The sequence below is a fragment of the Novosphingobium sp. ZW T3_23 genome, from assembly GCF_044987305.1.
Lineage (GTDB): Bacteria > Pseudomonadota > Alphaproteobacteria > Sphingomonadales > Sphingomonadaceae > Novosphingobium.
In genome coordinates this window covers 1-55438 of the sequence record NZ_JBJDRF010000004.1, presented here as the reverse complement: position 1 = coordinate 55438, position 55438 = coordinate 1, and the positions used below count along the sequence as shown (strand labels likewise).

Below are 55438 nucleotides of genomic sequence, written 5' to 3'. Positions count from 1 at the left end.
GAACCGATCGGGACGGTGGATGGCCGCCCCATCACGTTCTCGGCAGGCCTGTGCTGCTGGAACGGCGAGGATATCGAAGCCGCGCTGCATCTCGCCGACGAGGCGCTTTACGAGGCGAAGCGTTCCGGACGCGATTGCATCTGCCGCGCCCTCCCCGCAGACGCTCCGCAAACAGCCGAATAGTTATCCGCTTCGAGAGGCACGAAAAAGGGCGACCTTGCGGGCCGCCCTTTTCATTAACTGCGATATTCGCGCGATCAGTCGCCAGTCAGGATACGATCCACCAGTTCCTTCACCGTCGGCGTGAAGTTGTTGGAGTAGAACGGATCCTGCTTGAACTTGTATGCGGCATGGCCGGCAAACATCAGGTTCTCGTCGATGGGGCCGCCATGGGCGATGTCCTGAAGCGTCTTCTGGATGCAGAAGCTGCGCGGATCGGCAAGACGACCGGTCGTGTAGTCGTCATGGTCCTTCCACGAAGAGAATCCGCAGTGCGACAGGCAGCCCATGCAGTCTGCCTGGTCCTTGCGGATTTCATCGCGCTCAGGCGGATTTACAAAGATGATCGTGTCGTCGGGCGTGCGCAGGCCATCGGTGAAGCCCTGAGCAGACCAGGCACGCGCCCGGTCGAGGTCCTTCGGCGCGACCCAGAAGTTCTTGCCCTTCACGCCAACGTCGAGACGCACGGTGTGCTCTCCGGCCTCGACCTTCGAGTAGGGAATCTGGCGCTCCGAACGCGCTTCGAGATTGCGCAGGAACGGGTTGCGCACGGCCGAGGAATAGAAGCCCGTCGGCGAGAAACGGTGCAGCAGCACATCGCCCGGCTCCAGCGTGCGAAGGTGGTCCTTCCACGCCTGCGGGATCGGGCTTTCATGCGTCAGCAGCGGGCGCGTACCGTATTGGAAGGCGATCGAACCGAGTTCCGGATTGTCGATCCAGTTTTCCCAGTCGCGCAGGAACCACACTCCGCCGGCCATGACGATCGGCACGCTGTCGGCAATGCCCTCGGCGCGCATGGTGTCGCGCAGCGCCTTGACGCGGGGATAGGGGTCTTCCGGCTTGAGCGGATCTTCGGCGTTCGACAGGCCGTTATGGCCACCGGCGAGCCAGGGATCCTCGTAGACCACCGCGCCCAGCAGATCGGGCACCTTGTGATAGGCGCGCTTCCACAGCGCGCGGAAGGCGCGGCCGGAACTGACAATGGGCAGGTAGTTGACGTTGAAACGAGCGGCGATCTCGGACAGCTTGTAGGGCATGCCCGCGCCGCAGGTGACGCCCGTCACCATGCCGCGAGTCTGCTCCAGCACGCCCTCGAGGATGGTCTGGGCGCCGCCCATTTCCCAAAGGACGTTGATGTTGATCGCGCCCTGGCCGTTCGAGATTTCGTAGGCCCGGCGAACCTGCTCCACCGCGCCGTCGATGGCGTAGTCGATCAGTTCCTGGTGCCGTTCCTTGCGCGTCAGGGCATTGTAGACCTGCGGGACGATCTTGCCCTCGGCATCATAGCTGTCGGCATTCACGGCGCTGACCGTGCCGATGCCCCCGGCCGCAGCCCAGGCGCCCGAGCTCATGTGATTGGTCGCGGCAACGCCCTTGCCGCCCTCGACGAGCGGCCAGACTTCGCGTCCACCATAGACAATCGGCTTGAGACCCTTGAAACCCATCTTCTCTTTCGTCTTTCCCCCGGCGCATGGCGCGCTGGTTCAGCGGCCCTGTATACGCCCTGTGCTACTGACGCACTACTTTTGCGTCATGGTGTTGCCGGATATCCGGCAAGGTACGATGTTTTCCGGCTCCGGCCTCGGACCGGCGGCCTCGAACTGTGCGTAGTAGCCTTGGAGTTCCGGCTTACGGACAAATTCCGTCAAGCGAAAGCCCATGGACGCAAATTCGCAGAAAAGCAGTTGCGGCGGAATGCCGTGGCTGTCGCTGGCGCGATCGACGTCGACCACCACCACGCGTCCCTTGTCGCGCAGGGCGGGGCGCAAGTGCCAGAGGAACGCATATGGCTCGGTGACTTCGTGGTACATATGCACCAGGAAGACCCGGTCGAAGCTGTTTTCCGGCAGCTTGGGATCGTCCGGCGTGCCCAGTTTGATCGAAACGTTTTCGAGTTCCTCGCGCATGACGCGATTGCCCAGCCGCTCGTTCGCCTCGCGATCGATGTCTTCAGCCAGTACACGCCCCTTCGAGCCGACGCGCTGGGCCAGACGGACCGTGTAATACCCCTCGCCCGCACCGAGATCCGCCACGCTCATGCCGGGTTCGATCCTGGCAAGGTCCATGACGACCTGCGCTTCGTTCAGACTGTCGCGCTGAACCTCGCTGCCGACCGCACCGTCGGGCGTTCGCGAAACCGGCCGGTCCGCCACGGGAAAGGCACGGGCGCTTTCGGGACGCGATTCGTCCACCGGCTCGCGATGGCAGGCGCCAAGCGTCAAGCCGATCGCCAGCATCGACGCTAACGCGCCGGAACGACAGGAAAGGCGGAAGGACAAGCGCATGCGGCCCTTTAGCGGTTCGCTCCCCGCTTGGCAAAGTCCTGCCCGGCGGAGAGCCTTGCGCGACGTCAGTCGACGTCTTCCACTTCGACCTTCTCGCCCGTCACGCGCTGCGAAAGCGCCGCGGCCATGAAGGGATCCAGCGCCCCGTCCAGAACGTCACCCGGAGCAGTGGAGACCACGCCGGTGCGCAAGTCCTTCACCTGCTGATAGGGTTGAAGCACGTAGGAACGAATCTGGTGGCCCCAGCCGATGTCGCTCTTGCTGGCGTGTTCCGCGCTGGCGGCTTCCTCGCGTTTGCGCATCTCTTCCTCGAAGAGGCGCGCCTTGAGCATGCCCATCGCGATTTCGCGGTTCTTGTGCTGCGAACGGTCGATCTGGCTCGCCACGACGATGCCCGAAGGGCCGTGGGTGATACGCACCGCCGAGTCTGTGGTGTTGACGTGCTGACCGCCCGCGCCCGAAGCGCGATAAGTATCGATCTTCAGGTCCGCCGGATTGATGTCGATCTCGAAGCTGTCGTCGATCACCGGATAGACCCAAACCGACGAGAAGCTGGTGTGGCGGCGCGCCGAGCTGTCATAGGGGCTGATGCGGACCAGGCGGTGGACGCCGCTTTCGGTCTTGGCATAGCCGTAGGCGTTCTCGCCCTTGATCAGCAGGGTGCAGCTCTTGATGCCCGCGGCTTCACCGGCGTGATAGTCCACCAGTTCGACTTTGTAGCCATGACGCTCCGCCCAGCGCGTGTACATGCGCTGGAGCATCTCGGCCCAGTCCTGGCTTTCGGTGCCGCCGGCGCCGGCATGGACTTCGAGGTAGGTATCATTGGAGTCTGCCTCTCCGGAGAGCAGCGCGGTGACCTTGTCCTGGTCCGCACGGTCGGCCAGGGCGGCGAGCGCGGAGATACCTTCGTTGATGGTATCCTCGTCGCCTTCCATCTCGCCCAGTTCGACGAACTCGACGGCGTCCTGCATCTCGCGGCCGATGTCGTTCACGGCGTTGATCGCCGCTTCCAGACGGCGGCGTTCCTTCATGACCGCTTCGGCTTCCTTGGGTTTATCCCAGAGCGTTGGGTCTTCGACGCGCGCGTTCAATTCGTCGAACCGGCGCAGGGCGCGGTCCCAGTCGAGGAACTTGCGGACCAGCGCGAGGGCCTTTTCGATACGCGCAATGTGGGCCTGCCCTTCGGCACGCATGACTTGAAACTCCCAAGAAGCGACAGCGCGCGCATAGCGCAGCGACGGCATATGTAAAGCACGCGCGAAATCTCGCGCGGGGAAACGGCGCTTCTAACCGCCAAGGCGGCACTTGTTCAAGGCAGGAAGTGCATCCTGCCCCACGCTGTACCGACTGTCAGCCCTTGAGCTTCTTCACGGCCTCAAGCGTGAGCTTCACATGATCGCGATAGTCGAGTTCCGAGTGGACCATCACGATTCGCCCGTCCTGCGCGATGACGTAGCTGGTACGGTCGGTCATGCCGGCCGGAACGCCCTGCCGCTTGAGGGCGACGTCATAGGCCTTGGTGATGGCCGGCGTCGCGACGGCGACCGCGAACTTGTCCCGGCAGGCCTCGGTCGAGAATTTCTGAAGCGTCGGCAGATCGTCGGCGGACATGCCGACAACGCTTGCTCCCAGCTTGGCGAAATCGTCGGTCGCATCGGCGAAGGCATGCGCTTCCAGTGTGCAGCCCTGGGTGAAGGCCTTGGGGTAAAAGTAGAGGACGACCGGTCCCTTCTTCAGCGCCGCCTTGAGATCGAACGCCATGACCTTGCCGCCCTTGGCCCCCTGCGTGGAGAAGGCGGGCGCCTTCGCGCCTACCGGCAAGGCAGCCTGGGCGGTACCAGCGGAAACAGCGAGGGCGAGAGCCGCGAAGGCGGCGGGCAGGATCTTGCGCATGCGGCGCAATCTGGACTTCGGCAAGAGGCCTGTCCAGCCTCTTCCCCCGCCCGTCATTCGCTTATTCGATATAGCCAAGCACCGTGCCGACTTCATAGGTTTCGCCCACGGCCGCAACGATCCGCAGCGTGCCCGATGCCGGTGCCTCGACCTCGTTGGTGGACTTGTCCGCTTCAAGCGAGAACAGCGGCTCGCCTTCACTGACCGCCGCGCCGTCCGCGATCAGCCATTCGGCCACCTGGCCTTCTTGCATGGAGAAACCGATTTTCGGGAGCAGGATTTCAACGGCCATGGTAGTTTCAGTCCTTCAGCGTTCCGTGCGACCGAGGCCATCGCCCCGCCACCGCACCTTGCCATTCTGACTAAAGGAAGCTGCGGGGCAGGCAAGCAGCCCACCCCGCTATCCGCGAGGGCGATATGAACCGCCCGGCCCGGCCTGCTATCCTGATCGGCCATCCTCGTGCGCCATCCAGTGGACGAAGCGATGCAGCGGATACATCGCGTCATGCGGATTGCCGATCGTGGACGGCCCCGCCTCTCCCAGATGAACCACGCGCTGGGCTCCACCGGCGGCCAGTCGGTCCCGATATTCCGCCATGCGATCGAACGGATAGAAGCCTACCGTCTGCGTGGCGACGTTGATCCACTTCACGGCATCGTCCAGACTGTCCACGCGAACGACATTCGCGGTCTTGTTGATCGGGTGGAAATCGACCGGCTCTTCGGAGCGGATGACCAGGCCCTTGCCGTCCGTTCGCCCCCAGACGCCATAGTCGTCATCCATCAGCACCATGGTATCGACCGCTTCGCGCATGTCGCGATCGAGCGGGCGGACATCGCCGCTCTCAGCCGCACGGCGAGCGATGTGGTGGTGCAGGCGCTCGCAGAAACGATCCACTTCCGCTTGGCCGCCCTCCACGAACTGAAAACGGCTGGCGACGCAGGCCTCCTGGTTCAACGTCATGACATCCGTCGAACACAGGTCCGCCACCCGGTCCAGCGTTTCCTCGTCCGCAAGCGCTTCGCGGCCGATGAACGAGATCGAGGTTTTGGGGTCGAAAGAAACGAGCTGAAATCCTGGCCCTATATACTTGATAACATTGTTTATCGCGTCACCGCCGCCCCAGGCGACAATCTTGTCGAAATACTGCGGACGGTAAAGCACGCGCTCGATCGCGTCGTCGCCGCCGCGCCAATAGAACGCGGACATGGACCGCACGATCGGATGGTTCGCATCGATATCCGCCATCGTCCGCAGGATCGCGGCCATGGTGAACGGGTCGGCGCTGCTCATCTTGAACAGGTTCACGCCCTTGACCATCGCGCCTTGCGCCACCGACTTCACCGCCACGCCCGGCGAGTTGCCCGGCAGGACATGGATGAGGCGCGGCGCGAAAGCCCGCACGAAGCTCTTGCGGCCGGTGAAGTCCTGCTTCGGCACCCATTCATCCAGAGCGCGCGGGTCCGGGAAGTTCTGTTCGACCTCCGCCATGAGCACGCGCTTGTCGAGATAGGCGGCAGCATGGCGCGCGGTGTTCTCCACCACAACGCGCGGCAGGATATGGGTGCGACACATCCTCTCGATGCACTGCTGCATATGGTCGTTGTCAGAGGCTGTCAGCCGCTGGCCGGTCTCGACCAGGAAATCGATGATCTCCGCCAGCGGCACGTTCAGCAACGGCGGCACTTCGCTGCGGGGTGGCACCGCGCGATCGAACGGTATCCGGGGCGTAGCGAAAGTCACGCCCAGGTCGCGAGATGTCTGGATCACCTCCGTGCCATGCAGCACCTCGCCCCGAAGAAAGAACGGAGCGGAGACGAGTTCTTGATTTTCAGCGATTTGAGAGACGGAATTCATGCCACACCTCGCACATAAGCGTCGACCGTACCCGCGCAGCCGATCTTGTCGTCGCCTTCCAGATCCGCATAGCGCGCAATGCTGTCACGGATCGAAGGACCGTGGTTACCGCAGGCGCAAGTGCCGTAATCGAGCGAAATCCTGTCACCCGTGATCACCCCGCCCCAGCGCCCATCGAGCGACAGATCGAAGAACGCGGCGCGGCCTTCGCGCTCTCCCGTGCTATAATCGAGCGCGCCTTCCGCAAGATTGTCACCGGACTTGTCGAGCAAGACCGGCACGACCCATGGCGGTACGTGATAGCGTCCGCCCTCCCGGCATTTCGGCATCCCGGAATTGAGCTCTTGCATGGAGTAGTTCTGGAAGTGTCGATCCTCGGGAATGTTGAAGGTATCGAAGACATAGTCTTGATAATCATCAGGAAGTTGTGCACGCTTCAAGCCGCCGCCAACGTAGATCGAATTGTCCGGATGAAAATCCTCGCGGCCGTAACCCGCATCGCGCACAGCTTTGGCAACCTGCCAGAGCCCGCTCCACAGACCCGATAGCTGAAGCTTGCGATGACGGTTCTCGATGACGAATTGCGCGGTGGCCGGGATAGCATCGGCCACGGCCTTGGCGCGATTTGCCGAGGTTTCCTCGAAGGCGGCGATCTCATCGGGGCGTGCAGTGCCATCGGCGATCTTCTTGCGCATGACGACCATCGAGGTCAGCGAACCGACGGTGATCGGCGGCACCGGATAATGCCAGCGCGGCGCGGAAGGGTCCGCGAAGGCCTCGTACTGCGCCTGTGCGATCGTGGCGTTCTTCGGCACGGTCGCCACCGGGGCGCAGCCCACGATCACTCTGTCCTGAGTCGGCGTCACGCCCGAACCCCAGGCGAAGACATTGACCGTATCCACCTTCGACCAGTCCATGTCCTTCCGCGAGGCGATCAACATCGCGGACTTCCCGGTGGTGCCGCTGGAACACGAGATGAAGTGACCAAGTGCTGCCAGCCGCTCGATCCAGTCGTCGATCCCCTCGATGCCGGCAAGGTCGAGGCCATCGATGGGATATGGCGAAATCGTGCCGAGCCACTTGGTCAGCTTGTCCCAGCGCTCCTCCATGAGGAAGCTCTCCGGATAGGACTTGTATGCCGTATGCGGAAACAGCAACGGGACGATGTCTGCAATGGACTGCACATTGTCGATCGAGGCGTCACGGGCACGCAGGCTCAGCAGCTTGATCCGACCTTTCCGCGCCTGGAACCGCTCATCCAGCGCGGCGACCTGCGTCTCGCGCAATTCTTCCGCGCTGAACGTGAACCGCTGCGGATTATCCACCATGCTCAAAAGCTTATCGGAATTAATTCCCATCACATCTCTCCCACGAGCGTCATCCGTTTCGCCTTCGATGGACAAGTCCGAACGACTCGATTAATAGCATCTTGTGCGTTTCATTATTCACGATCCTCTTGGCAGCGCAAGCAGGATCCGCTCGAAGCAGGACATGACCGAACAAAGCCTTGAAACGACTGACGCCCTGGAAGCGGCCTCCAAAGCGGTCCGCGCCGGACGCCCGACGCGCGAGCAGGCACAGGCCCGCCACGCGCAATTGCTCGACTGCGCGTTCGACAGGTTTCTCGACAAAGGGTTCGAGCCGACCACGATCGAGGCCCTCGCAGCCGAAGTCAGCATGACCAAGCGCACGGTCTATGCCCGCTATCCCGACAAGGCATCGCTGTTCCGGGCAGCCATACGGCGGGGGACGGAGCGCCGTGCCGCCAAACCGGAGACGATAGAGGCAACGCGCGCCGATACGCTTGAAGAGACCCTGGTGAACATCGCCATGCTGCGGATTCAGCTTGCCGGCACTCCGGAAGGCGTGCGGTTGCAACGGCTGATCAACACCGAAGCCTATCGGTTTCCGGACATCTTCCAGACCTATTACGAGATCGCCGCCCTGCCCACCGTCCGCTTCCTGGCGGAAATTCTGGAAAACGAAACTCTTGCCGGTCGGCTCGCCATCGAGGACGCAACGCTTTCGGCCACCGTCTTCATGAGCATGGTGGTCAGCGCCCCCGTACGTTTCCTGATTTCAGGGAACGAGCTTCCAGCGCAGGATGTCGACCAGCGGGTCCGCTTCGCGGTGGGGCTGTTCCTGAAGGGTGCCCTACCTCGCTGAAATTGCCTGATCGAGATTCAAGGGAGAGAACAGAACAATGCCGCAAGCAGATGATCCATCGTATCCGCGCCAGCGATGCGTCGTCGTAACCGGGGCCAGCTCCGGAATCGGCAAGGCGACCGCCATGGCATTCGCCCGCATGGGCTGGCACGTCATCGGTACCGGAAGAGACGGGAAGCGCTGCGAGGAGGCCGAGGCGGATATCCGCGCGGCCGGCACTGCGACGGCACGGCTGGACATGATGCGCGGCGATCTTTCCGAAATGCACGAAGTGCGGCGCGTGGCACGAGAGATTGGTGCCCTGACCGACAAGGTGGACGTGTTGGTCAACAACGCGGGCGGTGTGCGCGATGCCTTTTACGGCACATCGGAAGGGCTGGAAGCGACATTCGCCGCCAATCACCTCGCTCCCTTTCTGCTGACCCGCGAGCTTCTGCCACTGCTGGAACGTGCTGCCGGAGACACGCCGCCCGGACTGGTCCGCGTGATCGCCGTATCGTCGAGCGGCCATCGCGCCTGCGCGGGAATGCGCTGGTACGATCTGATGATGAAAACCGCCTTCGAACCTGGTGCGGCCTATTGCCAGGCCAAGCTGGCGAACCTGCTGTTCACCCGTGAACTCCATCGCCGCCTGATCGACAAAGGCATCGTCGCCCTGGCCATGCATCCCGGCCGCGTGGGATCGAACTTCGCCAGCCACGGTGACGAAGGGATGCAGGCCTATATGGCCGCCAACGAATGTGCCGCTCCGGAGCAGCCCGCGCGCACGATCGTATGGTTGGCAACCGATCCCCAACTCGGTGGCAAGGGTGGCTGCTACTTCCATGACCTGGCGGAGGAACAGCCAGCACCGCAGGCGCTGGACGAGCTGGAGGCCGAAAAGCTCTGGATCGAGAGCGAGCGCATACTCGACAGAGTGCTGGAGCCCGCCACCTGATAACGGAAAATGCCGTCTCGCGCCGCGTCCTTGAGGAAACGGTCACGAGACGGCGTGCGACCCGTATAGGGCAATCGCAGCACGGCCCGGAAAGTTCCGGCTCGCACTACCCGATCGTCAAAGACGATCAACGATCGAGAACGACGGCGCGGCTGCTACACGAATTTTCAAACGATTGCACTACCCAACAGGCCTGTAGCGAACTTCGGATCGATTTTTTCGCGGCCGCTCATCGCCGTGATGGTCTCCCGCAGAGGCTGGCCCGTCAGCCTTGACCTGCCCTTCCCGCTCCGCGATGCCTCCCGCAAGCTGGAGGAAATCCCGATGATGACTGCCGTCGAACAAGACAACCGCCCCCGTCGCAGCGCGCTCTATCTGCCTGCCTCGAATGCCAAGGCCATCGCCAGGGCCCGCACGCTGCCTTGCGACATGGTCGTTCTTGACCTTGAGGACGCAGTCGCGCCGGAAAACAAGGAAGAGGCCCGCGCCGCCGCGGTGGCCGCGGTTGCCGAGGGCGGCTTCGGGGATCGCGAGGTCGCTATACGCGCCAATGGCATCGACACCGAATGGGGCGCCGCCGACCTTGCCGCCATCGCCGCTTCACAGGCTGACGCAGTGCTGGTGCCCAAGGTCAACGGGCCAGCCGACGTTGCCCGTTACCACGATGCACTCGCCGGCGCTGCGCCGGGGATGCGGCTCTGGACGATGATCGAGACGTGCGAGAGCGTCGGCAACCTCCCCGCCATCGCAGCCATGGCCAAGACGACGCGGCTTTCGCTCTGGATCATCGGCACAAACGATCTTGCCAAGGAAATGCGTGCGCAACTCACGCCGTGCCGCACGCCGTTCCTGCCCTTCCTGTCCATGGCAGTGGCAGCCGCCCGCGCCCATGGCCTGTCGATCCTCGACGGTGTCTGCAACGAGTTTCGCGACCTCGCCATGTTCGAGGCCGAGGCGCGTCAGGGCCTCATGTTCGGGTTCGACGGCAAGAGCCTGATCCATCCGGCGCAGATCGAGCCCTGCAATACCGTCTTCTCGCCGAGTGCGGCCGACCTGGACTGGGCGAAAGCCGTCATCGATGCTTTCGCCCTCCAGGAAAACCAGGGAAAGGGCGCCATCCGCGTGGAAGGCAAGATGACCGAACTGCTTCATCTGGAGCAGGCGCGGCGACTGCTGGAAGTTGCCCGGCTGATCGGGAAGAACGGGTAAGCAAACGGAGCCTTGGGGAATGACCCCAAGGCTTGTCCGTTCAGCCTTCCCCCTTGGAGCCCGGCACCCGAGCGATCTCTCCGGGCTCGTTGGCGATCACGTTCAGCACGGCCGTCCAGGCATCCACGTTCTGCTGGAGCGCCGCCGGATCGACTTTGTCGAGCGTGTCGTCCGGCGTATGGTGCAGATCGAAATAGTGCATGCCGTCCTGCCCGAGGTCGATCACCGCCAGTTCCTGCCTGGCGATGATACCCGAGACATCGGCGCCGCCCGTGGCCGGCTTGTCGTTGTAGACGATGCCCATCGGCCAGAGCGCGGCTTTCAGCTTCTCCGCCAGCGGCTCGTTGCCGTCGGCCAGGGTCAGGCGCAGCTGCCATACCTTGTCGGCGCCGAAATCGCTTTCCATCGCCACCGCGTGCGGCTCGGTTCCGTGCATTTCGGCATAGGCCTTGCTCCCGCCGCCGGTGACGCCCATTTCCTCGTTCCCGGCCCATAGCACGCGGATCGTGCGCAAGGTCTTGCCCCCCTTCTGCGCGGCCAGAGCAGCGGCGGTGACGATGCCGCAGCCCGAAGCGTCATCGATCGCTCCGGTCGCGAGATCCCAGGAGTCCAGATGACAGGCGAGCACGATCTTCGGCAACGAGGGATCGCGGCCCGGCAAGTCTGCGACCACGTTGCCGGAAGGCGCATTCGGGAACGGCTTGCCGAGCAAGGTCAGGTCGATCTTCATCGGCTTGCCGCGCTTGGCGATGCGCGCGATCAGATCGGCATCCGGGTTCGAAACGGCCCCCGCCGGAATTGCCTCCACGCCCTTGGCGAAAACGGTAACGCCCGTATGCGGGTTGCGATGGCTGTCAGTGCCGGCCGAGCGGATCACGATCGCCGCAGCGCCCTTTTGCGAGGCGATCGAAGGCCCGCGACGACGCACGTCGCCGTAAGGGCCATAGCCCGAACCGTCCTGGGCAGCGCGCATGGCATGGTCGACGAAGGCGATCCTGCCCTTTAGCGAGCCGTCCGGCGCGGCGCGCAGGGCATCGAGCGTGGGGAAATAGACGAGGTCGGCCTGGAGGCCCTTGGCAGGAGTCGGCGCAGAAAGGCCGAGCGCGGCAATGGCGAGCGCGTGCGGATAGGGCGCGGTGAGCTTTGCGTGCTCCTCTCCCCGCGTCCAGGCGAGTGTCCTGAACGGTTCGATCTTCACGTTCTCGAAGCCCAGCGCGTTCAGTTTCGCCTCGGCCCAGACGCGCGCCCGGCCTTCCTCCGGCGATCCCGCAAGGCGCGCCCCGATCTCGGTCGTCAGGCCCTCGACGATATCCCAGGCGACGCCCGATCCTTCTGTCGGCGTGGCCTGTGCCGGCAGCGGAGCGGCGGCAAGGAGCGGAGAGGCGGCGAGAAGCGCCGCGCGGGAGAATCTGCGTTGCATGACAGATGCCTAACCCGCTCCGTCGCTCCTGCCAACCGGTCCATCTCGGCAACGATCTCAGGGACCAAGATCTTTGGGCTCAAAATCCTAGCGGCCGATCAGGGCCGGCCCCGGAACCCATATCAGTTCCAGCTACGGCCGTCCGCCGATGCGCAGCCATATGGCGGCAGCTGACCGGAGAAGCGTTCCTTCATCTTGTTGCAGCCCCAGGTGCGCAGCGGTCCGGGCGCATAGCCGTTCAGCGCTATGCCGACTTCATCGTAGGGCGTGTCGCTCTGCGCGACGTACATGTACCAACGCCCGCCGAACATCACCAGTCCGGCAACGACGACAACGGTCACAACTTGCAGAATTTTCTGCATTTTCTTCTCCATCGACTTCAAGGGCGAGTGGCCCTGCCAGCGTGCGCCGAGGCAATCAAGTGTTTTTCCCCGTTAGATTTTCAGCCCATCCGGCCAGTGCTCGTCAGCCCCCCACCTGCCGATGCGGATCCGCCGCGCCACGCGCAGACGCCGCCCTGCCGCGTCACCCGGGGCGCTGCCCTTGGCAACGGGGCCGCGCGCCTGTAGAGCGAGCGGCAACTTTTCCGATCCAGATCCTATTTCCAGAGGAAACCGATGGCTGCCCAATACGCCTTCGTCATGAAGGGCATGACCAAGACCTTCACCGGCGCCCCGAAGCCGGTGCTGAACGACATCAACCTGCAGTTCTACCAGGGTGCCAAGATCGGCATCGTCGGCCCGAACGGCGTCGGCAAGTCCACGCTGATCAAGATCATGGCCGGCATCGACACCGATTTCACCGGCGAAGCCTGGGCGGGTGAGAACATCACCGTCGGCTATCTGGAGCAGGAACCGGAACTCGATCCGACCAAGACCGTGCTCGAAAACGTCAAGGACGGCGCGCGCGAGACGGCCGACATGGTCGAGCGCTTCAACGCGATCGGCATGGAGATGGGCGAGGAAGACGCCGACTTCGAAGCGCTCGGCGCCGAGATGAGCGAATTGCAGGACAAGATCGACGCGGTCGATGGCTGGACGCTCGACAACCAGCTCGAAATCGCGATGGAAGCACTGCGCTGCCCGCCGGGCGACTGGCCCGTGGAAAGCCTCTCGGGCGGTGAAAAGCGCCGCGTGGCGCTGACTCGGCTGCTGATCCAGAAGCCGTCGATCCTGCTGCTCGACGAACCGACCAACCACCTCGACGCCGAATCCGTCGAATGGCTGGAAAACCACCTCAAGGAATACGCGGGCGCGGTGCTGATGATCACCCACGATCGCTACTTCCTCGACCACGTGGTGGACTGGATCCTCGAACTCGATCGCGGAAAATACTTCCCCTACGAAGGCAACTACTCCACCTACCTGGAGAAGAAAGCCAAGCGCATGGAGCAGGAGGACCGCGAGGAATCCGGCCGCCAGAAGGCGCTCAAGGACGAGCTGGAATGGATGCGGCAGACCCCCGCCGCCCGCCAGACCAAGTCGAAGGCGCGTATCCGCAAGTTCGAGCAGCTTCAGGAAGCCCAGGCCGGCCGCAAGCCCGGCAAGGCCCAGATCGTCATCCAGGTGCCCGAACGTCTGGGCGGCAAGGTGATCGAGGTGAAGAACATCTCGAAGGCCTTCGGCGACAAGCTGCTGTTCGAAGACCTGTCCTTCATCCTGCCGCCGGGCGGCATCGTCGGCGTGATCGGCCCGAACGGCGCCGGCAAGTCCACCCTGTTCAAGATGCTCACCGGCAAGGAAACGCCGGACGAGGGTTCGATCGACATCGGTTCGACCGTGCACCTCGGCTTCGTGGACCAGAGCCGCGACCATCTGGACCCCAAGAAGAACGTCTGGGAGGAAATCTCCGACGGGCTCGACTACATGAAGGTCAACGGCCACGACATGTCGACCCGCGCCTATGTCGGCGCGTTCAACTTCAAGGGTGCCGACCAGCAGAAGAACGTCGGCAAGCTCTCGGGCGGTGAACGCAACCGCGTCCACATGGCCAAGATGCTGAAGGAGGGTGGCAACGTCCTCCTGCTCGACGAACCGACCAACGACCTTGACGTCGAAACGCTGGGCGCGCTGGAAGAAGCCATCGAGAACTTCGCGGGCTGCGCTGTGGTCATCAGCCACGACCGCTTCTTCCTTGACCGTCTGGCCACGCACATCCTGGCTTTCGAAGGCAACAGCCACGTCGAATGGTTCGAAGGCAACTTCGAGGCTTACGAGGAAGACAAGCGCCGCCGCCTTGGCGATGCCGCCGATCGTCCGACCCGCCTGGCTTACAAGAAACTGACGCGCTGATCCGCACGCGCGACGGAAAGCACGAGGCCGCCGCTCCCCTTGAGCGGCGGCCTTGTTCATTTTAAGGTCCGCCAAGATGAACGCCAGGCATCGGGGCGGTTCACCATTCCGACAGTGCCTCTCCCCTAAGGGTATTCCTTAGGATGAACCGCCATCGCCGGGCGGCAAATCCGGTTTGGAGACCGGACATGAAAAAGGAACATACACTGAAGGCGAAGACGCTTCTTTCGGCAGCTGCATTTGGCGCAATGGCCATTGCCGCTGCGGGGCTCGCCATTCCCACCGCAGCGTTCGCTCAGGAGCGCCCGCGCGGTGAAGACCGCAGCGGAGGAGAGCGACGTGGCGGCAACGGCGGCGCCAATCGCCCTGCACCCCAGTCGCAGCCGCGGCCTCAGGCCGTGCGCCCGCAACGTCCCGACGTCGCACGCCCCCAGCCGCAGCAGCGTCCCGATCGCGGGCCTGAGCGCGGCGTCGTGCGCGGCAACCCCAGCTGGACGTCCCAGGTGCGCTGGAACAACGGCTCCACGCCGGACAACCTGCGGGGCTCGCCCCAGAACAACGATCGGCGCAATGACGATCGTCGCGACAATGATCGTCGCTGGAACAACAACGACAATCGCCCCGATCGCAATGCCTGGGGCAAGGATCGCCGGGACAACGACGGTCGCTGGAACAACGACGCCAATCGGCCGGACCGCAACGCCTGGGGCAAGGACCGCCGCGATAACGATCGTCGCTGGAACAACCACGACAACCGCCCGGACCGCAACGGCTGGGGCCGGGATCGCCGCGACGACGATCGGCGCTGGAGCGGCAACGACAACCGCCGCTGGGACCGCAACGACTGGCGACGCGACAGCCGCTACGACTGGCAGCGCTATCGCGATCGCAACCGCTCGACCTATCGCATGGGCGGCTACTATGCGCCCTACCGGGATTACTCCTACCGCCGCCTGAGCATCGGGTTCTCGCTGGGTTCGATGTTCTACGGCAGCAACTACTGGATCAATGACCCGTGGCAGTATCGCCTGCCGCCCGTCTACGGCGCCTACCGCTGGGTGCGCTACTACGACGACGTATTGCTGGTGGACACCTACTCCGGCGAAGTGGTGGACGTGATCTACGACTTCTTCTGGTAAAGGCTTTGAACCCCCGGATTTCGCGATCCGGGGGTTCTCTTTCTTTTTCAGCCACAGCTTCCTGAGCAGCCGCGATTGATCCGTACCGATGACGCCCTAGTCTCGCGGACGATGCCGAAACCCGCCCACCCCGACTGCGATGCCCTGGCCAGGATCGGCACTAGTGTGCGCGAACGGCTGAGTACGGATCGCACGTTCGATCGACTCCACGTCGAAGGCGCGGAACTCTACCTGGCCGATGCCTTCCTCAGCGATGTCGATTGCCGCCACCTTATCGCTCTGATCGATCATGTCGCCTGCCCGTCCCGCCTGGTCGAGGAAGACGGCTGGGAGGACTATCGAACGAGCTTCTCGGGCGACATCGATCCCGACGACAGCGTCGTGAAATCGATCGATTCACGGCTGTGCGAGCTTACCGGGATCGATCCCCGCCACTGCGAATCGATGCAGGGCCAGCGCTACAACCAGGGCGAGTATTATCACGAGCACTGGGACTGGTTCGACACCAAAGCGCCGTACTGGCGCCGCGAAAGCCGTAACGGCGGGCAGCGAAGCTGGACGGCGATGATCTATCTGAACGCTGTCGACGAAGGTGGAACGACCGATTTCGTCCATCTCGATCTCAAGGTGGCACCCGCCAGGGGATCGCTGCTGATCTGGAACAACGCATTGCCGAACGGCAGCCCCAACCCCCTGACGATGCACGCGGCCCGTCCCGTGACCAGCGGCGTCAAGTACGTGGTGACGAAGTGGTTTCGCGCCCGCCCCTGGCGCTGACGCTCCGCCGGCAGGCTATCCGGCCTTGCCGCGTTCCGAATCGCGCGCTTCCAGATGGGCCAGCAGTTGATCGAAGCGGCGGTGCAGGCGGATGATTTCCAGCTGGGTGCGCAAGTTCACTTCGTAGTCGTGCCGCGCCGTGATGCGATCCTTGTCGGCCTGCCGGTTCTGGCTCATCATGATGACAGGCGCCTGGATCGCCGCCAGCATCGACAGCATCAGGTTCAGGAAGATGTAGGGATAGCCGTCGAAGGGCTTCAGCCCCAGCGCCGTCAAAACGGAACTGTTCAGCAGCATCCATGCGAACAGCACGACCGCGAAAGCTATGATGAAGCCCCAGCTTCCTCCCACCGCCGCCACGCCATCGGCCAGCCGATCGGCACGGGTGGCATGAAGCGCGGCGAGTTCGTCGGCATTGGGCCCACCCACGGCGCCGCTGGCGATGCGCCTGAGGACATCCTGGTCCTCCGCATCGAGATCGCCGAACCGACGCCCGAGCAGCTCTTCGGCGAGTTCCTCGGGCGTTCGGGGCGTTCGGTGCATGGCGTGGTCCGTCAGACTCTTTTCCGTCAGATTTAGGCCGAAAGGGCCTCCGCGATCAGCTTGCGCGTTTCCGGAACGCCGTAGAGCGCGATGAAGCTCCCCATTCGCGGCCCCTGCGAAGAGCCGAGCAGCGTTTCATACAGCGCCTTGAACCAGTCGCGCAGCGTTTCGAAACCGAACGTCTCGTTCTTGCCGATCTCGTAGACGATGTTCTGAAGGGTCTCGGCCGTAGCCTCGGACCCGGCCTTTTCCAGTTCCGCGTCCAGCACCTTTAGCGCTTCCGCCTCATTTGCATGGGGAGCACGGCGCTGGAGCGTCGGGGCAATGAAATCGCGGTTGGTGGCAAGGGCCGCGCGGACCATCTCGCCCAGCTCCGGATGCGCCTCGGGCGTCGCATCGGCGACATAGTTGCCGAGATACGACCAGACCTGCTCCGCCGTGGCATCGGAGCCGAGCACACCTACCAGATTGAGCAGCAGCGAGAACGTTACCGGCACGCTGTCCCCCGCCCCGCTATTGTCTTCGCCACTTTCGCCATTCGTGCGCAGCAGATGCCAGACCGGGTTGCCGAGCTGCTTGTCGAGCGCCTGGTCGGCCAGGTTTCCGCGGAACTGCCAGTATTCGTCCACGGCCTTGGGAATGACCCCGGCGTGAAGCTGCTTGGCGCTCTTCGGCTCGCGGAACAGATAGAACCCCAGGGACTCCTCCGTGCCATACGTCAGCCACTGCTCGATGGTCAGGCCGTTGCCCTTGGACTTGGAGATCTTCTCGCCGTTCTCGTCCAGGAACAGTTCGTAGATCAGGCCTTCCGGCTTGCGGCCGCCCAGCACCTGCACGATCTTGCCCGACTGGATCACCGAGTCGGTAAGATCCTTGCCGCACATCTCGTAATCAACGCCCAGCGCATACCAGCGCATGGCCCAGTCGACCTTCCACTGCAGCTTGGCCTTGCCGCCGAACACCGACTGCTCGACAACCGAGCCGTCCTCGTCGGTGAAGCGGATCATGCCGGTGGCGGCATCGATCACTTCGACGGGAACCTGCAACACCACGCCGCTGGTGGGCGAAACCGGCAGGACCGGCGAATAGGTCTTGCGGCGTTCTTCGCGCAGGGTCGGCAGCATGATGTCGAGAATGCCCTGGTTGCATTCCAGCACGCGGATCAGCGCGGCATCGAAAGCGCCCGAGTTGTAGCGATCGCTGGCCGAGACGAACTCGTAATCGAAGCCGAAACGGTCCAGGAAGTCGCGCAGCATCGCATTGTTGTGATGCGCGAAGCTTTCATGAGTCCCGAACGGATCGGGAATGCGGCTGAGCGGCTTGCCGAGATTGGCGCTGAGCACTTCGGCGTTGGGGATGTTGTCGGGCACCTTGCGCAGCCCGTCCATGTCGTCGGAAAAGGCCACGAGCCGGGTCGGCGCGCCGCCTGTCAGCGCTTCGTAGGCGCGGCGCACCAGCGTGGTGCGTAGCACTTCCTGGAACGTGCCGATATGCGGCAGACCCGAGGGGCCATAGCCGGTCTCGAACAAGACCGGCGCGCCGTTCGGTTTGCCCTGCGGATAGCGCTTGAGGAGCTTCTGGGCCTCCTGGAAGGGCCAGGCCTTGGACACACGTGCGGCTTCGATCAGGGCTTGTTCAGTCATGCAGCGCTCTTTGGCCAAAAGCGCGCAGAAGGCAAGACGTCACGCCAGCCAAGCGTCGGATGAGCCCGTCGTCCCGGACCTGATCCGGGACCGCTGGCCGTGAACGGCCCACCTCTCGGCGAGGTGCCCCGTCGCAAGCCATCGCCTCAAGGATTGCCAGCGGTCCCGGATCAAGTCCGGGACGACGAGTTTCCTACCCTTTTACCCCGTCACCCTTCCCGCCACTGCCAATCGTAGGCGAGCGGCGCCTCGCGGAATGCGAAGCGATCTATGTGGCGCGCAACCACATCGGTCAGCCGCTCCACATCTTCGCGATCCTGGCCCGAAATGGCAATGTCGATCCCCTGCCCATCAGCCGCCATGGTGGCGACAGCGTTCGGGAACGTCACCGTTCCGGTATCGCCCTCCACCTCGGTCTGGAGCTTGTGGCTCCAGTGCTTGCAGAGCTGGCGGACGTACTTGCCACCGTTCTCCGTGGCTACACGCGTCGCGATCACGTTCATCCTTCGATCCTTTCGATCTTGCGGGTCGCCTCGTCGAGGGCGTCGGCGATCTGCAGGATGATATCGCGATCGGTACCCTCTTTCGAAAGGCGATCGAACATCGCGGTCTTCAAGGCATGCATCGCCCGCCGAACGGGAGCGGGGTCCACTTTCTCGCGCGCTTCGGCCAGAGCGAAAAGACGCTCCTTCAGTGCGGCGGCCTTTTCCGTGTCGGCCTCAGCCTGGACGCGGCCCTGTTCGGTCGCCTGATAGGATTTGCGCGCGCCTTCCTCCTCGGCGGGAGCGATCAGGCCGGCTTCCTCCATATAAGTCAGCGCCGGGTAAACGACGCCTGGGCTCGGCGCGTATTCTCCGCCGGAGAGCGTTTCGATCTCGCGAATCAGATCGTAGCCATGGCGCGGCGCCTGGACGATCAGGGCCAGCAGCAGAACCTGAAGTTCCGACTGCTCGAACAACCGCTTGCGGCGACCGCCGGGCCTGCCGCCCCCGAAGCTACCACCGCCGAAGCCTTCTCCGCGCCCGCCGCGGCCTCGGCCCCGGCCTCCCGGAAAGCCATCTCCGAAATCCTCGAAGCCGCCGCCTGCGGAGGGACCACGCGCCATGCCAAAGCCGCCCCGCCCGCGCATCGCACGCTCTTCGTGACGATGTCCGCATTCGCCGTGACGACGCCGATGCGCGCCATGCTCATGGAAATTGAATGGGTTTCTCATATCTACTTTCTTCGTGTTCATGATGGCTACAAGATATATCTTAAAGCGATTTTTGCAAGAGACTAAAATGTATCTTGATGTATTTTCTTAAGGGCGGGGATGCGTTTTCGACCGCCGAGCCACTTCCAAGGTTTCCATTTTCCAACCGCCTTGCCTAAGACGAACGCCATGGCCGCCCTGCCCCTCCCCGCCCTACATGCCAGCCACGGCGGCGCCTGGCTCCGCGACCGGATGGGGACGACTCGTCCGGTGTCGAAAGGCGAAGCGGTAATGTCGGCGGCGGATACGCCGCTACTGCTGCTCAATGCGCCGCTTGTCGCGACCCGGCTGGGTTACCCCGATCTCTCCGGGCTCGACTTGCTGGAACTCTACGCCTTCATGCATCCCGCGCGGTTCGTGGTGCCGACGCCCAAGGGGCTCGCGGGCGCGCTTGGTCTGGAAGAACCCAAGGACGATGCGGACGTCGCGCGCCTGCTCCAGGAAGCCGCAGGATCGCTCCTTGACGTTTGCGAGAGCCCAGACTGGGAAGAACGCGAAGGCGCCTGGACCTCGCTTCAGTCGCTGACCCGCATGCGCTGGCCTTGGGCGACACTGCTGAACCCGCGCATCGCCAAGCCGGATCGTGCCGAAAGGTGGCTTTTCACCCGGTTGCCGGAGTGGGAGGAAGGCGCCGAATCGCCGCAACCGAGGCAAGTCTCGCTGGACCGCGACGACGTGTTGCAAAGGCTTGCACAGCTTACCGGCAGCGATGCGGAACAGCGCCCTACCCAGCAGGCTTACGCCGCCGAGGCCGCCGCAGCCTTTGCCCCACGTCAGTCGTCGGGACGGCCGCATGTGCTGCTGGCGCAGGCCGGCACCGGGATCGGCAAGACCCTGGGCTATCTGGCGCCCGCCTCGCTCTGGAGCAGCCAGTCCGGCGGCACCACCTGGGTTTCGACATATACGAAGGCGCTGCAACGCCAGTTGCGCAAGGAAAGCCGCCGCGCCTGGCCTGACCGCCGGGCGGACGGCACGCAGCCCGTGGTGGTGCGCAAGGGACGCGAAAACTACCTCTGCCTGCTCAATCTGGAAGATGCGCTGCAAGGCGGTTTCGCCGGGCGCGCAGCGATCCTGGCGCAGCTCGTGGCGCGCTGGGCGGCCTATAGCCAGGACGGCGACATGATCGGCGGAGATCTGCCCGGCTGGCTCGGCACCCTCTTCCGCCAGCGCGGCATCACCGCCCTGACCGATCGGCGCGGCGAATGCGTCTATGCCGGCTGCCCGCATTATCGGAAGTGCTTCATAGAGCGCGCCGCGCGCGCCAGCGCGGGCGCGGACCTCGTGATCGGCAACCACGCGCTGGTCATGATCAACGCAGCGCGCGGCCGCGATCACGCCGCCCGCCCCACGCGCATCGTGTTCGACGAAGGCCATCACGTCTTCGATGCGGCCGACTCCACGTTCGCCGCCGCCCTCACCGGCACCGAAGCCATCGAACTGCGCCGATGGGTGATCGGCCCGGAAAAGGCCTCGCGGGGCCGACGCCGCGGCCTTTCCGCGCGCCTGGCGGACGTCGCCAGCTACGACGAGGCCGGCGCCAAGGCGATCGAGGCCGCGCGGGCAGCCGCAGAAGCGCTGCCGGGCGACGGCTGGATGCAGCGGCTCGCAGACGGCGAGGCGTCGGGCCCGATCGAGGAGCTGCTGGCGGCCGTCCGCGCCACCGTCTATGCCCGCGACGAAAGCGGCGGTCAGGAAGCCGGCTATGGCCTGGAGACGGAGGCAGCGGGCCTTGAAGGATCTTTCGCGGAGATAGCCGAAGCGGCGCGCGAAGCGCTTGGCGAGCTTCGCCAGCCACTCGTTCGTCTGGGCCTGAGGCTCGAAGCGCTGCTGGAAGACGCGCCCGACTGGCTAGATGGCCAGGGACGTGCGCGGATCGAAGGTGCCCGCCAATCGCTGGGCTGGCGCGTGGATCTGTTGCTGGCCTGGGAGGCGATGTTGGGCCGCCTGAGCGGTCCTGCCGATCCGGAATTCGTCGACTGGCTGGCGCTCGATCGGTCCGAGGCGCGGGAATACGATGTCGGCATCCACCGCCACTGGCTCGATCCCATGAAGCCCTTCGCCAGCGTCGTGCTGGAACCGGCCCATGGCGTGGTCATGACTTCCGCCACGCTGCGGGACGGCGAAAACTGGAACAAGGCGATCGCACGCTCGGGCGTGGCCCATATCGATGTGACGCCGCGGCTTTCGGAACACCTCAGCCCCTTCGACTACGCGGCCCAGGCCGAAGTCCTGATCGTGAACGACATCCCGCGCGGCGATATTCCCGCGCTTGCCGGGGCTTACGCGCGGTTGATCGAATCGGCCGGAGGCGGCGTTCTGGGCCTGTTCACCGCGATCCGGCGCCTGCGCGCGGTCTACGGCCGCATCGCGGATCGCCTCGCCCGCGCCGGCCTGCCCCTTTACGCCCAGCATGTCGACCCGATCGACACCGGCACTCTCGTGGACATCTTCCGAGACGATCCGGCCGCATCGCTGCTCGGCACCGACGCCTTGCGGGACGGGGTGGACGTTCCGGGCGAGTCGCTGCGACTCGTGATCATGGAGCAGGTTCCCTGGCCGCGCCCCACGATCCTGCACCGCGCGCGGCGCCTTGCGGGGGGCGGCTCCTCTTACGACGACGGCCTGATCCGCGCCAAGCTCGCCCAGGCGTTCGGCCGCCTTATCCGCAGCCGCGGCGATCGCGGACACTTCGTGGTGCTTTCCTCGGCCTTCCCTTCGCGCCTGCTCAGCGCCTTCCCGCCGGGCACCCCGGTTCTGCGCGTTTCGCTGGAGGAAGCCTTGCATCGCGTCGCCTGGGATGGTTCAGAGGGAACCACAAGGTCCGACGAGGCCGCAAAGCCGCCCGGAAGCGTCACGGAGCACCCACCCCTTCGACCCGACTCCCAGTAGACCGAAAGCCTCGATGAAAACCCTTGGAATCTTCAGACACGCAAAGTCAGACTGGCACGATGCCCGGTTGCGGGACTTCGATCGCCCGCTCAACAAGCGCGGGCGCAAGGGCGCCGCGCTGATGGGGCTGCACATCCGCGACCATGCGGTGGGCTGGAAGCGCGTCCTCGCCTCCCCGGCGGTCCGGGTGACGCAGACAATCGAACTGGCGGGAGAAGCGGCCGGTGAAATTCCGCCGGTAACCTGGGATCGACGGATCTATCTTGCCAGTTCGGCAACGCTGCTCGATCTCCTGCGAGAACAGTCCGGAGATCCGCAGTCGATCATGCTGATAGGCCACAATCCAGGCCTGGAAGACCTGATCTTCGATCTCGTGCCCGATGACGGCACCAGCCCCATGCGCGATGTGGTGGAAGAGAAATTTCCAACCGCCGCTTACGCGGTCCTGGAACTGGACATCGAATCCTGGGACGAAATCAGCGAAGCGTCAGGCCGCCTCGTTCACTTGACCCGCCCTCGCGACCTCGATCCCGAACTCGGCCCCAACGCTCTCGACTAGTAGAGCGTTTTCTAATCAGGTGAAATCACCTGATGACTTGGAAAACGCGGTAAACCAATAACCTGGAGCCGTCGGCCACCGGACAGACGTCAGGCGGCCGCGAGCGCCTGCGCCAGCCTATCGCGGATGCGGACGAGTTCCTGCGTAATGATGTCCGGTTCGCCGTTGGAAAGCGGCGCAGCGTCCATCGGCTGGTTCGCTCCGGCCACGTCCTGCGGATCTGCCCCTTCAAGAGCCATGCGCGCACCGCGCAAGGTGTAACCCTCGCGATTGACCAGGCGATCGATCTGCCCGATCAGGGCTACGTCCTCAGGGCGATAGTAACGCCGATTGCCGCTCCGCTTGATAGGCTGAAGCGCGGGAAACTGCTCTTCCCAATAGCGCAGCACATGCTGGCGGATACCCAGCGCCTTCGTCACTTCGCCGATCGTGCGCAGCGCGTCAGGTGCTTTCCCATCGTTGAAGATGGCCGGCCCGGCAAGCGCCTGTTCCGAAGACAGCACTCGCACGGAAGCCTCTTCCTCAAGGAGAGGCTCTCCCGAACGGTTTGCTTCGCTGGCAGTCATTTCAGAACTCTCCGTATTACCGAGCCGATGCCGAATCCGGATCAGTCGGTAATGCGGTCCTTCAGCATCTGACTGGCCCGGAACGTCATGACACGGCGCGGTGTGATCGGCACTTCCACGCCGGTTTTCGGATTTCGCCCGATCCGCTCGCCCTTGTCGCGAAGCAGGAAAGTGCCGAATCCGGAAATCTTGACATTCTCGCCCTCAGAGAGGGCTTCAGACATATGCTGCAATATCGCCTCGACCATCGCAAGCGACTCAGACCTTGATAGCCCGAGCTTCCTGTGGATGGCTTCAGCGATTTCTGCCCTGGTCAATGTGTCCGTGGAGCGCATAAGTCCCGCATCCCCTCCCTGCGACAACCCCCCGGACAATATTATGAAAAAATGCGGGAAAAGCAATGCTTCCCCGCATCAATTCAACTCATGTCCCGAACGGGAGCAACAATCACATCCGAACGACGCTGGCGCCCCAGGTAAAACCGCCGCCCATGGCTTCCAGAACGACGAGATCGCCCTGCTTGATCCGACCGTCACGAACGGCCTGATCGAGGGCCAGAGGCACCGATGCCGCCGAGGTATTGGCGTGCTGACCGACGGTCATGATAACCTTTTCCACCGGCAAGTTGAGCTTGCGCGCAGTGGCATCGAGAATACGGGCGTTGGCCTGATGCGGCACGAGCCAATCGATATCCTCAGGAGAATTTCCAGTTTCCTCAAGGACTTCCCTGAGAACTTCCGCCAGGTTCACAACGGCATGCCGGAAGACTTCGCGACCCTTCATACGCAGCTTGCCCACGGTGCCGGTGGTGGACGGTCCGCCGTCGACATAGAGCAGTTCGTTATGGGCGCCGTCGGCATGAAGCCGCGTGGCCAGGATGCCCCGTGCGGCATCGCCGTCCTGTTCCTGCGCCTCGAGCACGACCGCTCCCGCGCCATCGCCGAAAAGAACGCAAGTGGTGCGATCTTCCCAGTCCAAAATACGGCTGAAGGTTTCCGAACCGATCACGAGCGCGCGCTTGGCCATGCCCGAGCGCAGCATCGAATCGGCTACCCCGACAGCATAGAGGAAGCCCGAGCAGACAGCGGCGACGTCGAATGCGATGCCGCCCCGGCAGCCGAGATTGTTCTGAACGATCGTGGCGGTGGCCGGGAAAGTCTGGTCAGGCGTGGCCGTGGCCAACACGATCAGGTCGATCGACGAAGGCTCGAATCCCGCCGCTTCCAACGCCTTGCGCGCAGCATCTGTGGCGAGACTGGACGTCGTCTCGTCAGGTGCCGCGATGTGACGGTTGGAGATGCCGGTACGTTCGACGATCCACTCGTCGCTGGTATCGACGCGCTCGGCAAGCTCTGCGTTGCTGACCGCGCGGCGCGGCAGGGCAGAGCCGGTGCCGACGAGAACCGAACGAAGCATCAGGCGCTCTCTTCCTGGACTCGGGGCTTGCCCAACGACGCCCCGCCCAGCCGGGCAAGGTCGGCGGAAATCCGCTCGGTCACGTTTTCCTCCAGAAGGCGTGCGGTCACCGCCACGGCATTGGCGACACCGGCGGCATTCGCACCGCCATGGCTCTTCACCACGATACCGTTCAGGCCCAGGAAAACCGCGCCGTTATGGTTGTTGGGGTCGAGATGATGCTTGAGCAGCTCGGTCGCGGGCTTCGAGATCAGGAAACCGATCTTGGACCGCAGCGAGCTGGTGAAACCGCGTCGCAGCAGGTCGGCCACGAAACGCGCCGTGCCTTCTACCGCCTTGAGCGCGACGTTCCCGGAAAAACCGTCCGTAACGACGACATCCATGTCTCCACGCCCGAGCTTGTCGGCTTCCGTGAATCCGTCGAAGGATATCGAAAGATCGGCAGCCGAAGCCTTGAGCATGGCCGCCGCTTCGCGCAGATCGCCGGTGCCCTTGGTTTCCTCGGTGCCGATGTTGAGCAGACGCACGCGCGGTTGCTCGCGCCCCGTAGCGACACGGGCATAGGCAGCGCCCATGACCGCGAACTGCACGAGATTGCGCGCATCGCACTCGGCATTGGCGCCAAGGTCGAGCATGACCAGGTCATGATCTTCCAGGGTCGGCAGCAGAGCGGCCAGCGCCGGGCGATCGATGCCGGGCATCGTACGCAGCGCAAGCTTGGAAATCGCCATCAAGGCGCCGGTATTGCCGGCACTGACAGCGGCTCCGGCGTCACCCGCCTTCACCGCCTCGATCGCGCGCCCCATCGAGGTGCCCTTGGCCCGGCGCAAGGCCTGGCTGGGCTTATCCTCGCCACTGATGACGCCTTCGGTATGAAGGATCTCGGAACTTGCCCTGAGATTCGGATGACTTTCGAGCGCGGCCTTGATCCGCGGCTCGTCACCGACCAACAGGAACTTGAAGCGGTCATGTCGACGGCGCGCGAGAGCAGCGCCTTCAATCATGACGCGCACGCCCTCGTCGCCGCCCATCGCATCGACAGCGATACGCGGCAGACTCATGGGCAACCTCCGAAAATCGTCTTGGTCTTAAACTTCGACCGCGACGATCTCACGACCATTGTAGTGGCCGCAAGCGTTGCAGAGGTTGTGCGGACGCTTCAGTTCGCCGCAGTTCGGGCATTCATGGAAAGCCTCGACCTTCAGCGCGTCGTGGCTACGACGCATGCCACGGCGGGAGGGGGTGGTCTTTCTTTTAGGGACAGCCATTTCGGCACCTGTTCCTGAAACTGGATTATTGTCAAAAAGGCCGCCGGAAACCGTATTCGCGGACCGGCGGCTTTGCGAAGGCGCGCCTATAACCGATTTCTCGTGAGTTGCAACCCGTCAGTCCCCGCAGCATCACCGTGAAAATCCACTTAGGGGGAAATCTGCCCATGATTCTTCAAACGACACTGTGCCTTGCCGCGGCGGCCGGCATTATCACCTTCTGGCATATAGCACGGATCGGCCAGCTGCGCGTACGCGAGAAGGTGCTGTTCGGCGATGGCGGCCACGACCCGCTCGCCCGCCGCATGCGCGCGCAGCTGAACTTCGTGGAGAGCACACCTTTCGTATTGATCCTTGCCGCCGCCATAGAAATGACCGGCAAGGGCGGCACATGGCTGGCGGTGGTCGGATCGCTGTTCATGCTGGGCCGCGTGGCGCACGCGCTTGGCATGGACATAGACCGGCCCAACCCGCTGCGCATGGTGGGCGTTCTCATCACCATCCTGACGCTTCTGGGCCTGTCCGCGATCGCGGTCCTGATCGCGCTGGGACGGTTCTGAGAATCGAAAAGGGCGGCGCACCGCACCGCCCTTTCATTTTATCCGTTCGAAGCAGGTGCTCAGGCCGGCAGTCCACGCTCCAGCGCGGCGTCGCCTACATAAGGATTCGTCTGCCGCTCGTTTCCGAACGTGCTGATCGGCCCATGCCCCGGGACGAAAGTCACTTCGTCGCCCAGAGGCCAGAGCTTGCGGGTGATCGAATCGACGAGATCCTCCAGGTTGCCACGCGGGAAGTCCCAGCGGCCGATCCCGCCCTGAAACAGAACGTCGCCCACCATCGCGAACTTGCTGGGCGCATGATGGAACACGACGTGGCCCGGGGTGTGCCCCGGGCAGTGGACGACATCGAGTTCCAGCTCTCCCACCGTGACCTTGTCGCCATCCTCAAGCCAGCGATCGGGCTCGAAGGTATGCGCTTCCATGTTCCAGCGCGGGCCATCGTCGTTGAGCTGCGCTATCCAGAAGCGATCTTCCTCCTGGGGCCCTTCGATGGGAACCCCCATTTCCCGGGCGAAGACGCCGGCCATGCCGCAGTGATCCAGATGGCCATGCGTAACGAGGATTTTCTCCAGCGTTACGCCGGTCTTCTCCAGAGCCTGGCGCAGCTTGGGAAGATCGCCGCCCGGATCGACGAACGCGCCGCGCATGGTCTTGGTGCACCATATCAGCGAGCAATTCTGCTGAAGCGGCGTGACGGGAATTATGCCGACGCGCATCGGCTGCGGCTCAGGGTCATGGGTCATGACTGCGGAAATGGCCGCAAGCCCGGTCGAATGCAACCTCTGCCCCGGCTTCAAACTCTGGCTTCAGATTGTAGTCTCAGATCCGCCCGCCCTTCCAGACCACGCGGCCGATCACCTCGATCTCCTCCAGCCCGCATTCGATGGGGCGATAGGCCGGATTGTCGCTCAGCAGAGCTATTCGCCCCGCCCTTCCCGCTTCCAGCCGTTTAACAAGCACGGTATCGTCGAGCCGGACGACGTGGATCCCATCGCGCAGGGGCCGCCAATCCCGATCGACCAGGATTTCGTCACCGTCACGCAGCACGGGCTCCATCGAATCCCCGCTGACGACGATCGCGGAAAGCATCTCCGGCCTTAGCCCCATCGACCGCAGCCAGCGCGGCGAGAAGCGGATCGCTCCGAAGATTTCCTCGCCATCGGGCAGCGCACCCGGCCCTGCGGAAGCGCCGATGGCCAGGCGGGGAACATCGACCCAATCTGCGGCGTAGGAATTTTTCTCGGAAGTGTAGGATTTTTCCTTCGATTTGCCGAATTCCGATTCGTCGACGCCGAAGAAGCGAGCAAGCGTTCCGCGATCGCCCTCTTCCAGTTTTCGAGGACTCCCCTTCCTTATAAACTGCTGAAGATATGATGTATTTTTCCCTATAAGACGCGACAGCGACGAAAGACTGACCCCCTGCTCCTCGGCCAGTTCCAACAAGCGACGGCGGGTTTCGGCGTTTTCCATAATGTAATCCTACGCGTAGGAAATTTCCTAGACAAGCCCTCACGAGTTGGAACATATTAGGAACAGATAACGCGATTCCCGCATCGGAGCCGGCCCATGCTTTTACGCCAGATAGAGCGCTTCCTGCGCCTCACCCGCATGTCCTGGACGAAATTCGGCCGTCTTGCCGCGCACGATCCCCGATTCGTCGGCGACTTGCGCAATGGGCGCCAGCCCCGCGCCGGGACGTCAGCTCGCGTCCGCCTTTTCATGACGTCTTATCTGGAGAGCCCACATGCACGTTAATTTTGCCCATGACCGCTCCATGCTGCAGTCGGCTCGCAAGGCCATGGGCGAGGCCACGGAGCGCGCCTTCTCACGCGGGCCCTGGCTGGTTCTGCTCGCTGAAATCCTGAAGCTGGCCGGTCCACGGGTCGAATTCCTGCGCCACGCCGAACGCGCGTGGAGCAGCGCCATGTTCTCGGGATCACGGCACACCATTGCCCTCGCCTTCACCGACGACGCGGCCATTTCGGACGGAGAACGCCTGATCGAAGCCCTGCCCGAACACGAATTCACGATTCCCGGCCAACTGGTCGCAGATGCCACCATTGCCGAGGCACATCACCGGGCCGGGCCACCACCCTGCCTGACACTGGAAGTGGAGCTGCTTCTGCTCGACGACTGCTGAAGGCTCTCGGATCACGGCGAAAGGCGGGCCCGGCGCCCGCCTTTCGTCATTCTTACAGCGCGCGCGACAGTTCCTTGATCTCGGTATTCAGGATCCGGTCGTTCTCGGAATAATCGACCGGGCAGTCGATCAGATGCACGCCCGGCGTATCGCGACAATGCGCCAGCAATTCCCTCAGATGAGCGGCGCTTTCCACGCGGTATCCGCTCGCGCCGTAGCTCTCGGCATATTTCACGAAGTCCGGATTGCCGTAGGTCAGCCCGAAATCGGCAAAGCCCATGTTGGCCTGCTTCCAACGGATCATGCCATAGGCGTTGTCGTTCAGGATCAGCACGGTGAGATTGAGGCCCAGACGGACGGCCGTTTCCATCTCCTGGCTGTTCATCATGAAGCCGCCATCGCCGCAGACGGCGAAGATCTTGCGATCGGGATAGACCATTGCGCTTGCCATGGCGGATGGCAGGCCCGCTCCCATCGAAGCCAGCGCGTTGTCCAGCAGCACCGTGTTCGGCTTGTGGGCACTGTATCCGCGCGCGAACCAGAGCTTGTAGACACCGTTATCCAGACAAACGATCGCATCGCCGGGAAGCGCGTCGCGCACCTGCTGCACCAGATGCGGCGGGAAGATCGGAAACCGCTCGTCGGCTGCCAGCTTCTTCGTGTGCTCAAGTTCGGCCTTGCGATAGCCGAGCATGGCATCGAAGTTCCACCTGGCCGAGGGTGAGATCGCCTCCTTGATCTGCCAGACCGCGTTGGCGATGTCGCCGATGACCTCGATATGCGGGAAATAGACCGGATCGACCTCGGCCGTCTTGGTCGAGACGTGGATCACCACGCGCTCATCGCCTTCGACACTCCGCTTGCCGTCGTTGTGCATGAAGAACGGCGGCTTTTCGATGACGTCGTGGCCGATATTGATGATGCAATCGGCATCCTCGATGGCGCGATGGACGAAATCACCCGATGAAAGCGCCGCGCAGCCCAGGAAACGCGGATGACGCTCGTCGATCACGCCTTTGCCGAGCTGGGTGGTGAGAAACGGAATGCCGGTCTTCTCGACGAACTCGCCGAGCATCTTGCTGGTCATCTTGCGATTGGCGCCTGCGCCGATCACCAGTACCGGCCGCCGGGCCTTCTCCAGCGCCTCGACCGCCTGAGCGATCGATTTCACGTCCGCCGTGGGGCGGCGCACGGTCGAGCGGACGATCGGGCGCGAATCGGTGAATTCGTCGGCAATGTCCTCGGGCAATTCGACGTGGGCGGCGCCGGGCTTTTCCTCCTCGGCTATGCGGAAAGCCTCGCGCACGCGGCTCGGGATATTGTCCGAACTGGCCATCTGGTGTGCGTACTTGGTGATGGGCTGCATCATCGAGACGACGTCGAGGATCTGGAAGCGGCCCTGCTTGGATTTCTTGATGGGCTTCTGGCCGGTGATCATCAACATCGGCATTCCGCCGAGAGTGGCGTAGGCTGCGGCGGTCACGAAATTCGTCGCCCCCGGACCCAGCGTCGAAAGACAGACGCCCACCTTGCCGGTGTGGCGGCCATAAGTCGCCGCCATGAACCCCGCGCCTTGCTCATGCCGGGTCAGGATCAGCCGGATCTTTTTCGAGCGAGACAGCGAATCGAGAAAATCGAGGTTCTCTTCGCCGGGCACACCGAAAATGTATTCAACGCCCTCTGCTTCAAGACACTCGATGAACAGATCGGATGCCTTGCGCTTGTCGCTCTCCGCCATGTGCCGTTTCCCTCATGCTCAAGCCGTTTTGCTTGTCTTCCGGGAATGTGCCGAGGAATTCAATGGCGCGCACCTGATCAAAGCAGCGGCTGCTCAATAGCCCTGTGATAGATCGACAAGATGCTCCAGCGGCCTGCCGTCGAGGAAGTGCCGAAGATTGGAAAGAAACCGCGCAGATCCTCGCTCGAACAGACTGTCCTGCGCGCGGCCGGCGAGATGCATCGATATATGGATATTTTCGCGGGACCATAGCGGATGGTCGGCGGGAAGCGGCTCCGGTTCGGTCACATCGAGGAACGCGCCGCCCAGATGTCCCGAATCGATGGCCGCCAGCAGGGCGTCCTGCTCGATGACGGTGCCGCGCGCGAAGTTGAGGAACACCGCGCCGGGCTTCATCGCGGCGAATTCCTCTTCCCCGAACATGCGCTGCGTTTCCGGAGTGGAGGGGACGATCGCAATGACCCAGTCGAACCGGCCGAGTTGGCCACGCCAGGCGTCCGAGCCGAGATCACCCGGACCGGGGCGTCGCCGCACGCCGGTTACTTCCGCGCCGAAAACGCGCAGGATTTCCGCGATCCGTCCGCCGATCTCTCCCGCTCCAACCACCAGCACCTGCGAGCCGAGCAGTTCGCGCTTGCCCGGCGGCTGCGCCAGCCATTCATGCCGATCCTGCGCCCGCACCACCTGCCGCCAGCCTTTCGCGACCGTGAGCATCCCCATGACGGCATATTCCGCCACCGACTGGGCGTGGATTCCCGAACCATTGGTCAACTCGATCTTGCGATCGGCAATCAGCGAGAGAGGAAGCCAATCCACGCCCGACGAGAGCGCCATATACCAGACCAGCTTGTCCGCCGCAGCGATGAACTCGGCGGCAAGCGCGGGCGCGACCGGATCCAGCCAGGCAATCTCTGCCTGCGGCGCTAGTTCAAGAAGCTGCTCGCGTCCTTCGTACCAGGCCGGCTCGATGCCATCGGGCAAGCGGCCTTCCAGCAAGGCTTGCGACTTGGCGTTGATCACGGCGATGGTCATGGCGAACTCCGGTACCTGGCTTATCTCAAGATCTCAGCCGGTGATCGGCACGGCCATGCAGATTGGCAAGGCCGTGCAGGTTGCACTTAATGCAACCGCAATTTCGCCAGCTTCACCTTCAGCCGAGCTTCCATTCCCAGCCGAGCGGATCGCCGTCCATCGCCTCGACACCCCTCGCGGCGAGTTCGTCGCGCAAGGCGTCAGAGGTCGCAAAGTCCTTCTCCGCCCGAGCGGCCTTGCGGCGGGCAAGAACGTCCTCGATCTCGGTTTCGGTGATTTCGGCCGCCTTGGGACGAAGGCGCAAGTCGGCACGGGCCGTTCCGAAAAGGTTGAGGCCGAGCACGGCATCCATCGTCTCGACCGCGGCGCGCTTGGCAGAGGGATCCACCTTCTTCGCGGCCAGCACATCTTCCAGCGCCGTCAAGGCCACGGCGGTGTTGAGATCGTCTCCGATCGCCTTCTCGAAAGTTTCGAGCATGGGCGCCAGCTTGGGATGAGCCGGATCGCCCGCTTCAACCTCGCGGAGACGTTCCACCACGATGATCATGCGCTTGAGACGCACCAGCGCGGCCGCGAGCCCCTCCCAGGAGAATTCCAGTTCGGAGCGGTAATGGGCCTGAAGGCACATCATGCGGTAACCGCTTGGGTGATAGCCCCGGTCGATAAGCAGTTGCAGGCGCAGGAATTCGCCCGACGACTTGCTCATCTTGCCCGATCTCTCGACAAGAAAATTGTTGTGCATCCATATCTTGGCGCCGGAATTTGCAGGCACGTCGAGGCCGCAGGCGTCGTCCGGCTTGCAGCAGAACGCCTGGTTCTGCGCGATCTCGTTGGGGTGATGGATCTCGCGGTGATCGATGCCGCCGGTATGAATGTCGAAGGGAAAGCCCAGCAGGTCGCCCGACATCACGGAGCATTCGAGATGCCAGCCCGGAGCACCCCTGCCCCAAGGCGAATCCCACTCCATCTGGCGCTTTTCGCCAGCCGGCGTCTTGCGCCAGATCGCGAAGTCGGCCGCATTGCGCTTGCCTTCGACGGCCTCGATCCGCCCTTCGCCCTCGTCCGTCACGGCACGCGCGAGGCGTCCGTAGTCGGCAACGGTGGAAACGTCGAAATAGAGGCCGCTTTCCAATTCATAGCAATGGTTTGGCGCAATTTTCTCGGCAAATTCTATCATCTGGGGCACATAGTCGGTCGCGATCGACCACTTGGCCGGCTGGCGGATGTTCAACGCTTCGATGTCGGCCCAGTAGGCCTGGGTATAATGCTCGGCGATGTCCCATATCGATTGGGCCTGAGCCTTCGCCATCTTCTCCATCTTGTCTTCGCCGGCGTCGGCGTCGTCGGTCAGATGGCCGACGTCGGTGATGTTGATGACGTGGGTGAGCTTGTAGCCCCGGTGGCTTAGCGTCCGGCCCAGGATGTCCGCGAAGACATAGGCGCGCATGTTGCCGATGTGGGGGTAATTGTAGACCGTCGGCCCGCAAGTATAGACCCGCGCCTCGCCTGCATGGACGGGCTGGAACGGCTCCAGCTGGCGGGTCAGGCTGTTGAACAGGGTCAGGCTTTTGGGTTCGGTCATGGCGCGGGGCATAAGCGGCAGGCCGATGCGAGGTCAATCCTCCTCGTCCTGGAGGAAGCCCGTCGTCCCGGACTTGATCCGGGACCGCTGGCGGTGAACGGCCGACATCGAGGCAGGGCGCTCTTATTGGAGCTATCGCCTCAAGGACTGCCAGCGGTCCCGGATCAAGTCCGGGACGACGGCTTTCTCAAGCGTTTTCATTCACCGGCTCTCAGGCCCTTCACTCTTATCTGTTCTCAAACCTTCACTGCGGAGTTCTCAATCCTTAACTCTCACCCGTCCGCAAGCCGTCACTCTTCCTCGAACAGTCCCGCGAGCTGCTCGATCATCGTGCCGCCAAGCTGTTCGGCGTCCATGATCGTCACTGCGCGGCGATAATAGCGCGTGACGTCGTGGCCGATGCCGATGGCAACGAGCTGGACCGGGCTCTTGGCCTCGATCCATTCGATCACGCGGCGCAAGTGCGCTTCGAGATAACCCGCCGAGTTCACCGAAAGCGTCGAATCGTCCACCGGCGCACCGTCGGAGATCACCATCATGATCCGCCGATCCTCGGGGCGCGCCAGCATGCGGTTGTGCGCCCAGAGCAGCGCTTCGCCGTCGATGTTTTCCTTCAGCAGGCCTTCGCGCATCATCAGGCCGAGGTTCTTGCGCGCCCTGCGCCAGGGCTCGTCGGCCTTCTTGTAGATGATGTGGCGCAAGTCGTTGAGACGCCCCGGATGCTGGGGGCGGCCGTTCGCCAGCCAGGACTCGCGGCTCTGCCCGCCCTTCCAGGCCCGGGTGGTGAAGCCCAGGATCTCGACCTTGACGCCGCAGCGCTCCAGCGTGCGCGCCAGCACGTCCGCGCTGATCGCCGCGATCGAAATCGGACGGCCACGCATCGAGCCGGAGTTGTCGAGCAGCAAGGTAACCACGGTGTCCTTGAACTCGACGTCGCGCTCCACCTTGTAGGACAGCGACTGGCCGGGCGAGACGACCACGCGGGCCAGGCGCGCCGCGTCCAGCAGGCCTTCTTCCTGGTCGAAGTCCCACGAACGGTTCTGCTGGGCCATGAGGCGGCGCTGCAACCGATTGGCCAGCCGCGTCACCACGCCCTGAAGGCCCTTCAGCTGCGCGTCCAGATAGGCCCGCAGGCGAGTCAGTTCCTCATCGTCGCAAAGCTCCGAAGCGACCACGATTTCGTCGTAGGCCTCGGTGTAGACCTTGTAGTCGAAACTTTCGGGAATATCGGTCCAGGGGCGGTTCGGCCGGACGGGCATCATGCCCTCCTCGCTTTCCTGTCCTTCTTCGCCGTCTTCCATCTCGTCCGAGTTTTCGCCCTCGGCCTCGCTCTCGCCTTCGTCCTGACCGCTGGAAGGCTCGGCGGCCATCTCGGTGGACTCAGGCTCCTGCCCGCTCTCGTCGCCGGTTTCGTCTTCCTCGGTCTGGTCGTCGCCGTCCATGTCCTCGGACTCTTCGGGCGGCTGTTCGATCTGCTCGGCATGGGTCATCTCCAGGTGCATGAGCATGTCGAGCGAGAGCTTCTGGAAGGCCTTCTGGTCCTCGATGGAATCGGCCAGCGCCTCGAAATCGTCTCCGGCCTTCGATTCGATCCAGCGCCGCACCATGTCGACGCCGAACTGGGCAGGTTCGGGCACCGGCTGTCCGGTGAGCCGTTCACGCAGCAAAAGCGCCAGAGCGGTGGGGATCGGCACGCCATCCGGGCTATCGGCGCGGGTGATGGGGTCGCTGGCGATGCGCGCCTCCAGCGATGCGTCGAGATTGGCACGCATGCCCGCGTAATGATTGGAGCCCAGCGCCTCGTAGCGCACCGTTTCCACCGCATCGTAGCAGGCCCGCGCCGAGGGATCGGCCGGGGCATTGCGCATATGCAGCTTGTCGTTGTGATGGCGCAGGCGAAGCGCGAAACTGTCCGCATAGCCGCGTGCCTGCATGGCTGCCGCTTGCGGGATCGAGCGACCGGGCATCGGCACGCGGAACGTCTGACCGGTGGAACTGGGAGCGTCGGCGGTCCAGTTCACCTCGATCTCGGCATCCTGCGCAATGGCGCGAGAGGCGCCGGTCAGGGCCAGCTTGAAGCGATCGACGGGAGTTTCTTCGGACATGCCACGCTCAATGGCGGCTTAGTCCGCCTGGTGCAAGCCGGGATGGCGCGTTGGAGGAAGCGCCGCAGAGAAGAAGGAGAAAACGTCGTCCCGGGCTCGACCCGGGACCGCTGGCCGTGAACAGCCCACTTCAAGGCTGGGCGCTCACACGAGAGCTATCGCCTCAAGATTTGCCAGCGGTCCCGGATCGAGCCCGGGACGACGTCGTTCAGGTCAGAGCGACTGGCCGGTCTTGGCCCAGTCGGCCATGAAGCCTTCGATGCCCTTGTCGGTCAGGACGTGCTTCACGAGGTTCTTGATCACTGCCGGCGGCATCGTCGCGACATCGGCACCGATGCGGGCGCATTCGAGGACGTGGACGGGGTGACGGATCGAGGCGGCGAGAATCTCGGTTTCGAAGGCGTAGTTGTCGTAGATCAGGCGGATGTCGCGGATCAGGTCCATGCCATCGAAGCCGTTGTCGTCATGACGGCCGACGAAGGGCGAAACGAAGCTGGCGCCAGCCTTGGCGGCGAGCAGGGCCTGGTTGGCCGAGAAGCACAGCGTGACGTTGACGAGCGTGCCGTCGCTGGTCAGCTTCTTGCAGGTCTTGAGGCCGTCGATCGTCAGCGGCACCTTGATGCAGACGTTGTCCGCGATCTTGCGGAGGATTTCGGCCTCGCGCATCATGCCTTCATGGTCAAGCGCGACGACTTCGGCGCTGACCGGACCATCTACCAGACCGCAGATTTCCTTGGTCACTTCCAGGAAATCGCGGCCCGACTTGGCGATCAGCGAAGGATTGGTGGTAACGCCGTCGAGCAGGCCGGTGGCGGCGAGATCGGCGATGTCGTTGGTGTCGGCGGTGTCGACGAAGAACTTCATGGCGCGGTTCCTGTGAATGCGAAGGCTGCGACGGGAACGCGGCGGCTCCCGTCGATTCTGGCGCTCCCTATAGGGAAGCGCGCCCTTTCCCGCTACCTGCTACTTGGCCCCGGCCGAACGGGTTTTCCCGATCAGCCCTTCTTCAACGCCCCGATCAGTACCGAGTCGTTGGTTTCCTCCGGATTCTGCCGGATAGCCGCCTCGGCCGCGCCGATTTCGTACCAAATGCCGTTGTCGGCATCGAGCGCGAGGGCATGGGCTGTATCCTGCACGGTCACGCCCTTGAGCGCGGCGATCGCCTGGTTCAGCGTGTTGTCCTGCGCCTCGTTGATGGCACGCTCGATCTCGGGGATCATGGCATTGACCAGCGCGGGCCCCATGGCGCGTCTCAGGAGCGTGGTGGCGGCGGTATTGCCCCCGGCCAGCACTTCGGCGGGATTGGGGATCGGCACGCTCTGCACGGCCTTGAGCACCAGCGGGCCCGCCACGCGCGCACCGGGCGTCGCGAAGAGGTTGAGCTGGTATTGCAGCTTGTCGCGAAACGCCTTCGACTTCAGCACGCCGCTGGTGGTCTTCCCCGGTCGGCCGAACAGCACGGGAAGCGGGATGCGCGCCACCGGGCTGGTCCAGAAACCTTCCGGCTGACCGAGCCACGCAAAAGCGCGTTCCGACGATGTGCGCATGAGCCGGCGAACCGGATCGGCGCTTGCGGAACCGGCGGAGCCGGACCCCGAACCCGCGAGAGTCGAGCATCCGGGCAGCATCAGCACGCCCGTGGCGAGCATCCCCAGGAGAACGCCCCGGCGGCTCCAGTCCGTGTCCGATTCCACCGATTTATCCCCTGTTCCCCAATTCGCCATCATCAACTCCTTCACGCGCACTTGCAGCAGTGCCTATATGCAACCCGCATGAAACGCGTCCGAATCCTCGTCTTCAACGCTGCACTTGGCGTCCTCGACTACCGCGTCCCCGAAGGCATGGCGATAGAATTCGGATCCGTTGTGATTGCGCCGCTCGGTCCCAGGCAAGTCCTCGGGATCGTTTGGGAACCGGAACGCCTGCCCGGGCAGGATGTGCCGGAATCCAAGCTGCGTCCGCTGATCGAAGTCCTGCCGGTTCCGCCCCTGCCCAAGCGGCTGCGACGCCTGATCGAGTGGACGGCCGACTATTATTGCGCCGCACTGTCCTCGGTGGCGCGCATGGCGCTCGGCAGCATGGCGGCGCTGCGCGGCGGCGGCACGACGACCGAATACCGGCTGACGGGCCAGGAACCTGCCCGCCTTACCCCCCAGCGCGCCGCGGCGCTGGATGCGCTTCAGAACGAACAGGCCTCGATCAAGGAACTGGCCGAACTGGCCTCGGTCTCCGAAGGCGTGCTGCGCGGCATGGTCGGCGCCGGGCTGCTGGAGCCCGTGGCGGTCGATCTTGACCGGCGCTACCCCCCGGCCCGCCCCGAACATGCCCAGCCCACGCTTTCCGAAGGACAGCAGCACGCGGCCGACATTTTCGTGGAAGCGGTGAAGACCCGCAAATTCGCACCCTTCCTGCTCGACGGCGTCACCGGTTCGGGCAAGACCGAGACCTATTTCGAAGCCGTGGCCGAGGCCTTGCGAATGGGGCGGCAGGTTCTCGTCCTGCTCCCCGAGATCGCGCTGACCGAGAATTTCCTGCGCCGCTTCGAGCATCGCTTCGGCGTACCTCCGATCCTCTGGCATTCCTCGCTCAAGTCCAGCGAGCGACGCCGCGCCTGGCGCGCGATCGTGGCGGGCGAGGCGCAAGTGGTGGTCGGCGCGCGTTCGGCACTGTTCCTGCCCTATGCGAACCTGGGGCTGGTCGTGGTGGACGAGGCCCACGAAGTCTCCTTCAAGCAGGATGACGGAGTGCGCTACAATGCCCGCGACGTGGCCGTGATGCGCGCCAAGTTCGAGGCGATCCCGGTCGTGCTCGCCAGCGCGACGCCTGCACTTGAATCGATGCAGCTTGCCGAGGCCGGCGTCTATCGCAAGATCGACCTGCCCTCGCGCTTCGGCGGCGCGCAATTGCCGGACATCCAGATCCTGGACTTGCGGCAGGAACCGCCGGAGCGCGGCAAGTGGCTCGCCCCCCGCCTGGTCGAGGAAATGAAGGCCAGGCTGGCGCGCGGCGAACAGTCGCTGCTGTTCCTCAATCGCCGGGGCTATGCGCCGCTGACGCTCTGCCGCCACTGCGGCTATCGGTTCCAGTGCCCGAACTGCACGGCCTGGCTGGTGGAGCACCGCTTCTCGCAGCGCCTTGCCTGCCATCATTGCGGTCACGAAGTGCCGGTGCCGGATGCCTGCCCGGAATGCGGCACCGGCGATTGCCTCGTCGCCTGCGGTCCCGGCGTCGAGCGCATTGCCGACGAAGTGGCCGAAGTCCTGCCCGAGGCGCGGGTTGCCCTCGTCACGTCGGACACCATGAACACCGCCGAGGCGGTCGGCGAATTCGTCGCCAAGGCTGAAGGCAAGGCGATCGACGTGATTGTCGGCACGCAGCTCGTCACCAAGGGATACCACTTCCCGGATCTCACGCTGGTGGGTGTCGTCGATGCCGATCTCGGCCTCGAAGGCGGTGATCTGCGGGCTGCGGAGCGCACGTACCAGCAAGTCGCGCAAGTCGCCGGACGGGCGGGACGCGGCGAGAAACCCGGCGAAGTGCTGATCCAGACGCGGCACCCGGAGGCTTCGGTGATCTCCGCACTGGCCGCCGGAGACCGCGACGCCTTCTACGCCGCCGAAACCGAGGCTCGCCGCGACGCGGGCGCTCCGCCCTTCGGCCGCTGGGCGGCGATCATCGTCTCCTCGGAAGACCAGTCCGAAGCGAAAGCCGCCGCCCGCGCCATCGGCGGTACCGCGCCCAACCATCCGGACATGCTGGTGCTCGGCCCTGCCCCTGCGCCACTCTCGCTGCTGCGCGGGCGCCACCGGTTTCGCCTGCTGATCAACGCCCGCCGCTCGGCGGAATTGCAGAAAACGCTGCGCGAGTGGCTGGAGCCCCTCCAGTTCCCCCGCGGCGTGCGGGTGAACATCGACATCGATCCGTACTCTTTCGTGTGAATCGCGTAGCAATGACCGTCGTCCCGGACTTGATCCGGGACCGCTGGCAGTTCTTTAGGCGATAGCTTGCGCCAAGGCGCTCTACTGCAAGGTGGGCTGTTCATGGCCAGCGGTCCCGGATCAAGTCCGGGACGACGAATTTCAAATCCTCGACGGCAGTTTCACCGCCGTTCGCGCTTCAGCAGTTCGCGCTTGATCGCCTCGCCATAGGCATAGCCGCCGATCGTGCCGTCAGAACGCACCACCCGGTGGCATGGGATCAACACCGCCACGTTGTTCGCGCCGTTGGCCGAGCCCGCCGCGCGAACCGCGCCCGGCTTGCCGACCGCCGCCGCGATCTGGGCGTAGCTGCGCGTCTCGCCCGGAGGAATACGCTGCAACTCCCGCCAGACCGCCTCCTGAAAAGCCGTGCCCTGCACATCGAGCGGGATTGCCCGCGACTGTCCCGGCTGCTCGACCGCCGCGACCACGCTGGCGAGCAGGCTCTCGAACGCCGCCCCGCCCTCGATCAGTTCCGCCTGGGGGAACCGCCCGGCAAGGTCGTCGCGCCCTTCCTCGAAGGAAAGGCGGCAGACCCCCTTCTCCGTCGCCGCGACCAGCATGCGTCCCAGACTGGTCGGCACCACGGCCCAGTGGATCGTGACTCCCTTCCCCCCATTGCGCCAGGCCGAAGGCACCATGCCCAACCTGCCCTCGCTCGCCTCGTAGAACCGGGAACTTGCGCCGAACCCGGCCTCATAGATCGCCTCGGTCACGCTCGCGCCGTCGCTCATCGCGTTCGCCGCCCGCTCGACACGCCTTGCCCTGAGATATTCCGACGGCGAGAGGCCCACCGAGCGCTTGAACACGCGCTGGAAATGCGTCGGGCTATAGCCGACCGCCTCAGCCAGCTCGGTCAGACCCGGCGCTTTCTCATCGCCCCCATCCAGAACCCGCAGCGCGGCCGCCACCGCTTCCTCGTCGCGCGATACATCGTTGGGCCGGCACCGCAGGCACGCCCTCAGGCCGAACCGCTCCGCCGCGCCGGCATCGGCGAAGAAGCGCACGTTCTCGCGCCGAGGGTGCCGGGCCGAGCAGGACGGACGGCAATAGATCCCCGTCGTCAGCACGCCCGTAACGAAGCGCCCGTCGAAGGTGCGATCCCGCGCCTCGACGGCCCGCCAGGCGCGGTCGTCGCTCACACCGCTCTCGCTCCTGCTCATCTGGCTCCTCCGCCGATCTTCCTCCGGCCAACCTGCTTCCGGCATGCTCCCGATCGTCTCTCCGCCGTATATCGCATCGGCGGTATATGGCGATCCCGTGGCATCGTTGATTCGATACGTCATGGCAAACTCCGCTCCATCGTTTGTCATGACCTTGCAACAGCCGCCCAAGCGATACTTCCCGTCCCTTGCTTTTAAAGCGCTTTCCCGCTCGTTGTCCCCAGCCAGTCTCCCACAGCTTGCATCATGACACTATCGTCGCTATGCGCGCCCCGTCTGCGGGCCGGGGGGCACGTCATTGTCGTGCGCCCCAAAGTGTCCCAGCCCACCCGATGTAAGGATAGGACACGCGTGGAGAATTCCGGCGGCATCAAGGCCAGCTTGCAAGGACGCTACGCTTCGGCGCTGTTTGATCTTGCCAGCGAGAACGGCACCGTAACGACGGTCGAATCCGACCTCGAGAAGATCGGCCTCGCTGTCCGCGAAAGCGGCGATCTGGCAGAGCTGATTCGCAACCCAGAAGTCAGCCGCAAGGCTGCCGGCAAGGCCATCGAAGCCGTTGCCGACGTGCTTGGCCTCGCGCCGCTGACGAAGAATTTCCTGGGCGTGCTCGCGGCCAACCGCCGCCTCTTCGCCCTGCCCGATATCATTCGCGCCTTCGCCTCGATCGCCGCCGCCCAGCGCGGTGAATCGACTGCCGAGGTCACTTCCGCGCACGCGCTGACCGACCAACAGGTCGAGGAACTGCGCCAGAAGCTGGAACTGCGCGAAGGCCGCAAGGTCAAGGTCACGACCACGGTCGACCCCGACCTGCTCGGCGGTCTGGTCGTCACCATCGGGTCCAAGCGTATCGACAGCTCGATCCGCACTCGTCTCAATTCGCTCGCCCAGGCCATGAAGGGCTAAGAAAGGCAGAACAATGGATATCCGCGCAGCAGAAATCTCGAAGGTCATCAAGGACCAGATCGCCAGCTTCGGCACCGAAGCCCAGGTTTCCGAAGTCGGCTCGGTTCTGTCGGTCGGTGACGGCATCGCCCGCATCCACGGCCTCGACAAAGTCCAGGCCGGTGAAATGGTCGAGTTCGCCAACGGCGTTCAGGGCATGGCCCTCAACCTCGAAGCCGACAACGTCGGCGTCGTGATCTTCGGCTCGGACGCCGAAATCCGCGAGGGCGACAGCGTCAAGCGCACCAACACCATCGTCGACGTTCCCGTCGGCAAGGGCCTGCTCGGCCGCGTGGTGGACGCCCTCGGCAACCCGATCGACGGCAAGGGCCCGATCGTCGCCGAGAAGCGCGCCCGCGTCGAAGCCAAGGCGCCCGGCATCATCCCGCGCAAGTCGGTGCACGAACCCGTGCAGACCGGCCTCAAGGCGATCGACGCCCTGGTTCCCGTGGGCCGCGGCCAGCGCGAACTGATCATCGGTGACCGCCAGACCGGCAAGACCGCCGTCGCCATCGACACCTTCATCAACCAGAAGGAAGCGAACGCGGGCGACGACGAGAGCAAGAAGCTCTATTGCATCTACGTTGCCGTCGGCCAGAAGCGCTCGACCGTCGCGCAGATCGTGCGCCAGCTCGAAGAGAACGGCGCGATGGAATACTCCATCGTCATCGCCGCCACCGCTTCGGAACCCGCTCCGCTGCAGTACCTCGCGCCCTACACCGGCGCCGCGATGGGCGAATTCTTCCGCGACAACGCAATGCACGCCGTGATCGTGTACGACGACCTTTCCAAGCAGGCCGTCGCCTATCGCCAGATGTCGCTGCTGCTGCGTCGTCCTCCGGGCCGCGAAGCCTATCCGGGCGACGTGTTCTATCTCCACAGCCGCCTGCTTGAGCGCGCCGCGAAGATGAACGACGAGAACGGCAACGGCTCGCTCACCGCGCTTCCGATCATCGAAACCCAGGCTGGCGACGTTTCGGCCTACATCCCTACCAACGTGATCTCGATCACCGACGGCCAGATCTTCCTTGAAACCGGCCTGTTCTACCAGGGCATCCGTCCGGCCATCAACGTGGGTCTGTCGGTGTCGCGCGTCGGCGGTTCGGCCCAGACCAAGGCGATGAAGAAGGTTGCCGGCTCGATCAAGCTGGAGCTGGCGCAGTACCGCGAAATGGCGGCCTTCGCCCAGTTCGGTTCGGACCTCGACGCCTCGACCCAGAAGCTCCTCAACCGCGGTGCGCGCCTGACCGAGCTGCTCAAGCAGAAGCAGTTCTCGCCGCTGAAGTTCGAAGAGCAGACCGTGTCGATCTTCGCCGGCACCAACGGCTACCTCGACAACCTGCCGGTCGCGAAGGTCACCGAGTACGAAGCCGAAATGCTCAGCTTCATGCACGAAAAGCACGCCGACGTCCTCGCGCTGATCCGCACGACCAAGGACTTCGGCGACGAAGCCAAGAGCAAGACCAAGGCCGCGCTCGACGCTTTCGCCAAGCAGTTCGCTTAAGAGAAACCGTCATCCCGGCGAAAGCCGGGATCGCAGGCGGTCTTGAAGCAGCCTCGTAAAAAGGCCTTCGCTTCAAGACCGCCACCGGTCCCGGACCAGGTCCGGGAAGACGAAACGAGGAACAACGAGTGGCTTCGCTCAAGGAACTCAAGGGCCGCATCAACTCGGTCAAGTCGACCCAGAAGATCACCAAGGCCAAGCAGATGGTCGCCGCGGCCAAGCTGCGCAAGGCGCAGGCCGCCGCGGAGTCCGCGCGTCCCTACGCCGCCCGCCTCGCCGAAGTGATGGGCTCGCTCGCGAGCAAGATCACGGTCAGCGAAAACAGCCCCAAGCTGCTGGCCGGCACGGGTAGCGACAAGGTGCATCTGCTCGTCGTCGCGAACTCGGACAAGGGTCTGTGCGGCGCATTCAACTCCAACATCGTCAAGGCCGCGCGCCTCAAGGCGAAGGAACTGGAAGCGCAGGGCAAGACCGTCCTGTTCTACCTCGTCGGTCGCAAGGGCCGCGCGCCGCTGCGCCGCGAGTTCCCGAAGCAGATCGCGCACATGTTCGACACCACGGACGTGCGTGACCCCGGCTTCAACGAAGCGGAACGCGTCGCCAACGAACTCGTCGCCCTCTACGAGGCCGGCAAGTTCGACGTGGCGCACCTGTTCTACTCGAAGTTCCGTTCGGCTCTGGTGCAGGAACCGACCGACCAGCAGATCATCCCCGTTCCCGCGCCGAAGGCCGTTGCCGCCACGGCCGGTGCCGACGCGGTGACCGAATACGAGCCGGAAGAGGAAGAAATCCTCGCCGCGCTGCTGCCGCGCTACTTGCGCACGCAGCTCTTCGGTGCCCTCCTGGAAAACGCCGCCTCCGAACAGGGTGCGTCGATGACCGCGATGGACAACGCGACGCGCAACGCGGGCGACCTGATCAAGAAGCTGACCATCCAGTACAACCGCAGCCGTCAGGCCGCGATCACGACTGAACTCGTTGAAATTATCGCGGGCGCGGAAGCGCTCTAAGACATCGCAGGCAAGGACACCAAAATGGCCACCGCACCCGTGCTAAACCTGACCGCCACTGGCAAGATCAGCCAGATCATCGGCGCCGTCGTCGACGTCACCTTCGAAGGTGAACTGCCGGCGATCCTCACCGCGCTCGAGACCGAGAACAACGGCCAGAAGCTGGTTCTCGAAGTCGCGCAGCACCTCGGCGAGAACACCGTCCGCACCATCGCCATGGATGGCACCGACGGCCTGACCCGCGGTCAGCCCGTTGCCAACACCGGCAAGCAGATCTCGGTCCCCGTCGGTCCGAAGACCCTCGGCCGCATCATGAACGTCGTCGGCGACCCGATCGACGAACGTGGCCCCGTCGGTTCGGACATGTTCGCCCCGATCCACGCCGAAGCCCCGGCCTTCATCGACCAGTCGACCGAAGCCTCGATCCTGGTCACCGGCATCAAGGTCATCGACCTTCTCGCCCCATACGCCAAGGGCGGCAAGATCGGCCTGTTCGGCGGCGCCGGCGTGGGCAAGACGGTTCTCATCCAGGAACTGATCAACAACATCGCCAAGGGCCATGGCGGCGTCTCGGTCTTCGCGGGCGTCGGTGAACGTACCCGTGAAGGCAACGACCTCTACCACGAGTTCCTCGACGCCGGCGTTATCGCCAAGGACGCCGAAGGCAACGCCACCTCGGACGGTTCGAAGGTCGCTCTCGTGTTCGGCCAGATGAACGAACCGCCGGGCGCCCGCGCTCGCGTCGCTCTCTCGGGCCTGACCATGGCCGAGTACTTCCGCGACCAGGAAGGCCAGGACGTTCTGTTCTTCGTCGACAACATCTTCCGCTTCACCCAGGCGGGCGCGGAAGTGTCGGCTCTGCTCGGCCGTATTCCTTCGGCCGTGGGTTACCAGCCCACCCTGTCGACCGACATGGGCCAGCTGCAGGAACGCATCACCTCGACCACCAAGGGTTCGATCACCTCGGTCCAGGCGATCTACGTTCCCGCGGACGACCTTACTGACCCGGCGCCGGCTGCCTCGTTCGCCCACTTGGACGCAACGACCACGCTGAACCGCGCCATCTCGGAACTGGGCATCTACCCGGCCGTCGATCCGCTCGACTCGACCTCGCGCGTTCTCGAGCCCCGCGTTGTCGGTGCCGAGCACTACGAGACCGCCCGCCGCGTCCAGGAAACCCTGCAAAAGTACAAGTCGCTTCAGGACATCATCGCGATCCTGGGCATGGACGAGCTTTCGGAAGAAGATAAGCTCACCGTCGCCCGCGCCCGCAAGATCCAGAAGTTCCTGTCGCAGCCGTTCCACGTCGCGGAAGTCTTCACCGGCATCTCGGGCAAGTTCGTCCAGCTCGAAGACACCGTGAAGTCGTTCAAGGCCGTCGTCGAAGGCGAGTACGACCACCTTCCGGAAGCAGCCTTCTACATGGTCGGCGGCATCGACGAAGCGGTCGAGAAGGCCAAGAAGCTGGCCGAAGAGGCGTAATCGATCATGGCTCTGCACTTCGAACTCGTCACGCCGGCCAAGCTCGTCCGCTCGGAAGACGTCCACATGGTGGTCGTCCCCGGCACCGAAGGCGAGTTCGGCGTGCTGGAGGGCCACGCGCCCTTCATGTCGACGATCGCCGACGGCGCGCTCAAGGTCTATAAGACCGACGGCGGCGCACCGGAAGAAATCCGCATCACCGGCGGCTTCGCCGAAGTGGGCGACAAGGGCCTGACCGTGCTCGCCGAGCACGTGGCCTGACGCCTACCGGCTGATTGCCGAAGAAAAAGGGCGTCGCCGGTAAATCCGGCGACGCCCTTTTTCGATTCGGCCCTGCTTGGTTTCTTCCTGACTATGCCTTCCTCCAGTCAGCCGCGCCGCGCAGTGGGAGCGTGGAAATCGGCGGGCTTTTTCGCGATCCAGCTCAGAAACCGGCGAATTTTCTCATGCTCGCGCAGGGCGTCGGCGCGCGGCGGCAGGCGAGCCAGTTCGGCGTTGGAGAACGTGGCGTGAATGGTGCGATGGCAGATCGGGTGCAGAGGCACGGTTTCCCGCCCGCCACGGCTCTTGGGCACGGGATGATGCCATTCCACCCGTCGGCCGAGAGGGCGGTCGCAAAGCCAGCAGGATTCGCGCGCTCCATCGGTCTTACAAAGATTCACGCGCCCTCCGATCCAGCCCACCATTAGTAAGTTATCAAAGTTTCAACCTTAATCCTGCGCACAATCGCGGGACATCGTCACGATCGGTGCCAAGGGGGGCAGCCGTGCCGATGTTGAAAGGGTTGACGAAGAAATGACTGCATTCGGGCGACGCAACGGTATCGGCGGCTTGGGCCAGGGCGCCCGGCCCGCGTTCGGCGTGGCCAAGCCTTTGAAGGTCGGCGCCGAGGCCCCTTCGCCGGGCGCGGCCGATCCCTTTCCCCTGCCCTCCGCCGATGCCCCGCCTACCCAGAACCTGCGGGCCCAGAACCTGCGAGAAGATGCCTTGGCCCGCCTGGCGGATCGCGCCAACGCCGTGCATGATGGCCAGTCGGAGCAGAGCGGCTTCGAGGCCTCGATCCATAAGATCAAGGAGCAGGTGCTCCCACGCCTGCTGGAGCGCGTCGATCCAGAGGCCGCCGCAACGCTCACCAAGGACGAACTGTCCGAGGAATTCCGCCCGATCATCATGGAAGTTCTGGCCGAGCTCAAGATCACCTTCAACCGGCGCGAGCAGTTCGCGCTGGAGAAAGTGCTGATCGACGAACTGCTGGGCTTCGGGCCGCTGGAAGAGCTGCTGAACGATCCCGACGTGTCTGACATCATGGTCAACGGTCCGAACCAGACCTACATCGAGAAGAAGGGCAAGCTGCTCCTCGCCCCCACCAAGTTCCGCGACGAGCAGCATTTGTTCCAGATCGCCCAGCGCATCGTCAACCAGGTGGGCCGCCGCGTCGACCAGACGACGCCGCTGGCCGACGCCCGCCTCAAGGACGGCAGCCGTGTCAACGTGATCGTGCCGCCGCTCTCGCTGCGCGGCACCGCCATCTCCATCCGCAAATTCTCCGAGAAGCCGATCACCATCGACATGCTCCGGGAATTCGGATCGATGAGCGACAAGATGGCGACCGCACTCAAGATCGCCGGCGCCTGCCGCATGAACATCGTCATTTCGGGCGGCACCGGCTCGGGCAAGACGACCATGCTCAACGCACTGTCCAAGATGATCGATCCGGGCGAGCGCGTGCTGACGATCGAGGATGCGGCCGAGCTGCGGCTCCAGCAACCACACTGGCTGCCGCTCGAAACCCGCCCGCCCAACCTTGAGGGACAAGGCGCGATCACCATCGGCGATCTCGTCAAGAACGCCCTACGCATGCGACCCGACCGTATCATTCTGGGCGAAATCCGCGGCGCCGAGTGCTTCGACCTGCTCGCCGCCATGAACACCGGCCACGACGGTTCCATGTGCACGCTCCACGCCAACTCCCCTCGCGAATGCCTGGGCCGCATGGAGAACATGATCCTGATGGGCGACATCAAGATCCCCAAGGAAGCTATCAGCCGCCAGATCGCGGAATCCGTGGACCTCATCGTGCAGGTGAAGCGCCTGCGTGACGGTTCGCGCCGCACCACGAACATCACCGAAGTGATCGGCATGGAAGGCGACGTCATCGTCACCCAGGAACTCTTCAAGTTCGAGTATCTGGACGAAACCGACGACGGCAAGATCATCGGTGAATATCGCAGTTCGGGCCTGCGCCCCTACACGCTGGAAAAGGCCCGCCAATTCGGCTTCGACCAAGCCTTCCTCGAAGCCTGTCTCTAACCGCGGAACAAATCCTTCCCCGCCACGCCGAGCAGCAACACGGCTGCCATCAGCGCGAAGAAGAACACGGACGTCCAAGGCATGAAGCCCACGCGGTCCAGATCGGTCCGCTTCATGCGTCGGCGGTCTCCGACCCAGGCCAGAACGGCCACGGCTGCCGCAATGGCGCCAGCGAACGCCATGATCTTGTCGGAATCGGTCATCGGGCGCCTTTGCCGTGTTCGGCATCGAAAGCAAAGGCCTGCCTGCCAGGACTGTCGGGGAAATGCCCCGTAGCAAGTGATCCTGCTTCCTCTGACCTGACCGGGAACCGCGCGCCCGACCACGAGTTCCACCCTTCGCTCCCCGCGCAATGCCGGGGTCCAGTAGGATAAGGAATTCAAGCAATGGTCAAGAAACTCGTTCTCGCCCTGGTGGCTGGCAGCATCGTCGTTTCGGCATCGGCCTGCAACACCGTGAAGGGTGCCGGCAGGGACGTCCAGTCGGTCGGTCAGGCCGGGGAAGACGCCATCAAGTGATGTGAAGGCGAATGCCGTTTCCATGCCGACGCGGCGTGACGCCGCGCCGGTATGGCGAGGCGTGACAGCAGGCCCCTTCCCCTCGATTTCCGGATGCACTAGCGACGGATCGAAGCGCTCGTTCGGAGTGCCATGTTTGGAAGGGTCAAAGCAGTCATGATCAGGAAAGTGGCTCTGGCGCTGGCGGTTTCGAGTTTCGTGCTTGGAGCAGCAGCCTGCAACACCGTGCGCGGGGTCGGCCAGGATATCGAATCCGTCGCAAATTCGGTCGATCGCGCAACCTGACGCGCACGACTGGTCCCTGAGATCGGCATTTGCTGAACAAAATTGCGGCGCGAAGCGGGAATTCCGCTTCGCGCCGCACGCGTTTTCGAAAACTGCGTTCGAAGTTCAGTTACTCATGAGATGACCGGCGACGATAGCGCGTGCACGTTGCCAAAGCACCAGCCTGCTGACCACCACCATGCCCAGAAGCAGGCCGAGTATTGCGTCGGTCATGATCAGGGCATTCGCTGCGGGATGGGCCGCGCCCATCGTCATGCCGCCGGGCAGGATCAGACGGCGCGCATCGAACACGCCCAGAAGCAGGATCAGGGCCAGCGGCGACTGGCGCATCATCACGCGTGCGCCATCACCCTGTCCCTCGACATGAAGCCGCATGAGGCGAGAGCGCTGCATGCCGATGCCCCCTCCGATCGCGAACCCCGCCCCTAGCGCCATCCACCCAAGCAGGCTGGGTGGCATAGCGTAGAGCGCCAGACCAACCGCCACCGTGACGATCGACGGCGCTATCCAAAGCAGCGGGAGACGGAGCGGCCGGGCTCTTTCAAGGCTGCGGAAACGCCAGGCCATGATCCCGGCGAATATCAGCAGCGGCAGCCAGGCCGCGTATCCGTCTCCCCCCATATGGCTCAGCTACCGCCGAATTCGCTCAGCGAAGGGGTGGCCGGTTCGCCCGGCGTTCCCTGCCACACGAGCACCGGCTTGCGGGCCGCGAGCGTTTCGTCAAGACGGCGGCGCGGCGCGAAGTGCGGCGCGCTGTGGAGGCTCCCGTCGCCATCCTTGGCACGCTGGGCAAGGCTGCGCAGCGAACCGATGAAGCGATCGAGGCCGGCCTTGCTTTCCGTCTCGGTCGGCTCGACGAGCATCGCGCCCTTCACCACCAGCGGGAAGTAGACCGTCATCGGGTGGAAGCCCTCGTCGATCAGGCCCTTGGCGATGTCCAGCGTGGAGAAGCCCTCGGCCAGACCGGCGTCGCTGAACAGCGCCTCGTGCATGCACGGGCCGCTCTTGGCGAAGGGTGCCGGCAGCAGATCCTCGCACGAACGCAGGACATAGTTGGCGTTGAGCACCGCATCCTCGGCCACTTGGCGCAGACCGTCCGCGCCGTGGCTGAGGATGTAGGTCAGCGCACGGGTGAACATGCCCATCTGCCCGTGGAATGCGACCATGCGGCCGAAGGCCTGCTCATGGCCCTCGCCCGCGTTTTCCTCTTCGACGAGGTGGAGTCTACGACCATTGGGCCCATCTTCACCGCGGCTGACGAAGGGCAGCGGCGCGAACGGCGCCAGCGCTTCGGACAGCACGACCGGGCCGGCACCGGGGCCGCCACCGCCGTGCGGGGTGGAGAAGGTCTTGTGCAGGTTGATGTGCATGGCATCGACGCCAAGGTCGCCGGGGCGCACCTTGCCGACGATCGCGTTGAAGTTCGCGCCGTCGCAATAGACGTAGCCGCCCGCCGCGTGAACCGCGTCACCGATCGCCTTCATCTCCGGCTCGAACAACCCGCAAGTGTTCGGATTGGTGATCATCACGCCCGCGACGTTCGGGCCCAGCTTGGCCTTGAGCGCCTCGACATCGACGCGGCCTTCCGGGGTCGCCGGGATCGACTGGACCTTGAAGCCCGCGAAAGCGGCGGTCGCCGGGTTGGTGCCGTGGGCGCTCTCGGGCACCAGCACCACGTCGCGCTTCTCCCCGCGCGCGTCGAGCGCGGCGCGGATGCAGAGCAAGCCGCAAAGCTCGCCGTGCGCGCCGGCCTTGGGGCTCATCGCCACCGAGGCCATGCCGGTCAGCGTGATCAGCCAGTCAGCCAGCTGCTCGATCACTTCCAGCGCGCCCTCGACCGTCTTCTGCGGCTGGAGCGGGTGAACGTCGGCAAAGCCCGGCAGGCGAGCCATCTTCTCATTCAGGCGCGGGTTGTGCTTCATTGTGCACGAACCGAGCGGGAACGGCCCGAGGTCGATCGCGTAGTTCTGGCGCGACAGACGGGTGTAGTGGCGCACGGTTTCGGGCTCGGTCAGGCCGGGCAGCGCCGGCGCCGACTTGCGCAGGAACTTCGACAGGCCAGCAGCCGCCGGACGGCTGGGCTTGTCGAGATCGACGCCGCACTTCTCGGACGAACCGAGTTCGAAGCTCAGCGCTTCTTCCAGCATCAGGCCATAGTCGCCAGAGGCAGTCTTGAAGCCAGCGCCCTCACCGGCTTCACCCATGCTCGGGCGCCAGCCACTTGCGTTTACCGCGTTCATGCCAGCACTCCTTCAAGCTCACGGGCAAACACTTCGATATCCTCGTCGGTCACGGTCTCGGTCGCCGTCACCAGCAGGCCCTTATGCAGATCGCTGTCATCGGGGAACAGGCGGCCGAGCGAGACACCGCCCAGCACCTTGCGATCGGCGAGGTCACGAACCACTTCGCGGGCGTCGCGGGTCAGGACCAGCGTTGCCTCGTTGAAGTAGGCGTCGTTCAGCACCGTCACGCCCGGCACCTTGGCCAGACGCTCGATCATCGCCTGCGCCTTGTCGTGGTTCACGGCGGCAAGCTGGGCAAGACCTTCACCGCCGAGCAGGGTCAGGTGAATGCTGAAAGCCAGCGCGCAAAGCCCTGAATTGGTGCAGATATTGCTGGTCGCCTTCTCGCGGCGGATATGCTGTTCGCGCGTGGAGAGCGTCAGCACGAAGCCACGCTTGCCTTCGGCGTCCACGGTCTGGCCGCAGAGACGGCCCGGCATCTGGCGCACGAACTTCTCGCGGCAGCCGAACAGGCCCAGGTACGGGCCGCCGAACTGGAGGCCGACGCCGATCGACTGGCCTTCGCCCACGACGATATCGGCACCCAGCGCGCCCGGCGCCTCGATCATGCCCAGTGCCACCGGCTCGGTGACGACCACCACCAGCAGCACGCCCTTGGCATGCGCGGCGTCGGCAATCGCTGCGAGGTCCGGAATGCGTCCCATGATGTCGGGATACTGGACGACGACGCAGGAGGTCTTGTCATCGATCGCCGCGATCACCGCCGCATCGTCCGCGTGGGCCACCAGTTCGGGCTTCAGCGAGACGATGTCGTCCTCAGTGAACTTGGCCATCGTGCGCACCACTTCGGCGTAGTGCGGGTGAAGACCGCTGGACAGCACCGCGCGGGTCTTGCGGGTGATGCGGCTGGCCATCAGGATCGCTTCCCAGCAGGCAGTCGAGCCGTCGTACATCGATGCGTTGGCGATGTCGGTGCCGAACAGGCGCGCGACCTGGGTCTGGAACTCGAACAGCACCTGCAGAGTGCCCTGCGCGATTTCCGGCTGATAGGGCGTATAGGCGGTCAGGAACTCGCCGCGCTGGATCAGGTGATCGACCGAGGCCGGAACGTGATGGCGATATGCGCCCGCGCCGATGAAGAACGGCGCCGTTCCGGCCGAGAGGTTCTTGGCCGCAAGCGCGGACATGTGCCGCTCCACCGCCATTTCGCTGGCATGGGCGGGCAGCCCCTCGATGGGGTCGGAAAGCCGGGCCTCGGCGGGCACGTCGACGAACAGGTCGTCCACCGTGTCGGCACCGATGACGCCGAGCATCTCGGCACGATCGGCGGGAGTCAGGGGCAGGTAGCGCAAGCGGCGATACTCCGTGAATATATCTTTAAATCAGAGGCTTTCGACGTACTGCTTGTAAGCAGCCTCATCCATCAGCGCTTCGAGTTCCGAAGCGTCCGACAGGGTGACGCGGAACAGCCAGCCACCGGTCTCGGCCTGGGTGTTGACCAGTTCCGGCTCGTCGGAGAGCGCGCTGTTGGCTTCGGCGATCGTGCCCGAAACCGGCGTGTAGACGTCCGATGCGGCCTTCACCGAATCCACCACGGCAACGGAATCACCCTTGCCGAAAGCAGCGCCGGCTTCCGGCAGATCGACGAAGGTGATGTCGCCAAGCTGGCCCTGTGCGTAATCGGTGATGCCCACGGTGCCGAGGTCACCCTCGATTTCGATCCACTCGTGTTCCTGCGAGAAATAACGGGTCATGGGTAGGTATCCTCAGCGGTGATAGCGGTTGGGGACGAAGGGCATGGCTGCGACTGTGGCGTCGAGCTTCTTGCCCCGCAATTCGATGGAAAGGGCCGTGCCGTCGGCAGCAACGGCTGCATCGACATAGGCCATAGCGATGGGATGCTGGAGCGACGGCGAAAAACCGCCTGAAGTGACAACGCCAACTTCCTGTTCGCCATGGAAAACCTTGGCGCCTTCGCGCGCGGCCTGACGGCCATCGAGCTTGAGCCCGATGCGCTTCTGCGCGGTGCCCTCGGCAAAGTCTCGCTGAACGCGTTCGCTGCCCGGAAAGCCGCCTTCGAGACGGCGGCGCTTGTTGATGCCGAAGGCAAGACCGGCATCGACAGGGCCGCGCTCGGGATCCATGTCATGGCCGTAGAGCGGCAGACCGGCTTCCAGGCGCAGCGAGTCCCGCGCGCCGAGGCCGATCGGCTTCACTTCCGGTTCGCCGCAGAGCAGGTCCGCGATCATGGCGGCGGATTCGCCGGGAATGGCAATCTCGAAGCCATCCTCGCCGGTATAGCCCGAGCGGCTGATCCAGGCATCGACGCCGCCCAGCTTGAATGCGCCGCCCTTCATGAAGGTCAACGCGGAAACGCCCGGCGCATGACGCTCCAGCGCCTCGGCGGCCTTCGGCCCCTGAAGCGCCAGAAGGGCGTTTTCGTCGAGGTGGTTGAGCGTGATGTCGTCCGGCAGATATTCGCGCAGGGTGCCGATATCGTCCCACTTGGTGGCGCCGTTGACGACGAGGTAGAAGCCGCTTTCCCAGCGCGTGACCATCAGGTCGTCCAGGATACCGCCGTTTTCATCGAGCAGGAGCGAGTAGCGCACCGAACCCGCCTTCAGGGTGGACAGGTCGATCGGCAGAGCGGCTTCCAGAGCCGGCTCCACGCCCTCGCCTGAAATGTAGAGCTGGCCCATGTGGCTGACGTCGAACAGCCCGGCGCTTTCGCGGGTCCAGAGGTGCTCGGCCATGATGCCCTCATACTGGACGGGCATCATGTAGCCGGCAAACTCGACCATGCGGCCGCCTCGCTCGCGATACCAGCCGTTCAGCGGCAGCAGCTGCGGGGCAAGTTCTTCGGGTTCCTGATCGGAATCGGAAATCGGATATTCGCTCAAGACATGACTCCGCACAGTTCGGTACACCATTCCAGGTGCCCCCTCTGTCACGGAAACCTGAGAGCTTCCCTCGACAAACCCATGACAGGCAGGCCAAAGTTACACCGTCGGCGGCCTCATCCCGAAGGATGCGACACTTTCCAGAGTCTCGCTATCGACGCTGCGCGGTCCTTTTGCCTGAGAGATTCCGGGGCGGTTGCTCCTTCGGCGCCTACCTTTTCGCGAATGCGAATCAGCAGGTCTCTCCCGCGCTGTCAGCGATGTTTTTCACTTGGTTGAGGTGCGGCGGCAAGTCAACGCAATCGCGCTGCAACGCACTACAATTTCCACGAATAACCGGGGTGTATACCTAAGCCGGACAAGGTTGGACCGGGCGGTTCCGCAGAATTTCGGCCATGGAATCGTGCTCGTGAACGAAGTGGCCCGGCGTCCTATCCGCGCTGAGGGCGAGAACCACCTGCGCCAGCCGGACCGCTGCAATCGACCGGAACCGGCGCAGTCTGGCGTGAAACACCAGCATATCCGCCAGCGGCGCAACCACCTGCCCGGCCTTCTCCAGCGGGCGATCTTCCAGGCGCTTGCCCCGCAGCAGACCCGGCCGAAGCACGTCCAGGCGCGCAAAACCCATTTGGCCGAGCGCCTGCTCCACCTCACCCTTGGTTCGCAGATACACGTTGGTGCTTTCAGGGTCGGCACCCACCGAGGAAACCAGGATCATGCGGTCGATCCCCGCCTGGCGCGCCGCACGCGCGGTATCCAGCACAAGGTCGTGATCGACGGCCCGAAACGCCTCGTCGCTGCCGGCAGCCTTTCGGGTCGTGCCGAGTGCGCAGACCAGCACGTCTGCATGGGCCGCCTCGATCAGGTCCGGCCAGTCGGCGGTCGACCCCACGAGTATTTCCAGTCGCGCCCCTTTCGGCAGGGGAACCTCGCGCCGGGCCACGCCGATGACACGCAGGTGGCCGCGGCCGATGCTCTGCTCGATCACTGCCGAACCGACAAGTCCGCTGGCGCCGACGAGGCAGATCCGTCGCCCCGCCGCAATCGTTTCAGACATTGCGCAGGCCTTCGGGCGTGCGGCCGTAAATCTGGCCATGGCAGGAGATGGCGTAGCGGTCCGTCATGCCGGCGATGTAATCGGCGATGTGGCGGCTGCGCGCGGGCTCATGACGCGGCAGGCCGTCGATCCAGCTTTCCTCCATCAGGACCGGCTCCTGCGAGTAGGCGGAATAAAGTTCCGCCAGCAGCGCGCGGGCGCGACGGGCGGTTTCAAGCTGCTCGGGATGGTAATAGAGCTTCTCGTACATGAACCGCTTGAACTGGCGCTCGCCCTCCTCGACTTCCGGCGAGAAGGCGACGAGTTGACGACCGGCGCCGCGCACCTGATCGATGCTTTCGATCCCGACGAGGCGCTTCTGCGTTTCCGCCAGCAAGTCGTTGACCATGAAGCCGATCTGGCTGCGGATGAGTTCCGACAATTGCCGATCGCGCGGCGCATGGGGATAGCGACGCTCGACTTCCGCCCAGCGCGCAGCGATGAATGGATGCGCCAGCAGTTCGTCCAGATCGAGGAAGCCCGCGCGCAGGCCGTCGTCGATGTCGTGATTGTCGTAG

General features: G+C 64.1%; 56 protein-coding genes, 1 pseudogene and 2 riboswitches (1 of these 59 cut by a window edge). Of the genes and pseudogenes, 21 read left to right on the top strand and 36 right to left on the bottom strand.

The window, feature by feature from the left end; all coding sequences use genetic code 11:
• Positions 1-183 carry the end of a GGDEF domain-containing protein gene (locus ACI3K3_RS03680; protein WP_404912368.1) on the top strand. Its footprint begins 681 nt before the window's first position, so 183 of the gene's 864 nt are visible here — the last part of the coding sequence; its start codon lies off the left edge, out of view; it ends in the stop codon at positions 181-183.
• A 74-nt stretch (positions 184-257) separates the two neighbouring features.
• Here the strand turns inward: ACI3K3_RS03680 and ACI3K3_RS03675 are convergent, their stop codons facing one another.
• The 7 genes from ACI3K3_RS03675 to ACI3K3_RS03645 form a co-directional block, all read right to left on the bottom strand.
• Positions 258-1664: an NAD(P)H-dependent flavin oxidoreductase gene (locus tag ACI3K3_RS03675; protein ID WP_404912155.1), complete on the bottom strand. Its 1407-nt coding sequence runs from the start codon at positions 1662-1664 to the stop codon at positions 258-260.
• A 75-nt stretch (positions 1665-1739) separates the two neighbouring features.
• The gene (locus ACI3K3_RS03670) at positions 1740-2456 is read right to left on the bottom strand and encodes a class I SAM-dependent methyltransferase (RefSeq protein ID WP_404912154.1); all 717 of its coding nucleotides are present in this window, start codon (positions 2454-2456) and stop codon (positions 1740-1742) included.
• Between the two features lie 113 nt (positions 2457-2569).
• On the bottom strand, positions 2570-3697 hold the full coding sequence (gene prfB / locus ACI3K3_RS03665; protein WP_404912152.1) for a peptide chain release factor 2: 1128 nt from the start codon (positions 3695-3697) through the stop codon (positions 2570-2572).
• A gap of 157 nt (positions 3698-3854) precedes the next feature.
• Positions 3855-4397 carry a peroxiredoxin gene (locus ACI3K3_RS03660; protein WP_404912151.1) on the bottom strand — a complete coding sequence of 181 codons (543 nt, stop codon included), beginning with the start codon at positions 4395-4397 and terminating at the stop codon, positions 3855-3857.
• Positions 4398-4458: 61 nt separating this feature from the next.
• Entirely contained in the window at positions 4459-4689 is a 231-nt protein-coding gene (locus ACI3K3_RS03655; RefSeq protein WP_404912150.1) for a biotin/lipoyl-containing protein, read from the bottom strand.
• A 147-nt stretch (positions 4690-4836) separates the two neighbouring features.
• Positions 4837-6168 (bottom strand): acyl-CoA reductase, encoded by a 1332-nt coding sequence (locus tag ACI3K3_RS03650; RefSeq protein ID WP_404912149.1) that lies wholly within the window; start codon positions 6166-6168, stop codon positions 4837-4839.
• 83 nt (positions 6169-6251) lie between these two features.
• Complete coding sequence (locus ACI3K3_RS03645; protein ID WP_404912148.1) at positions 6252-7583, bottom strand: hypothetical protein; 1332 nt, start codon at positions 7581-7583, stop codon at positions 6252-6254.
• A 163-nt stretch (positions 7584-7746) separates the two neighbouring features.
• Between ACI3K3_RS03645 and ACI3K3_RS03640 the strand changes: the two genes are divergently transcribed.
• From ACI3K3_RS03640 to ACI3K3_RS03630, 3 genes are all read left to right on the top strand, one after another.
• Positions 7747-8421 (top strand): TetR/AcrR family transcriptional regulator, encoded by a 675-nt coding sequence (locus tag ACI3K3_RS03640; protein ID WP_404912147.1) that lies wholly within the window; start codon positions 7747-7749, stop codon positions 8419-8421.
• A 37-nt stretch (positions 8422-8458) separates the two neighbouring features.
• Positions 8459-9358: an SDR family NAD(P)-dependent oxidoreductase gene (locus ACI3K3_RS03635; RefSeq protein ID WP_404912145.1), complete on the top strand. Its 900-nt coding sequence runs from the start codon at positions 8459-8461 to the stop codon at positions 9356-9358.
• A gap of 327 nt (positions 9359-9685) precedes the next feature.
• Positions 9686-10567 (top strand): HpcH/HpaI aldolase/citrate lyase family protein, encoded by an 882-nt coding sequence (locus ACI3K3_RS03630; protein WP_404912366.1) that lies wholly within the window; start codon positions 9686-9688, stop codon positions 10565-10567.
• A 40-nt stretch (positions 10568-10607) separates the two neighbouring features.
• Here ACI3K3_RS03630 and ACI3K3_RS03625 read toward each other — a convergent pair whose 3' ends face one another.
• Together ACI3K3_RS03625 and ACI3K3_RS03620 are read right to left on the bottom strand one after the other, a co-directional pair.
• The gene (locus ACI3K3_RS03625; protein ID WP_404912143.1) at positions 10608-11987 is read right to left on the bottom strand and encodes a M28 family peptidase; all 1380 of its coding nucleotides are present in this window, start codon (positions 11985-11987) and stop codon (positions 10608-10610) included.
• A 122-nt stretch (positions 11988-12109) separates the two neighbouring features.
• Entirely contained in the window at positions 12110-12349 is a 240-nt protein-coding gene (locus tag ACI3K3_RS03620; RefSeq protein ID WP_404912142.1) for a hypothetical protein, read from the bottom strand.
• 255 nt (positions 12350-12604) lie between these two features.
• On the opposite strand from ACI3K3_RS03620, the gene ettA reads away from it, so the two are divergent.
• The 3 genes from ettA to ACI3K3_RS03605 all read left to right on the top strand — a co-directional run bounded on the left by ettA (position 12605) and on the right by ACI3K3_RS03605 (position 16194).
• The gene (gene ettA, locus ACI3K3_RS03615; protein ID WP_404912140.1) at positions 12605-14278 is read left to right on the top strand and encodes an energy-dependent translational throttle protein EttA; all 1674 of its coding nucleotides are present in this window, start codon (positions 12605-12607) and stop codon (positions 14276-14278) included.
• A gap of 188 nt (positions 14279-14466) precedes the next feature.
• Positions 14467-15417, top strand: a complete 951-nt coding sequence (locus tag ACI3K3_RS03610) for an RcnB family protein (protein WP_404912138.1) — start codon at positions 14467-14469, stop codon at positions 15415-15417.
• A 111-nt stretch (positions 15418-15528) separates the two neighbouring features.
• Positions 15529-16194, top strand: a complete 666-nt coding sequence (locus ACI3K3_RS03605) for a prolyl hydroxylase family protein (protein ID WP_404912136.1) — start codon at positions 15529-15531, stop codon at positions 16192-16194.
• 15 nt (positions 16195-16209) lie between these two features.
• On the opposite strand, the gene ACI3K3_RS03600 is transcribed toward ACI3K3_RS03605, so the two are convergent.
• From ACI3K3_RS03600 to ACI3K3_RS03585, 4 genes are all read right to left on the bottom strand, one after another.
• The gene (locus ACI3K3_RS03600) at positions 16210-16737 is read right to left on the bottom strand and encodes a DUF1003 domain-containing protein (protein ID WP_404912134.1); all 528 of its coding nucleotides are present in this window, start codon (positions 16735-16737) and stop codon (positions 16210-16212) included.
• A 32-nt stretch (positions 16738-16769) separates the two neighbouring features.
• Complete coding sequence (locus ACI3K3_RS03595) at positions 16770-18380, bottom strand: lysine--tRNA ligase (protein WP_404912132.1); 1611 nt, start codon at positions 18378-18380, stop codon at positions 16770-16772.
• Between the two features lie 209 nt (positions 18381-18589).
• The gene (locus ACI3K3_RS03590; protein ID WP_404912130.1) at positions 18590-18883 is read right to left on the bottom strand and encodes a DUF2218 domain-containing protein; all 294 of its coding nucleotides are present in this window, start codon (positions 18881-18883) and stop codon (positions 18590-18592) included.
• Positions 18880-19485: a PadR family transcriptional regulator gene (locus ACI3K3_RS03585; RefSeq protein ID WP_404912128.1), complete on the bottom strand. Its 606-nt coding sequence runs from the start codon at positions 19483-19485 to the stop codon at positions 18880-18882. The genes ACI3K3_RS03590 and ACI3K3_RS03585 overlap by 4 nt, the downstream gene beginning before the upstream one ends.
• Before the next feature lie 276 nt (positions 19486-19761).
• Between ACI3K3_RS03585 and ACI3K3_RS03580 the strand changes: the two genes are divergently transcribed.
• Positions 19762-22521: an ATP-dependent DNA helicase gene (locus ACI3K3_RS03580; protein ID WP_404912364.1), complete on the top strand. Its 2760-nt coding sequence runs from the start codon at positions 19762-19764 to the stop codon at positions 22519-22521.
• A gap of 13 nt (positions 22522-22534) precedes the next feature.
• Positions 22535-23080 (top strand): SixA phosphatase family protein, encoded by a 546-nt coding sequence (locus tag ACI3K3_RS03575; protein ID WP_404912126.1) that lies wholly within the window; start codon positions 22535-22537, stop codon positions 23078-23080.
• An 89-nt stretch (positions 23081-23169) separates the two neighbouring features.
• Here ACI3K3_RS03575 and ACI3K3_RS03570 read toward each other — a convergent pair whose 3' ends face one another.
• The 5 genes from ACI3K3_RS03570 to rpmF all read right to left on the bottom strand — a co-directional run bounded on the left by ACI3K3_RS03570 (position 23170) and on the right by rpmF (position 26330).
• Entirely contained in the window at positions 23170-23646 is a 477-nt protein-coding gene (locus ACI3K3_RS03570) for a MerR family transcriptional regulator (protein WP_404912124.1), read from the bottom strand.
• Positions 23647-23687: 41 nt separating this feature from the next.
• The gene (locus ACI3K3_RS03565; protein WP_132262987.1) at positions 23688-23981 is read right to left on the bottom strand and encodes an integration host factor subunit alpha; all 294 of its coding nucleotides are present in this window, start codon (positions 23979-23981) and stop codon (positions 23688-23690) included.
• Between the two features lie 112 nt (positions 23982-24093).
• Complete coding sequence (locus ACI3K3_RS03560; RefSeq protein ID WP_404912122.1) at positions 24094-25062, bottom strand: beta-ketoacyl-ACP synthase III; 969 nt, start codon at positions 25060-25062, stop codon at positions 24094-24096.
• Entirely contained in the window at positions 25062-26123 is a 1062-nt protein-coding gene (plsX, locus tag ACI3K3_RS03555; RefSeq protein WP_404912120.1) for a phosphate acyltransferase PlsX, read from the bottom strand. The genes ACI3K3_RS03560 and plsX overlap by 1 nt, the downstream gene beginning before the upstream one ends.
• Before the next feature lie 27 nt (positions 26124-26150).
• Complete coding sequence (rpmF, locus tag ACI3K3_RS03550) at positions 26151-26330, bottom strand: 50S ribosomal protein L32 (protein WP_031342399.1); 180 nt, start codon at positions 26328-26330, stop codon at positions 26151-26153.
• Positions 26331-26497: 167 nt separating this feature from the next.
• On the opposite strand from rpmF, the gene ACI3K3_RS03545 reads away from it, so the two are divergent.
• Positions 26498-26890, top strand: coding sequence for an MAPEG family protein (locus ACI3K3_RS03545; protein WP_404912118.1), 393 nt, complete (start codon positions 26498-26500; stop codon positions 26888-26890).
• Positions 26891-26949: 59 nt separating this feature from the next.
• On the opposite strand, the gene ACI3K3_RS03540 is transcribed toward ACI3K3_RS03545, so the two are convergent.
• Both ACI3K3_RS03540 and ACI3K3_RS03535 read right to left on the bottom strand, forming a co-directional pair.
• Positions 26950-27633, bottom strand: coding sequence for an MBL fold metallo-hydrolase (locus ACI3K3_RS03540; RefSeq protein WP_404912117.1), 684 nt, complete (start codon positions 27631-27633; stop codon positions 26950-26952).
• Between the two features lie 76 nt (positions 27634-27709).
• The gene (locus ACI3K3_RS03535) at positions 27710-28360 is read right to left on the bottom strand and encodes a S24 family peptidase (protein WP_404912116.1); all 651 of its coding nucleotides are present in this window, start codon (positions 28358-28360) and stop codon (positions 27710-27712) included.
• Between the two features lie 96 nt (positions 28361-28456).
• Between ACI3K3_RS03535 and ACI3K3_RS03530 the strand changes: the two genes are divergently transcribed.
• Positions 28457-28645 carry a hypothetical protein gene (locus ACI3K3_RS03530; RefSeq protein ID WP_313442056.1) on the top strand — a complete coding sequence of 63 codons (189 nt, stop codon included), beginning with the start codon at positions 28457-28459 and terminating at the stop codon, positions 28643-28645.
• The gene (locus ACI3K3_RS03525; RefSeq protein ID WP_404912114.1) at positions 28635-29030 is read left to right on the top strand and encodes a hypothetical protein; all 396 of its coding nucleotides are present in this window, start codon (positions 28635-28637) and stop codon (positions 29028-29030) included. The genes ACI3K3_RS03530 and ACI3K3_RS03525 overlap by 11 nt, the downstream gene beginning before the upstream one ends.
• Before the next feature lie 52 nt (positions 29031-29082).
• Here the strand turns inward: ACI3K3_RS03525 and ACI3K3_RS03520 are convergent, their stop codons facing one another.
• The 6 genes from ACI3K3_RS03520 to ACI3K3_RS03495 form a co-directional block, all read right to left on the bottom strand.
• Positions 29083-30768: an acetolactate synthase large subunit gene (locus tag ACI3K3_RS03520; protein ID WP_404912112.1), complete on the bottom strand. Its 1686-nt coding sequence runs from the start codon at positions 30766-30768 to the stop codon at positions 29083-29085.
• A 93-nt stretch (positions 30769-30861) separates the two neighbouring features.
• Positions 30862-31800 carry a D-2-hydroxyacid dehydrogenase gene (locus ACI3K3_RS03515; RefSeq protein WP_404912110.1) on the bottom strand — a complete coding sequence of 313 codons (939 nt, stop codon included), beginning with the start codon at positions 31798-31800 and terminating at the stop codon, positions 30862-30864.
• A 118-nt stretch (positions 31801-31918) separates the two neighbouring features.
• Positions 31919-33382, bottom strand: coding sequence for a cysteine--tRNA ligase (cysS, locus tag ACI3K3_RS03510; RefSeq protein ID WP_404912108.1), 1464 nt, complete (start codon positions 33380-33382; stop codon positions 31919-31921).
• Positions 33383-33672: 290 nt separating this feature from the next.
• Positions 33673-35487, bottom strand: a complete 1815-nt coding sequence (cobT, locus tag ACI3K3_RS03505; protein ID WP_404912106.1) for a cobaltochelatase subunit CobT — start codon at positions 35485-35487, stop codon at positions 33673-33675.
• 213 nt (positions 35488-35700) lie between these two features.
• A complete protein-coding gene (gene fsa / locus ACI3K3_RS03500) occupies positions 35701-36351 on the bottom strand; it encodes a fructose-6-phosphate aldolase (protein WP_132263009.1) in 651 nt (216 codons plus the stop codon).
• Positions 36352-36482: 131 nt separating this feature from the next.
• Complete coding sequence (locus tag ACI3K3_RS03495) at positions 36483-37181, bottom strand: DUF4197 domain-containing protein (protein WP_404912103.1); 699 nt, start codon at positions 37179-37181, stop codon at positions 36483-36485.
• 78 nt (positions 37182-37259) lie between these two features.
• Between ACI3K3_RS03495 and ACI3K3_RS03490 the strand changes: the two genes are divergently transcribed.
• A complete protein-coding gene (locus tag ACI3K3_RS03490) occupies positions 37260-39425 on the top strand; it encodes a primosomal protein N' (RefSeq protein ID WP_404912102.1) in 2166 nt (721 codons plus the stop codon).
• Between the two features lie 161 nt (positions 39426-39586).
• Here ACI3K3_RS03490 and ada read toward each other — a convergent pair whose 3' ends face one another.
• Positions 39587-40627: a bifunctional DNA-binding transcriptional regulator/O6-methylguanine-DNA methyltransferase Ada gene (ada, locus tag ACI3K3_RS03485; protein ID WP_404912362.1), complete on the bottom strand. Its 1041-nt coding sequence runs from the start codon at positions 40625-40627 to the stop codon at positions 39587-39589.
• Positions 40628-40978: 351 nt separating this feature from the next.
• Here ada and ACI3K3_RS03480 point away from each other — a divergent pair, with 351 nt between their 5' ends.
• The 5 genes from ACI3K3_RS03480 (at position 40979) to ACI3K3_RS03460 (ending at position 45829) form a co-directional block, all read left to right on the top strand.
• Positions 40979-41533 (top strand): F0F1 ATP synthase subunit delta, encoded by a 555-nt coding sequence (locus ACI3K3_RS03480; protein ID WP_404912100.1) that lies wholly within the window; start codon positions 40979-40981, stop codon positions 41531-41533.
• 13 nt (positions 41534-41546) lie between these two features.
• Positions 41547-43076 carry a F0F1 ATP synthase subunit alpha gene (atpA, locus tag ACI3K3_RS03475; RefSeq protein ID WP_404912099.1) on the top strand — a complete coding sequence of 510 codons (1530 nt, stop codon included), beginning with the start codon at positions 41547-41549 and terminating at the stop codon, positions 43074-43076.
• Between the two features lie 128 nt (positions 43077-43204).
• Complete coding sequence (locus ACI3K3_RS03470) at positions 43205-44086, top strand: F0F1 ATP synthase subunit gamma (RefSeq protein WP_404912097.1); 882 nt, start codon at positions 43205-43207, stop codon at positions 44084-44086.
• A gap of 24 nt (positions 44087-44110) precedes the next feature.
• Positions 44111-45568, top strand: coding sequence for a F0F1 ATP synthase subunit beta (gene atpD / locus ACI3K3_RS03465; RefSeq protein WP_404912095.1), 1458 nt, complete (start codon positions 44111-44113; stop codon positions 45566-45568).
• A 6-nt stretch (positions 45569-45574) separates the two neighbouring features.
• Entirely contained in the window at positions 45575-45829 is a 255-nt protein-coding gene (locus tag ACI3K3_RS03460) for an ATP synthase F1 subunit epsilon (RefSeq protein WP_404912093.1), read from the top strand.
• 107 nt (positions 45830-45936) lie between these two features.
• Here ACI3K3_RS03460 and ACI3K3_RS03455 read toward each other — a convergent pair whose 3' ends face one another.
• Entirely contained in the window at positions 45937-46254 is a 318-nt protein-coding gene (locus tag ACI3K3_RS03455; protein ID WP_404912091.1) for an HNH endonuclease, read from the bottom strand.
• Positions 46255-46363: 109 nt separating this feature from the next.
• Here ACI3K3_RS03455 and ACI3K3_RS03450 point away from each other — a divergent pair, with 109 nt between their 5' ends.
• Positions 46364-47878, top strand: a complete 1515-nt coding sequence (locus ACI3K3_RS03450) for a CpaF family protein (protein ID WP_404912089.1) — start codon at positions 46364-46366, stop codon at positions 47876-47878.
• Here the strand turns inward: ACI3K3_RS03450 and ACI3K3_RS03445 are convergent.
• Entirely contained in the window at positions 47875-48081 is a 207-nt protein-coding gene (locus ACI3K3_RS03445) for a hypothetical protein (RefSeq protein ID WP_404912087.1), read from the bottom strand. The genes ACI3K3_RS03450 and ACI3K3_RS03445 overlap by 4 nt on opposite strands.
• Before the next feature lie 183 nt (positions 48082-48264).
• On the opposite strand from ACI3K3_RS03445, the gene ACI3K3_RS03440 reads away from it, so the two are divergent.
• Positions 48265-48396 (top strand): entericidin A/B family lipoprotein, encoded by a 132-nt coding sequence (locus ACI3K3_RS03440; RefSeq protein WP_404912086.1) that lies wholly within the window; start codon positions 48265-48267, stop codon positions 48394-48396.
• Positions 48397-48552: 156 nt separating this feature from the next.
• Entirely contained in the window at positions 48553-48681 is a 129-nt protein-coding gene (locus ACI3K3_RS03435) for a hypothetical protein (protein WP_404912084.1), read from the top strand.
• 105 nt (positions 48682-48786) lie between these two features.
• Here ACI3K3_RS03435 and ACI3K3_RS03430 read toward each other — a convergent pair whose 3' ends face one another.
• The 7 genes and pseudogenes from ACI3K3_RS03430 to ACI3K3_RS03400 form a co-directional block, all read right to left on the bottom strand.
• Complete coding sequence (locus ACI3K3_RS03430; protein ID WP_404912082.1) at positions 48787-49302, bottom strand: DUF1453 domain-containing protein; 516 nt, start codon at positions 49300-49302, stop codon at positions 48787-48789.
• 5 nt (positions 49303-49307) lie between these two features.
• The gene (gene gcvPB, locus ACI3K3_RS03425; protein WP_404912081.1) at positions 49308-50921 is read right to left on the bottom strand and encodes an aminomethyl-transferring glycine dehydrogenase subunit GcvPB; all 1614 of its coding nucleotides are present in this window, start codon (positions 50919-50921) and stop codon (positions 49308-49310) included.
• Positions 50918-52276 (bottom strand): aminomethyl-transferring glycine dehydrogenase subunit GcvPA, encoded by a 1359-nt coding sequence (gene gcvPA / locus ACI3K3_RS03420; protein ID WP_404912079.1) that lies wholly within the window; start codon positions 52274-52276, stop codon positions 50918-50920. Before gcvPA ends, gcvPB begins: the two co-directional genes overlap by 4 nt.
• A gap of 30 nt (positions 52277-52306) precedes the next feature.
• Positions 52307-52678: a glycine cleavage system protein GcvH gene (gene gcvH / locus ACI3K3_RS03415; RefSeq protein ID WP_404912077.1), complete on the bottom strand. Its 372-nt coding sequence runs from the start codon at positions 52676-52678 to the stop codon at positions 52307-52309.
• Positions 52679-52690: 12 nt separating this feature from the next.
• Positions 52691-53824: a glycine cleavage system aminomethyltransferase GcvT gene (gene gcvT, locus ACI3K3_RS03410; RefSeq protein ID WP_404912075.1), complete on the bottom strand. Its 1134-nt coding sequence runs from the start codon at positions 53822-53824 to the stop codon at positions 52691-52693.
• Between the two features lie 34 nt (positions 53825-53858).
• Positions 53859-53978, bottom strand: a riboswitch (glycine riboswitch).
• A gap of 1 nt (position 53979) precedes the next feature.
• A riboswitch (glycine riboswitch) is annotated at positions 53980-54083 on the bottom strand.
• Between the two features lie 90 nt (positions 54084-54173).
• Complete coding sequence (locus tag ACI3K3_RS03405; protein WP_404912073.1) at positions 54174-54881, bottom strand: NAD(P)H-binding protein; 708 nt, start codon at positions 54879-54881, stop codon at positions 54174-54176.
• Positions 54874-55438, bottom strand: a pseudogene (locus ACI3K3_RS03400) (deoxyguanosinetriphosphate triphosphohydrolase); the annotation flags it as partial. The gene ACI3K3_RS03405 and the pseudogene ACI3K3_RS03400, both read right to left, overlap by 8 nt.

Bases quoted from the DNA above. Each gene is read 5' to 3' on its own strand.
- ACI3K3_RS03675 (WP_404912155.1), bottom strand. From the start codon at position 1,664: ATGGGTTTCAAGGGTCTCAAGCCGATTGTCTATGGTGGACGCGAAGTC.
- ACI3K3_RS03670 (WP_404912154.1), bottom strand. From the start codon at position 2,456: ATGCTGGCGATCGGCTTGACGCTTGGCGCCTGCCATCGCGAGCCGGTG.
- prfB (WP_404912152.1), bottom strand. From the start codon at position 3,697: ATGCGTGCCGAAGGGCAGGCCCACATTGCGCGTATCGAAAAGGCCCTC.
- ACI3K3_RS03660 (WP_404912151.1), bottom strand. From the start codon at position 4,397: ATGCGCAAGATCCTGCCCGCCGCCTTCGCGGCTCTCGCCCTCGCTGTT.
- ACI3K3_RS03655 (WP_404912150.1), bottom strand. From the start codon at position 4,689: ATGGCCGTTGAAATCCTGCTCCCGAAAATCGGTTTCTCCATGCAAGAA.
- ACI3K3_RS03645 (WP_404912148.1), bottom strand. From the start codon at position 7,583: ATGGTGGATAATCCGCAGCGGTTCACGTTCAGCGCGGAAGAATTGCGC.
- ACI3K3_RS03640 (WP_404912147.1), top strand. From the start codon at position 7,747: ATGACCGAACAAAGCCTTGAAACGACTGACGCCCTGGAAGCGGCCTCC.
- ACI3K3_RS03635 (WP_404912145.1), top strand. From the start codon at position 8,459: ATGCCGCAAGCAGATGATCCATCGTATCCGCGCCAGCGATGCGTCGTC.
- ACI3K3_RS03630 (WP_404912366.1), top strand. From the start codon at position 9,686: ATGACTGCCGTCGAACAAGACAACCGCCCCCGTCGCAGCGCGCTCTAT.
- ACI3K3_RS03625 (WP_404912143.1), bottom strand. From the start codon at position 11,987: ATGCAACGCAGATTCTCCCGCGCGGCGCTTCTCGCCGCCTCTCCGCTC.
- ACI3K3_RS03620 (WP_404912142.1), bottom strand. From the start codon at position 12,349: ATGCAGAAAATTCTGCAAGTTGTGACCGTTGTCGTCGTTGCCGGACTG.
- ettA (WP_404912140.1), top strand. From the start codon at position 12,605: ATGGCTGCCCAATACGCCTTCGTCATGAAGGGCATGACCAAGACCTTC.
- ACI3K3_RS03610 (WP_404912138.1), top strand. From the start codon at position 14,467: ATGAAAAAGGAACATACACTGAAGGCGAAGACGCTTCTTTCGGCAGCT.
- ACI3K3_RS03605 (WP_404912136.1), top strand. From the start codon at position 15,529: ATGCCGAAACCCGCCCACCCCGACTGCGATGCCCTGGCCAGGATCGGC.
- ACI3K3_RS03600 (WP_404912134.1), bottom strand. From the start codon at position 16,737: ATGCACCGAACGCCCCGAACGCCCGAGGAACTCGCCGAAGAGCTGCTC.
- ACI3K3_RS03595 (WP_404912132.1), bottom strand. From the start codon at position 18,380: ATGACTGAACAAGCCCTGATCGAAGCCGCACGTGTGTCCAAGGCCTGG.
- ACI3K3_RS03590 (WP_404912130.1), bottom strand. From the start codon at position 18,883: ATGAACGTGATCGCGACGCGTGTAGCCACGGAGAACGGTGGCAAGTAC.
- ACI3K3_RS03585 (WP_404912128.1), bottom strand. From the start codon at position 19,485: ATGGCGCGTGGTCCCTCCGCAGGCGGCGGCTTCGAGGATTTCGGAGAT.
- ACI3K3_RS03580 (WP_404912364.1), top strand. From the start codon at position 19,762: ATGGCCGCCCTGCCCCTCCCCGCCCTACATGCCAGCCACGGCGGCGCC.
- ACI3K3_RS03575 (WP_404912126.1), top strand. From the start codon at position 22,535: ATGAAAACCCTTGGAATCTTCAGACACGCAAAGTCAGACTGGCACGAT.
- ACI3K3_RS03570 (WP_404912124.1), bottom strand. From the start codon at position 23,646: ATGACTGCCAGCGAAGCAAACCGTTCGGGAGAGCCTCTCCTTGAGGAA.
- ACI3K3_RS03565 (WP_132262987.1), bottom strand. From the start codon at position 23,981: ATGCGCTCCACGGACACATTGACCAGGGCAGAAATCGCTGAAGCCATC.
- ACI3K3_RS03560 (WP_404912122.1), bottom strand. From the start codon at position 25,062: ATGCTTCGTTCGGTTCTCGTCGGCACCGGCTCTGCCCTGCCGCGCCGC.
- plsX (WP_404912120.1), bottom strand. From the start codon at position 26,123: ATGAGTCTGCCGCGTATCGCTGTCGATGCGATGGGCGGCGACGAGGGC.
- rpmF (WP_031342399.1), bottom strand. From the start codon at position 26,330: ATGGCTGTCCCTAAAAGAAAGACCACCCCCTCCCGCCGTGGCATGCGT.
- ACI3K3_RS03545 (WP_404912118.1), top strand. From the start codon at position 26,498: ATGATTCTTCAAACGACACTGTGCCTTGCCGCGGCGGCCGGCATTATC.
- ACI3K3_RS03540 (WP_404912117.1), bottom strand. From the start codon at position 27,633: ATGACCCATGACCCTGAGCCGCAGCCGATGCGCGTCGGCATAATTCCC.
- ACI3K3_RS03535 (WP_404912116.1), bottom strand. From the start codon at position 28,360: ATGGAAAACGCCGAAACCCGCCGTCGCTTGTTGGAACTGGCCGAGGAG.
- ACI3K3_RS03530 (WP_313442056.1), top strand. From the start codon at position 28,457: ATGCTTTTACGCCAGATAGAGCGCTTCCTGCGCCTCACCCGCATGTCC.
- ACI3K3_RS03525 (WP_404912114.1), top strand. From the start codon at position 28,635: ATGCACGTTAATTTTGCCCATGACCGCTCCATGCTGCAGTCGGCTCGC.
- ACI3K3_RS03520 (WP_404912112.1), bottom strand. From the start codon at position 30,768: ATGGCGGAGAGCGACAAGCGCAAGGCATCCGATCTGTTCATCGAGTGT.
- ACI3K3_RS03515 (WP_404912110.1), bottom strand. From the start codon at position 31,800: ATGACCATCGCCGTGATCAACGCCAAGTCGCAAGCCTTGCTGGAAGGC.
- cysS (WP_404912108.1), bottom strand. From the start codon at position 33,382: ATGACCGAACCCAAAAGCCTGACCCTGTTCAACAGCCTGACCCGCCAG.
- cobT (WP_404912106.1), bottom strand. From the start codon at position 35,487: ATGTCCGAAGAAACTCCCGTCGATCGCTTCAAGCTGGCCCTGACCGGC.
- fsa (WP_132263009.1), bottom strand. From the start codon at position 36,351: ATGAAGTTCTTCGTCGACACCGCCGACACCAACGACATCGCCGATCTC.
- ACI3K3_RS03490 (WP_404912102.1), top strand. From the start codon at position 37,260: ATGAAACGCGTCCGAATCCTCGTCTTCAACGCTGCACTTGGCGTCCTC.
- ada (WP_404912362.1), bottom strand. From the start codon at position 40,627: ATGAGCAGGAGCGAGAGCGGTGTGAGCGACGACCGCGCCTGGCGGGCC.
- atpA (WP_404912099.1), top strand. From the start codon at position 41,547: ATGGATATCCGCGCAGCAGAAATCTCGAAGGTCATCAAGGACCAGATC.
- atpD (WP_404912095.1), top strand. From the start codon at position 44,111: ATGGCCACCGCACCCGTGCTAAACCTGACCGCCACTGGCAAGATCAGC.
- ACI3K3_RS03460 (WP_404912093.1), top strand. From the start codon at position 45,575: ATGGCTCTGCACTTCGAACTCGTCACGCCGGCCAAGCTCGTCCGCTCG.
- ACI3K3_RS03455 (WP_404912091.1), bottom strand. From the start codon at position 46,254: ATGGTGGGCTGGATCGGAGGGCGCGTGAATCTTTGTAAGACCGATGGA.
- ACI3K3_RS03450 (WP_404912089.1), top strand. From the start codon at position 46,364: ATGACTGCATTCGGGCGACGCAACGGTATCGGCGGCTTGGGCCAGGGC.
- ACI3K3_RS03445 (WP_404912087.1), bottom strand. From the start codon at position 48,081: ATGACCGATTCCGACAAGATCATGGCGTTCGCTGGCGCCATTGCGGCA.
- ACI3K3_RS03440 (WP_404912086.1), top strand. From the start codon at position 48,265: ATGGTCAAGAAACTCGTTCTCGCCCTGGTGGCTGGCAGCATCGTCGTT.
- ACI3K3_RS03435 (WP_404912084.1), top strand. From the start codon at position 48,553: ATGATCAGGAAAGTGGCTCTGGCGCTGGCGGTTTCGAGTTTCGTGCTT.
- ACI3K3_RS03430 (WP_404912082.1), bottom strand. From the start codon at position 49,302: ATGGGGGGAGACGGATACGCGGCCTGGCTGCCGCTGCTGATATTCGCC.
- gcvPB (WP_404912081.1), bottom strand. From the start codon at position 50,921: ATGAACGCGGTAAACGCAAGTGGCTGGCGCCCGAGCATGGGTGAAGCC.
- gcvH (WP_404912077.1), bottom strand. From the start codon at position 52,678: ATGACCCGTTATTTCTCGCAGGAACACGAGTGGATCGAAATCGAGGGT.
- ACI3K3_RS03405 (WP_404912073.1), bottom strand. From the start codon at position 54,881: ATGTCTGAAACGATTGCGGCGGGGCGACGGATCTGCCTCGTCGGCGCC.